The organism is Protofrankia sp. CiP3 (assembly GCF_917627345.1).
In the GTDB taxonomy this organism is placed as follows: Bacteria; Actinomycetota; Actinomycetes; order Frankiales; family Frankiaceae; genus Protofrankia.
Window position 1 is genome coordinate 31,720 of sequence record NZ_CAKJTM010000019.1, and the last position, 57,671, is coordinate 89,390.

Annotated in this window: 53 protein-coding genes and 4 pseudogenes (1 of these 57 running past the window's edge); 20 read left to right on the top strand and 37 right to left on the bottom strand. The window is 65.9% G+C overall.

Annotation, left to right across the window (positions count from 1 at the left end):
- Positions 1-5 precede the first annotated feature (5 nt).
- Positions 6-749, bottom strand: a complete 744-nt coding sequence (locus MJ797_RS09875; protein ID WP_239333941.1) for a phosphoglyceromutase — start codon at positions 747-749, stop codon at positions 6-8.
- 580 nt (positions 750-1,329) lie between these two features.
- On the opposite strand from MJ797_RS09875, the gene MJ797_RS09880 reads away from it, so the two are divergent.
- Entirely contained in the window at positions 1,330-1,779 is a 450-nt protein-coding gene (locus tag MJ797_RS09880) for a Fur family transcriptional regulator (protein WP_239333943.1), read from the top strand.
- Positions 1,780-1,786: 7 nt separating this feature from the next.
- On the top strand, positions 1,787-3,037 hold the full coding sequence (locus MJ797_RS09885) for a folate-binding protein YgfZ (protein WP_239333945.1): 1,251 nt from the start codon (positions 1,787-1,789) through the stop codon (positions 3,035-3,037).
- 231 nt (positions 3,038-3,268) lie between these two features.
- On the opposite strand, the gene MJ797_RS09890 is transcribed toward MJ797_RS09885, so the two are convergent.
- The 5 genes from MJ797_RS09890 to MJ797_RS09910 form a co-directional block, all read right to left on the bottom strand.
- Positions 3,269-4,621 (bottom strand): transcriptional regulator, encoded by a 1,353-nt coding sequence (locus tag MJ797_RS09890; protein WP_239334047.1) that lies wholly within the window; start codon positions 4,619-4,621, stop codon positions 3,269-3,271.
- Positions 4,622-5,023: 402 nt separating this feature from the next.
- On the bottom strand, positions 5,024-6,190 hold the full coding sequence (locus MJ797_RS09895; protein ID WP_239333947.1) for an ABC transporter ATP-binding protein: 1,167 nt from the start codon (positions 6,188-6,190) through the stop codon (positions 5,024-5,026).
- A gap of 91 nt (positions 6,191-6,281) precedes the next feature.
- Positions 6,282-7,619 carry an extracellular solute-binding protein gene (locus tag MJ797_RS09900; protein ID WP_374581898.1) on the bottom strand — a complete coding sequence of 446 codons (1,338 nt, stop codon included), beginning with the start codon at positions 7,617-7,619 and terminating at the stop codon, positions 6,282-6,284.
- Between the two features lie 80 nt (positions 7,620-7,699).
- The gene (locus MJ797_RS09905; RefSeq protein ID WP_374581881.1) at positions 7,700-8,590 is read right to left on the bottom strand and encodes a carbohydrate ABC transporter permease; all 891 of its coding nucleotides are present in this window, start codon (positions 8,588-8,590) and stop codon (positions 7,700-7,702) included.
- A complete protein-coding gene (locus MJ797_RS09910; RefSeq protein WP_239333949.1) occupies positions 8,587-9,492 on the bottom strand; it encodes a carbohydrate ABC transporter permease in 906 nt (301 codons plus the stop codon). The genes MJ797_RS09905 and MJ797_RS09910 overlap by 4 nt, the downstream gene beginning before the upstream one ends.
- Before the next feature lie 366 nt (positions 9,493-9,858).
- Between MJ797_RS09910 and MJ797_RS09915 the strand changes: the two genes are divergently transcribed.
- From MJ797_RS09915 to MJ797_RS09935, 5 genes are all read left to right on the top strand, one after another.
- Positions 9,859-11,061, top strand: coding sequence for a DUF349 domain-containing protein (locus MJ797_RS09915; protein ID WP_239333951.1), 1,203 nt, complete (start codon positions 9,859-9,861; stop codon positions 11,059-11,061).
- Between the two features lie 266 nt (positions 11,062-11,327).
- The gene (locus MJ797_RS27180; RefSeq protein ID WP_305039694.1) at positions 11,328-12,062 is read left to right on the top strand and encodes a helix-turn-helix domain-containing protein; all 735 of its coding nucleotides are present in this window, start codon (positions 11,328-11,330) and stop codon (positions 12,060-12,062) included.
- 67 nt (positions 12,063-12,129) lie between these two features.
- Positions 12,130-12,621 carry a hypothetical protein gene (locus MJ797_RS09925; RefSeq protein ID WP_239333953.1) on the top strand — a complete coding sequence of 164 codons (492 nt, stop codon included), beginning with the start codon at positions 12,130-12,132 and terminating at the stop codon, positions 12,619-12,621.
- A 190-nt stretch (positions 12,622-12,811) separates the two neighbouring features.
- Positions 12,812-13,765 (top strand): aldo/keto reductase, encoded by a 954-nt coding sequence (locus MJ797_RS09930; protein WP_239333955.1) that lies wholly within the window; start codon positions 12,812-12,814, stop codon positions 13,763-13,765.
- Between the two features lie 90 nt (positions 13,766-13,855).
- Positions 13,856-14,374, top strand: a complete 519-nt coding sequence (locus tag MJ797_RS09935; protein ID WP_239333957.1) for an O-acetyl-ADP-ribose deacetylase — start codon at positions 13,856-13,858, stop codon at positions 14,372-14,374.
- 9 nt (positions 14,375-14,383) lie between these two features.
- Here MJ797_RS09935 and MJ797_RS09940 read toward each other — a convergent pair whose 3' ends face one another.
- Complete coding sequence (locus MJ797_RS09940) at positions 14,384-15,301, bottom strand: class I SAM-dependent methyltransferase (RefSeq protein WP_239333959.1); 918 nt, start codon at positions 15,299-15,301, stop codon at positions 14,384-14,386.
- A gap of 388 nt (positions 15,302-15,689) precedes the next feature.
- Between MJ797_RS09940 and mshA the strand changes: the two genes are divergently transcribed.
- Positions 15,690-16,928 (top strand): D-inositol-3-phosphate glycosyltransferase, encoded by a 1,239-nt coding sequence (mshA, locus tag MJ797_RS09945; protein WP_374581900.1) that lies wholly within the window; start codon positions 15,690-15,692, stop codon positions 16,926-16,928.
- 49 nt (positions 16,929-16,977) lie between these two features.
- Entirely contained in the window at positions 16,978-17,472 is a 495-nt protein-coding gene (locus tag MJ797_RS09950) for a YbjN domain-containing protein (RefSeq protein WP_239333963.1), read from the top strand.
- Between the two features lie 2 nt (positions 17,473-17,474).
- Here the strand turns inward: MJ797_RS09950 and MJ797_RS09955 are convergent, their stop codons facing one another.
- On the bottom strand, positions 17,475-18,014 hold the full coding sequence (locus MJ797_RS09955; protein ID WP_239333965.1) for an FABP family protein: 540 nt from the start codon (positions 18,012-18,014) through the stop codon (positions 17,475-17,477).
- A gap of 301 nt (positions 18,015-18,315) precedes the next feature.
- A complete protein-coding gene (locus MJ797_RS09960) occupies positions 18,316-19,215 on the bottom strand; it encodes an intradiol ring-cleavage dioxygenase (RefSeq protein WP_239333967.1) in 900 nt (299 codons plus the stop codon).
- A 126-nt stretch (positions 19,216-19,341) separates the two neighbouring features.
- Here MJ797_RS09960 and MJ797_RS09965 point away from each other — a divergent pair, with 126 nt between their 5' ends.
- Together MJ797_RS09965 and MJ797_RS09970 are read left to right on the top strand one after the other, a co-directional pair.
- Positions 19,342-19,701 (top strand): DsrE family protein, encoded by a 360-nt coding sequence (locus MJ797_RS09965; protein WP_239333969.1) that lies wholly within the window; start codon positions 19,342-19,344, stop codon positions 19,699-19,701.
- 108 nt (positions 19,702-19,809) lie between these two features.
- Positions 19,810-20,037, top strand: coding sequence for a hypothetical protein (locus tag MJ797_RS09970; protein ID WP_239333971.1), 228 nt, complete (start codon positions 19,810-19,812; stop codon positions 20,035-20,037).
- 62 nt (positions 20,038-20,099) lie between these two features.
- Here the strand turns inward: MJ797_RS09970 and MJ797_RS09975 are convergent, their stop codons facing one another.
- The 6 genes and pseudogenes from MJ797_RS09975 to MJ797_RS10005 form a co-directional block, all read right to left on the bottom strand.
- Positions 20,100-20,399, bottom strand: coding sequence for a DUF1416 domain-containing protein (locus MJ797_RS09975; protein ID WP_239333973.1), 300 nt, complete (start codon positions 20,397-20,399; stop codon positions 20,100-20,102).
- Between the two features lie 3 nt (positions 20,400-20,402).
- Entirely contained in the window at positions 20,403-21,236 is an 834-nt protein-coding gene (locus tag MJ797_RS09980) for a sulfurtransferase (RefSeq protein WP_239308246.1), read from the bottom strand.
- Positions 21,233-21,651, bottom strand: a pseudogene (locus tag MJ797_RS09985) (DUF4395 domain-containing protein). Before MJ797_RS09985 ends, MJ797_RS09980 begins: the two are co-directional and overlap by 4 nt.
- A 333-nt stretch (positions 21,652-21,984) precedes the next feature.
- Positions 21,985-22,899 (bottom strand): hypothetical protein, encoded by a 915-nt coding sequence (locus tag MJ797_RS09995; RefSeq protein WP_239333977.1) that lies wholly within the window; start codon positions 22,897-22,899, stop codon positions 21,985-21,987.
- Between the two features lie 164 nt (positions 22,900-23,063).
- Complete coding sequence (locus MJ797_RS10000) at positions 23,064-23,318, bottom strand: MoaD/ThiS family protein (protein ID WP_239333979.1); 255 nt, start codon at positions 23,316-23,318, stop codon at positions 23,064-23,066.
- Positions 23,306-24,229, bottom strand: coding sequence for an alpha/beta hydrolase (locus MJ797_RS10005; protein WP_239333981.1), 924 nt, complete (start codon positions 24,227-24,229; stop codon positions 23,306-23,308). The genes MJ797_RS10000 and MJ797_RS10005 overlap by 13 nt, the downstream gene beginning before the upstream one ends.
- Positions 24,230-24,359: 130 nt before the next feature.
- On the opposite strand from MJ797_RS10005, the gene MJ797_RS10010 reads away from it, so the two are divergent.
- The gene (locus MJ797_RS10010) at positions 24,360-25,112 is read left to right on the top strand and encodes a response regulator transcription factor (RefSeq protein ID WP_239333983.1); all 753 of its coding nucleotides are present in this window, start codon (positions 24,360-24,362) and stop codon (positions 25,110-25,112) included.
- A 76-nt stretch (positions 25,113-25,188) separates the two neighbouring features.
- Positions 25,189-26,205, top strand: a complete 1,017-nt coding sequence (gene mshD / locus MJ797_RS10015) for a mycothiol synthase (protein ID WP_239333985.1) — start codon at positions 25,189-25,191, stop codon at positions 26,203-26,205.
- A 97-nt stretch (positions 26,206-26,302) separates the two neighbouring features.
- Here mshD and MJ797_RS10020 read toward each other — a convergent pair whose 3' ends face one another.
- From MJ797_RS10020 to pstS, 5 genes are all read right to left on the bottom strand, one after another.
- Positions 26,303-27,070: a response regulator transcription factor gene (locus tag MJ797_RS10020; protein ID WP_239333987.1), complete on the bottom strand. Its 768-nt coding sequence runs from the start codon at positions 27,068-27,070 to the stop codon at positions 26,303-26,305.
- Positions 27,071-27,130: 60 nt separating this feature from the next.
- Positions 27,131-27,907, bottom strand: coding sequence for a phosphate ABC transporter ATP-binding protein PstB (gene pstB / locus MJ797_RS10025; RefSeq protein WP_239333989.1), 777 nt, complete (start codon positions 27,905-27,907; stop codon positions 27,131-27,133).
- Between the two features lie 95 nt (positions 27,908-28,002).
- Entirely contained in the window at positions 28,003-29,061 is a 1,059-nt protein-coding gene (pstA, locus tag MJ797_RS10030) for a phosphate ABC transporter permease PstA (RefSeq protein WP_239333991.1), read from the bottom strand.
- Complete coding sequence (gene pstC / locus MJ797_RS10035) at positions 29,058-30,077, bottom strand: phosphate ABC transporter permease subunit PstC (protein WP_239333993.1); 1,020 nt, start codon at positions 30,075-30,077, stop codon at positions 29,058-29,060. Before pstC ends, pstA begins: the two co-directional genes overlap by 4 nt.
- Positions 30,078-30,243: 166 nt before the next feature.
- Positions 30,244-31,350: a phosphate ABC transporter substrate-binding protein PstS gene (gene pstS, locus MJ797_RS10040; RefSeq protein WP_239333995.1), complete on the bottom strand. Its 1,107-nt coding sequence runs from the start codon at positions 31,348-31,350 to the stop codon at positions 30,244-30,246.
- Positions 31,351-32,059: 709 nt separating this feature from the next.
- Between pstS and MJ797_RS10045 the strand changes: the two genes are divergently transcribed.
- Positions 32,060-32,431: a hypothetical protein gene (locus tag MJ797_RS10045; protein ID WP_239333997.1), complete on the top strand. Its 372-nt coding sequence runs from the start codon at positions 32,060-32,062 to the stop codon at positions 32,429-32,431.
- 21 nt (positions 32,432-32,452) lie between these two features.
- Here MJ797_RS10045 and MJ797_RS10050 read toward each other — a convergent pair whose 3' ends face one another.
- The 6 genes from MJ797_RS10050 to MJ797_RS10075 form a co-directional block, all read right to left on the bottom strand.
- Positions 32,453-32,824 (bottom strand): hypothetical protein, encoded by a 372-nt coding sequence (locus tag MJ797_RS10050; protein ID WP_239333999.1) that lies wholly within the window; start codon positions 32,822-32,824, stop codon positions 32,453-32,455.
- Between the two features lie 660 nt (positions 32,825-33,484).
- Positions 33,485-34,300: an SAF domain-containing protein gene (locus MJ797_RS10055; protein ID WP_239334001.1), complete on the bottom strand. Its 816-nt coding sequence runs from the start codon at positions 34,298-34,300 to the stop codon at positions 33,485-33,487.
- A gap of 208 nt (positions 34,301-34,508) precedes the next feature.
- Positions 34,509-34,919 (bottom strand): FmdB family zinc ribbon protein, encoded by a 411-nt coding sequence (locus tag MJ797_RS10060; protein ID WP_239334003.1) that lies wholly within the window; start codon positions 34,917-34,919, stop codon positions 34,509-34,511.
- A gap of 162 nt (positions 34,920-35,081) precedes the next feature.
- Positions 35,082-35,729, bottom strand: a complete 648-nt coding sequence (locus tag MJ797_RS10065; RefSeq protein ID WP_239334005.1) for a 5-formyltetrahydrofolate cyclo-ligase — start codon at positions 35,727-35,729, stop codon at positions 35,082-35,084.
- A gap of 1 nt (position 35,730) precedes the next feature.
- Positions 35,731-35,874 (bottom strand): hypothetical protein, encoded by a 144-nt coding sequence (locus MJ797_RS10070; RefSeq protein WP_239334007.1) that lies wholly within the window; start codon positions 35,872-35,874, stop codon positions 35,731-35,733.
- A gap of 116 nt (positions 35,875-35,990) precedes the next feature.
- Complete coding sequence (locus MJ797_RS10075) at positions 35,991-36,302, bottom strand: hypothetical protein (protein WP_239334009.1); 312 nt, start codon at positions 36,300-36,302, stop codon at positions 35,991-35,993.
- An 85-nt stretch (positions 36,303-36,387) separates the two neighbouring features.
- Here MJ797_RS10075 and MJ797_RS10080 point away from each other — a divergent pair, with 85 nt between their 5' ends.
- Positions 36,388-36,606, top strand: coding sequence for a hypothetical protein (locus MJ797_RS10080; RefSeq protein ID WP_239308262.1), 219 nt, complete (start codon positions 36,388-36,390; stop codon positions 36,604-36,606).
- A 729-nt stretch (positions 36,607-37,335) separates the two neighbouring features.
- Here MJ797_RS10080 and MJ797_RS10085 read toward each other — a convergent pair.
- Entirely contained in the window at positions 37,336-37,755 is a 420-nt protein-coding gene (locus tag MJ797_RS10085; protein WP_255738719.1) for a BlaI/MecI/CopY family transcriptional regulator, read from the bottom strand.
- Positions 37,756-39,293: 1,538 nt separating this feature from the next.
- Positions 39,294-39,839: a class IV adenylate cyclase gene (locus tag MJ797_RS10090; RefSeq protein ID WP_239334013.1), complete on the bottom strand. Its 546-nt coding sequence runs from the start codon at positions 39,837-39,839 to the stop codon at positions 39,294-39,296.
- Between the two features lie 1,251 nt (positions 39,840-41,090).
- On the opposite strand from MJ797_RS10090, the gene MJ797_RS10095 reads away from it, so the two are divergent.
- On the top strand, positions 41,091-42,662 hold the full coding sequence (locus MJ797_RS10095) for a right-handed parallel beta-helix repeat-containing protein (RefSeq protein WP_239334015.1): 1,572 nt from the start codon (positions 41,091-41,093) through the stop codon (positions 42,660-42,662).
- Positions 42,663-43,008: 346 nt separating this feature from the next.
- On the opposite strand, the gene MJ797_RS10100 is transcribed toward MJ797_RS10095, so the two are convergent.
- From MJ797_RS10100 to MJ797_RS10110, 3 genes are all read right to left on the bottom strand, one after another.
- Entirely contained in the window at positions 43,009-44,862 is a 1,854-nt protein-coding gene (locus tag MJ797_RS10100) for a choline/carnitine O-acyltransferase (RefSeq protein WP_239334017.1), read from the bottom strand.
- 462 nt (positions 44,863-45,324) lie between these two features.
- Positions 45,325-46,194 (bottom strand): arpA protein, encoded by an 870-nt coding sequence (locus tag MJ797_RS10105; protein WP_239334019.1) that lies wholly within the window; start codon positions 46,192-46,194, stop codon positions 45,325-45,327.
- A gap of 626 nt (positions 46,195-46,820) precedes the next feature.
- The gene (locus tag MJ797_RS10110; protein WP_239334021.1) at positions 46,821-48,251 is read right to left on the bottom strand and encodes an ATP-binding protein; all 1,431 of its coding nucleotides are present in this window, start codon (positions 48,249-48,251) and stop codon (positions 46,821-46,823) included.
- A 315-nt stretch (positions 48,252-48,566) separates the two neighbouring features.
- Between MJ797_RS10110 and MJ797_RS10115 the strand changes: the two genes are divergently transcribed.
- The 4 genes and pseudogenes from MJ797_RS10115 (at position 48,567) to MJ797_RS10130 (ending at position 51,295) form a co-directional block, all read left to right on the top strand.
- Positions 48,567-48,788 carry a ribbon-helix-helix protein, CopG family gene (locus MJ797_RS10115; protein ID WP_239334023.1) on the top strand — a complete coding sequence of 74 codons (222 nt, stop codon included), beginning with the start codon at positions 48,567-48,569 and terminating at the stop codon, positions 48,786-48,788.
- A pseudogene (locus MJ797_RS10120) lies at positions 48,785-49,212 on the top strand (PIN domain nuclease). The gene MJ797_RS10115 and the pseudogene MJ797_RS10120 overlap by 4 nt, the downstream one beginning before the upstream one ends.
- A gap of 260 nt (positions 49,213-49,472) precedes the next feature.
- Positions 49,473-50,480, top strand: a complete 1,008-nt coding sequence (locus MJ797_RS10125) for an ATP-binding cassette domain-containing protein (RefSeq protein WP_239334027.1) — start codon at positions 49,473-49,475, stop codon at positions 50,478-50,480.
- Positions 50,477-51,295, top strand: coding sequence for an ABC transporter permease (locus MJ797_RS10130; protein WP_239334029.1), 819 nt, complete (start codon positions 50,477-50,479; stop codon positions 51,293-51,295). The genes MJ797_RS10125 and MJ797_RS10130 overlap by 4 nt, the downstream gene beginning before the upstream one ends.
- A gap of 171 nt (positions 51,296-51,466) precedes the next feature.
- Here MJ797_RS10130 and MJ797_RS10135 read toward each other — a convergent pair.
- The 6 genes and pseudogenes from MJ797_RS10135 to MJ797_RS10160 form a co-directional block, all read right to left on the bottom strand.
- Positions 51,467-53,041: pseudogene (locus MJ797_RS10135) on the bottom strand (AAA family ATPase).
- A gap of 601 nt (positions 53,042-53,642) precedes the next feature.
- Positions 53,643-55,385 carry an ABC-three component system protein gene (locus tag MJ797_RS10140; protein ID WP_239334032.1) on the bottom strand — a complete coding sequence of 581 codons (1,743 nt, stop codon included), beginning with the start codon at positions 55,383-55,385 and terminating at the stop codon, positions 53,643-53,645.
- Positions 55,360-55,629, bottom strand: a complete 270-nt coding sequence (locus MJ797_RS10145; protein ID WP_239334034.1) for an ABC-three component system middle component 6 — start codon at positions 55,627-55,629, stop codon at positions 55,360-55,362. The genes MJ797_RS10140 and MJ797_RS10145 overlap by 26 nt, the downstream gene beginning before the upstream one ends.
- Positions 55,629-56,567 (bottom strand): ABC-three component system protein, encoded by a 939-nt coding sequence (locus tag MJ797_RS10150; protein ID WP_239334036.1) that lies wholly within the window; start codon positions 56,565-56,567, stop codon positions 55,629-55,631. Before MJ797_RS10150 ends, MJ797_RS10145 begins: the two co-directional genes overlap by 1 nt.
- A 242-nt stretch (positions 56,568-56,809) precedes the next feature.
- Positions 56,810-57,001, bottom strand: a pseudogene (locus MJ797_RS27455) (helix-turn-helix domain-containing protein); the annotation flags it as partial.
- Positions 57,002-57,147: 146 nt separating this feature from the next.
- Positions 57,148-57,671 carry the 3' end of a type II toxin-antitoxin system HipA family toxin gene (locus MJ797_RS10160; protein ID WP_239334040.1) on the bottom strand. Its footprint extends 733 nt past the window's final position, so only the last 524 of its 1,257 coding nucleotides appear in the window; its start codon lies off the right edge, out of view; the stop codon is at positions 57,148-57,150.

Consider the following 57,671-nt stretch of genomic DNA (forward strand, 5'->3'; position numbering starts at 1 on the left):
CGCTCTTATTGCCGGGCGCTCTTGCCCTGTGCGGCCACGGCGGCGGCGGCCGTCGCCGCGGCCGCCGGGTCGAGATACGCCGAACTCACGACCCGTAGATCGTTGTCCAGTTCGTAGCGCAACGGAATGCCGGTGGGGATGTTCATGCCGGCGATGTCGGCGTCGCTGATCGCGTCCAAGTGCTTGACCAGCGCACGCAGGGAGTTGCCGTGGGCCGCGACCAGCACGGTCTGCCCAGCCCGCAGATCAGGCACGATGGCGTCGTACCAGTAAGGCAGCATCCGCACAACGACGTCACGCAGGCACTCGGTTGTCGGTATCGCGTCCGGCGGCAGGCCCGCGTACCGCTCATCCACTCCGCTGGCCTGGTCAGGCCCGATCGGTGGTGGTGGCGTGTCGTAGGAACGGCGCCAGAGCATGAACTGCTCCTCGCCGTACTTCTCGAGCGTCTCAGCCTTGTTGAGACCTTGCAGGCCCCCGTAATGGCGCTCATTGAGACGCCATGAACGACGGACCGGGATCCAGGTGCGCCCGGCGGCATCCAAGGCGATCCAGGCGGTACGGATCGCGCGTACCAGCAGCGAGGTGTGTACCACGCTGGGCAGGAGGTCGGCGTCACGCAGAAGCTCGCCGCCGCGGGTCGCCTCCTTGACACCCTTGTCGGAAAGATCTACATCCACCCAGCCGGTGAACAGATTCTCACGGTTCCACGTGCTCTCGCCGTGGCGGAGCAGGACGAGCGTCGGCATACGGTCGATCCTGCCGCAACATGGGCGCCACAGGTGGCCAGATCGATGCGGCGCGCTCATGCGGGCACGCCGCCCAGTCAGGACGCCCTGACAACGCGGTCCCTTTGCCGATCCATGCTGGGTCCACCCGCTCCCGGCCTGTCCGCGCCCGCGCCCGCGCGGACAGGAAACCCCCGAGCGTTTCCGCCAGCTCAGCCACAGGGCTGACACGCTGACGGGTCGTCGGGACCAGCGACGACGCTCGGGGGTCTGGTGCCTGTCTGGTTCTCGCCGGTGCCGGTGCCCGCAGGTCACCCGGCCGGATGAGGACCACGAGACCGGCTAGCGGACAGTCACCTCACGAGTCCGTTTATCACACAAAACTGGACCACCTCCCTTCTCGTGTACCGACAACGCTACGTTCACCCGGGCATGCTCAGCAACCGCTTTTTCGACCACGGCGGCGATCAGGGAACGGCGTCCGGATGGCTGGATCGCGAGGACCGCCCGGACGACGCGAGCCGGGCGGTCCTGTTGCCGGGTACTCTGAACCACGCAGCCTTCGGCCGACTGGGTTCGGTCCGCCAGCTACACTCGGTCCATGGCGGTGGATGTCGAGGATGGGCCGCGAAATGGCTGGCAGACGCAGCTGCGATCGCGCGGTTACCGCCTCACTCCGCAACGCCAGCTCGTCCTGGAAGCGGTCGCCCGGCTTGGCCATGCCACCCCGGAAGAGATCGTCACAGAAGTCCACCGCACCGCGGGCGGGGTCAACATCTCGACAGTCTACCGAACGCTGGAACTTCTCGAGAAACTGAAGCTCGTCTCCCATGCCCACCTCAGGCACGGTGCGCCGACCTACCACGCCGCTGGCGCCGAAGACCACGTCCACCTCGTCTGCGGAGCATGCGGAGCCGTCCAGGAGGTCTCCCCGAACGTGTTGTCCGACCTGGTCATCGAGCTGCGGGAGCGGCTCGGTTTCACCGTGGACGTCAGCCACGTAGCGCTCACCGGCCGCTGTGTGGACTGCGCGGGCCCGCATGCCGGTTGAACCGTCCATGGCCACCGAACCGTCCATGGCCACCGACCCCACCGGGGCGCCCGTGACCGGCGCTGAGTCCGAAGCGTCGAACAAGTTCGATAACGACATCCATTATCGTTCTCCGTTGCTGGACATTACCGGCGCCGTACCCGCCACCGGGCCCGACCTCGGGGTGGCTGACCATTACGGGGACCCCCTGCGCGAACAGCGCAAGGCCGCGTCCGGCGCGGTCGTCGTCGACCGCTCGCACCGCGGGGTCGTCGGCATTACCGGTCCGGACCGCCTTTCCTGGCTGCACAGCATCACCTCCCAGCATCTCGGCACACTGCCGGCGATGCGGGGCAGTGAGGCGTTGGTGCTGTCTCCGCACGGCCATGTCGAACATCACCTGATGATCGCGGATGACGGTACGACCACCTGGCTGGATGTGGAACCGGGTACCACCGACCAGCTGTTGGCCTACCTGGCATCGATGCGGTTCCTGCTGCGGGTCGAGCCGGTGGACAGCACCGGCGATCGAGCCGTCCTTTCGGTGATCGGTCCGGCCGCGGTGGCTGCCGTCACCGACGCACTCGGTCCGCTCGACCGCTCGCTTCCCTGTCCTGACGACAGGCCCGCCACCAGGGCAGGGCCTACCGAGTACGACGGTGACCGGCTGGCCCAGGGGCCGTATCCGCTGGCCGCGACCCATCATCGGGATCCGGGAATCTCGGGCGGGACGCTTGTCCGGGCGATGCCCCACGGCGTCGACCTGCTGATTCCTCGACCGGAGCTGACCGCGACAGTCGACCGGTTGCGGTCGGCCGGAGTGACGCCAGCCGGCATCGCCGCGTTCGAGGCGCTGCGGGTCGCCGGCCGTCGGCCCCGGCTGGGCGTCGACACCGACCACCGGACGATCCCGCACGAGGTCGGCTGGCTGTCCACCGCCGTCCACCTCGACAAGGGCTGCTACCGGGGTCAGGAGACCGTCGCCCGAGTGCACAACCTGGGACGTCCGCCGCGCCGTATGGTGCTGCTGCACCTCGACGGCACCACGGTCGCCCAGGGCGCGCAGGTGAGCGCCGCTGGCCGGACGGTGGGGTTCGTCGGCACGTCGGCCACGCACGGGGAGCTCGGCCCGATCGCACTGGCCATCCTCAAACGCGGCGTCGCCGACGACACCATCCTCGTGGTCAACGACCCAGCGGCTGGCCGCGTCGCCGCGTCCATCGACCCGGCCAGCGGGCCACAGCAGCCGGCGCGCCCGGCGGGCCGGCTTACTGGCTAAGAGCGCCCGAGAACAGGACTGTCCGGCTCGCGGCTCCCCGCATCCCGCCCGGCCGCGTTGTCGTCAGTCGGCGCCCACCACCAGGGCGCCTTCCTCCACCGCCTTGCCGGACCGGGCGCGGACGAGCCGCTCACTGACCGAACGCCCTACCCTCGGGCGCTCTAAGCGGTCCGACCCACCGGGCGTCCGACAAAACAGGCCTCCGGCGGGAAAACCGGTGCCGAGATGTGTTCAGACCGGCCGGGCCGCGAGAAGGTGATCAGCCTCGCGCGCCTGCGGGTCGGAGGCATACCGGCGCAGACGCCGACGCACGTCCTCTACCCGCCGTCCGTTACGCTGCGACCGGGTGGCCTCCAGCAGGGGCACGACCTCGCGGATCAGCGAGCATCCCTGATCCAGGTTACCCAGATCGACCTGGACCGCCGCGTGGCGTAACAGGTAAGTGGCGTGGTCGCGGGCATGGATGGCCGGGTGTATCGCCAGGGCCTGGGTCAGCCACCGATCGGCCTGACGGAGCCGGCCGAGGTCGATGTAACAGATTCCGATCTGGGCGGCATACGATCCCTCGTCGAAGATGCTCGCCCAGGCCGGGTCCTGTGGGGTGGCTCGTTCGAAAGCGGCCTCACACCGGACGAGCGCGCGGAAGCACTCCACCGGCTCCCCCAGCGCCGCATATGCCCGCGCCAGCCTCATCTGGAACATCGCGCCCGCGCGTCCGCTGATACCACCACTACTGGCAAGGGATGTGTTCGCCAGTTCAACAGCTTCCCGCGGACGGTCGAAGTCAACGCACTGCAGCGCCATGTTCTTCATGATGTTCGCACCGACCAAACGGTCCCCGGCGGCATGCGCCGCGTGCAGGGCCGTGATCCAGTAACGCTGGGCGCTGGTGTGATACCCAGCGTCGAACGACGCCCAGCCCGCGACCCGAGCAAGCTCAGCGGCCAGCAGCTGGAGCCTTTCCCCGATCTTCTCCGTGTAGGAGCCCCGGGTGAGCAGCTCAGTGACCACGCCCAGCTCGGCATCCACCAGCCGCCGGACGCTCTCGCCACCAAGTCGATCATCCATCAGACGTAACCCGGGGATGTTGTGCTCAATGCGATTGACGATCTGGGTGTCCACCTGTCTGCCACCCAGCGCCGCGGCGAGCCGGGCGGGCTCGAGGTTCAGCCACTCACCAGCCAGGGCAGCCACACCGGCCCCAGTGATGGTCAAAAATCCACGACGATCCGTGAGGGCGTCTTCAACCACATCAATCATGGAAGTCACGCTGCCCGCGCCGCTCCAGGGGTAGTCGGTGCGCACAACATCACCGGTCGGCAACCACGCGGGCCATGGATGGGACTCCACCTTCTCCGACGAGACACCAAGCTCGGCGGCAAGAGCGAGCTGCGAGACCCGGTCGGGTACCACGCCGCGATGCTCCCAGCGCCAGACCTTCTGGCGTTCCGCCGCCATGTTGGCCACTCCCAGGTCGCGCGCGCGACGCGCCACCACCCGGGCCAGCCTCTGGTAGGACCAGCCACGCTGCGCTCGGACGAACGCGAGCGGGTGGGCGCAGACACCGGCGCTGTCAGTCAACATCATCCGCTTCCTTCGAGTCGCAATTGGTGAGCGATTAACAACTCTAGGTGAATAACCCCCCTTCCGTACAGTGATTAGGCCGGTGCTGTGAGCGCAAAAGTGTCGCCAAGAGACAACGAATCGTCCGTAAGAACATCGATTGCACGGCAATCGCACAATGCACGCACATAAATTACACAAAGTGGTCGATAGTAACATCCATCACCCAATTGCTTGCTGTCAAGCAAGCAATCAAAGAAATCGTACCGTCACTCCTCGACAGCAACAAAGGGCGGACCACGGTGAGATCACACACAGAGTATTCGACTACTCGCCGAACGCAGATACATGCCGGTTTACCAGCAGCCCAACGCACGCGGCTGAACTCGAGTAATCAGGGCGTGAACTGACCCGTTTCCGCGGTCAGGACGGCAGCAGCAGCCCGTCCTCGCCAAAAAAGATCAACGAGTCGAACGGGGCGTCAAGCGTCACCAGGCCAACAGGATTCGGATGATCGGCATTAACACGGACGGTGAGCATCCCGGCCTCGGTCCGGACGTAGACCGACCGGTCCGCGCCGAGACGCTCGACCACCACCACCTCACCGCTGATCCGAAAGCTGTCACCCGGCCCGCTGGCGTGACCGGCACGCTCCCCGGCCGCGCCGGGCCCGGCCAGGCGCAGCCGCTCCGGCCGAACCCCCACCGCGACCGAACCTGCCGGCGCGGGAACGGCAAAGCCCCTGCCGCGCAGCGTTGCGTCCGCCCAGCTGCCGTCGCACACGTTCATCGGCGGACCACCTACGAAGGTGGCGACGAAACGCGTGGCCGGCCGGTCGTAGATGTCGTCCGGGGTGCCGGCCTGCTCCAGCCGCCCATGGTTGAGCACGGCGACCCAATCACCAACCGCCATGGCTTCGGCCTGGTCATGAGTGACGAACAGCGCGGTCGACCCCAGGCCGCGCAGGAGAGCGACGATCTCCACTCGCAGTTCGGCCCGCAGTTGCGCGTCCAGCCCCGACATGGGCTCGTCGAGCAGGACGACCTTCGCCCGGGTGGCCAGTGCCCGCCCGATGGCTACCCGTTGACGCTGGCCACCGGACATCCGCGCGGGTCGCCGGCCCGCCAGCTCACCGATGGTGAGCATCTCCAGCGTTTCGCGGGCCCGCGCCCGGGCCGCCGACTTCGACATACCGCGCCCGTACCTCAGCGCCAGCACAAGATTGTCCAGCGCGGTCAGGTGCGGGTAGAGCGCGAAATGCTGGAACACCATGGAGACGTCGCGCTGGTGCGGTGCGACAGCGAGCTGGCTGACACCACCAAAGCGCAGATCACCGGCGGTCGGCTGCTCAAGGCCCGCACAGATGCGCAGGAGCGTGGACTTCCCGGACCCGGATGGCCCGAGCAGGGCCACGATCTCCCCCGGCAGCACCGACAAGCTCACGGCGTCAAGCGCGCGGACCGCGCCGAAGGTCCGGCTGACTCCGGCGATCTCGATGTGTACCCCGTTCGCCGATCTGGCAGGGGTCGCTACGGGATCACCCACGAGCCGCCCTGTGCCAGCGGTCGGCTCGACCAATGATCCGCTCATGGCCGCTTCCGCCGAGGCAGCCGCTGGAGTGGCTGGAGCGGCTGGCGAACCGGCCACCGCGGAAGACAGCGACGGCGGTGGATGCGAACGGTCATTGGGTGAGGTTCTCCGCCTGACTTTGCAACTCAGTCAACGTAGCCACCGGATCTGCCCCCATAATAATCTTCTGGACCGCATCCGACGCGAGTGTGGGCACTTCACCACCGCGTGCGCCGGTCCAGTACGGCGCCCGCACCAGCGAATCGACCATTGCGTTGAAGGGGACGAGCTGTGGGAACCGCTGGTAGAGCGGCACCAGCCGGTTGGCCGCCTCCACGTCGACCGGCAGATAGCTCACTGCCTCCACACCGGCCGCGACAACGTCCGGAGCGAGCAACGACACCATCAGCTCGGTCGCCATCTCGTTCTGGCAACGATCGGTCGCGAGCACCACAAGACCATTGCCACCGGCCACCGGGTGCTGGGTGCCGCCCGGCAGGACGGGGATCGGCACCGCTCCGAGCGGAAAAGAACCCTTGCCCTGCTGCTCGAGTGCCCGCAGCCCCGGCACGACCGAGTTGATGCTCGCCCCGGTCATGGCGGTCTGCCTGCCGAAACCAAACCGGACCAGGGCATCGGTCGGTGTCTTCGACTGCGGCCCGTAGGTGCCGGCCTTGGCCAGGAAACCGGCGGCGGCACGCGCGGCGTCAGTCGTGAAGTTCGGCCGGCCCTCGGCGTTCTGGATGTTCGCGCCCTTCGAGCCCGCGATGGTGTTGAGGAACCACTGGCCGAACTGATCCCCGGTTGGCAGGTCGATCGGTTGGACACCCGGCAGCGCGGCCTTTATCCGGTCAGCGGCGGCGATCACGCCGACGGTGTCCGTCAGGGACTTCGGATCCACGCCGGCCTTGGCCAGCATGTCGGAGTTGTAGAGCAGGACAGGTACGGACACCTGCTGCGGCACGGTGTACAGCTGCTTGCCGACCTTGCCCAGAACCGTGAAGCGCTGGTCGTAGGAGGCACGCAACAGACGCGGAGCCAGCTCCTGGGCGTCGAGCTGTTGGACGAACGTGGGCAACAGGTCGAACCCGGCCACCGCGAGGTCGGTGTTGCGCCCCGCCGAGGCGTCGGCGCTGATCTGCTGAACGATCTGGGTGTAGGTGGTCGCGGTTGAAGTGATCTCAACGGTCAGGCCGGGATGCGCCCTCTCCATGTACGCCTTACCGGATTTGGCAGTGTCGTTGAGCGGACCGCTCACGGTCATCCGCAGCGTCTTGACCTTGGCGGCGCACTGGGCCGACGCCATGGCTCCGTTGATGTCGTCAACGGCGGCGGTCGCGGGGCGGGCGGTCGGGCGGAGGCTCGGGTTGACCGACGGGCCGCCTGAACCACCCGCCCCGCACGCGGCGGCCATGAACATGGCAGCGGCAAGGGCGAGCGGCGCGGCCATGCCTGTGCGCGTGCGGCCGGGGCTCCCAAGGGGTCTGGACGGACGGGTCCGGATCACGTGTCTTCCTCTCGGGCGCGCTCTCATCCCTCAGCACCGACACCGACACCGGTGCCGGTGATTCCAGCAGCCAATCGCCGCTGAGCAAGGATGAACACGAAAAGTGTTGGCAAGCTTATAATCAGCGCCGCAGCCGACAGCTGGGCGAAATCAGGGAAACCACCGCTGGCTGAAACCAGGTTCGCCAGGGCCAGCGGCGGGGTCGCGATACCCGGTGACCGTGCCACCAGCAGCGGCCAAAGGTATTCGTTGAACGAAAGGAGAAAGCTGAAGGTCGCGACCGTGGCGATCGCCGGTGTCGACAGCGGCAGGACGATCGCGCGTAGTGTCCGCCACGTGCCGAGGCCGTCCATCCGGGCCGCTTCGAGTAACACCGGCGGAATCGTGATCATATACTGTCGAAGCAGGAAGATTCCCGCGGCATTCGTCATGAAGGGCAGCACCAGCCCGGCCCTGGTGTCGGCCAGGCCGACAGCGGAGATTGTCACGTAGTTCGGTATGGCGGTGATCTGTGGCGGTACCAGCAAAGTCGCGAGAATTACCGCGAACAGCACCGCGCGGCCACGAAACCGGAGGCAGCCGAGGGCGTAGGCGGCTGGTATCGCCGTAGCGAGCTGCAGGAACGTGATCGCGATGCTCACCCCGATTCCGGTCGCCAGCGCAGGCCCGAGGCCCGCCGCCTCGAACGCACGCGGGAAGGCCGCGAAGCCGACATCGGACGGAAGCGGGCTCGACGACAGACCAAGCACATTCTGCGGTGGACCGACCGCGGTACGCAGCATCCACCAGAACGGAAGGGAGGCACCGCCGATCCCGACAGCGAGAAACGCCCAGCGCAGACTGGTTGAGACGATCCTTCCTGGCGAGCTGGCCGGATGGGCGCGGCTCACCACAGACACGCCACTGGCGTTCACAGCGTCACCTCGCGAGCGACTCGGGCACGTGCCCATCGTCCGACGGCGGCGCCAATAACACCGAGTAGGACGACAGCGACCAGCAGCAACAATGCCAGCATGGAGGCATAGCCGATCCGGAACGATCCAGTAAATCCTGCCTTGTAAATGTAGTACACAATCGTCGTACTGGAGCCCAATGGACCACCCTGGGTGAGGACCGCGACCGTCTCGAACGTCTGCAGCGTGAGAATCGTCGCAAACACCGCGACGAACACCGTGGTAGGCGCCAGCAGCGGCAGCGTGATCCGGCGCAGCCGCGCCCAGCCGTGGATGCCGTCGACATCAGCGGCTTCGCGCACCGACGCCGGTATCGTTGTGAGGCCCGCGAGATACACGACGAAGACGAAGCTCGCCAACCGCCAGCCGCCAACAAGCGCGACTACCGGCAATGCGGTGGATGTGTTTCCAAGCCAATCGACCGGGGCGATTCCGAACCAGCCGGCCACCGTGTTCGCCAGCGCGTCCGGATTAGCTGAAAAAATGTAGGAGAAAACAACCGCCACCGCGACAAGATTGGCACTCACCGGTAGAAACAACGCAAGCCGGATGAGTGAACGCCCACGGGTCACCCGGTCGGCCGCGAGTGCCAGGCCAAGGCCGATCACCACCGCTGGAACAACGGTGATCAGGCAGTAGGCCACGGTATTACGGACAGCCTGCGCAAGGTCCGGATCATGCAACGCGGCACGAAAGTTGGTAGTGCCGACCCAGCGGAAGCTCGGCCCGGTGAGAGTCTTGTCAGTGCCCGCGATGAACGCGGAGACCAACGCCGGCGCGATCGTGAACACGCCGAGGCCGACGACGGCCGGCAGCAACAGCGCCGCCACTCGCCAGCCTGGACGCTGGAACACCGAGTTCATGGAGCCGCCGGCCGGACATAGCGCCAGACACACCGCCGGGCACGCGGCCGGATCACCCGCCGGCCGCGCCCGGCCGGACAGGACGGAGCTGTTCGGTACACGGTTCGGAATCTTGGCCGGTGACAGGGCATTTGTACACGACCCGGCCGTGTCGACACGGCGACCGCGCGAAGACAGCCTTCGGTCACCGTTCACGGCCGCGAGCAACAGCCGGCGGGCGCGGAACGACGCGCACCGAAAGTCACACGCCGAACGCTTGGAGTCCGATGCTGACCCTTCGGCTTCCGCTCCGGCAATCGGGTGTGCCTCCTCGGCGCGATCCCTGTAAGAATGTCAATTGACCTGATGTCGATCTCCGGGGCCACAATGAGTGAGCGCAGCAGTTCCGGCTGGGGGCGCGTCGGCGACGACGGCACCGTGTACCTGCGGACACCCTCGGGTGAACGCCCTGTCGGTTCCTGGCGGGCTGGCAGCCCGGCGGAGGGCCTCGCGCACTTCGGGCGGCGCTATGACGACCTGGCGGCCGAGGTCGTGCTGCTCGAGCGGCGGCTCACCGTCCCCAGCGCCGAGCCGGCGGACCTCGCGTCGAGCGCGCGCCGGCTACTGGCCTCCCTCGACACCGCCGCGGTCGTCGGCGATCTGGAGACCTTGGCCCGCCGGCTCGAGGCGGTGCTCACCGCGGTCGATGCGCGAAAGGCCGAGCGGGCTGCGGAGCGGGCCCGACGGACCGCCGCGGCGATCGAGGCGAAGGAAGCACTCGTCGCGGAAAGTCAACGCCTCGCCAGTGGTTCCGACTGGAAGGTCTCGGGCGAGCGGTTCCGCGCCATCGCCACCGAGTTCCGGGCGATCACCGGCGTGGATCGCCGTACGGACACCGAGCTGTGGAAAAAGGTGACCGTTGCCCGCGAGGAGTTCAACCAGCGCAGGACCGCTCATTTCGCCGCGCTCGACCAGCAGCGCGCGCAGGCCAGGGAGCGCAAGGAGGCGATCGTCGCCGAAGCCGACGCGCTGGTCGACTCCACCGAGTGGTCATCCAGCAGTGCTCGGTACCGGGCACTGCTGGATGAGTGGAAGTCAGCCGGACGCGCGCCCAAGGACGTCGAGGACGCCCTGTGGCTGCGCTTCCGCTCCGCGCAGGATGCCTTCTTCGCCCGCCGCAACGCGGCCAGCGCCGAACGCGACGCCGCCCTGCGCACAAACCAGGCCAGCAAGGAACAGCTGCTCGCCGAAGCCGCCGCGCTCGACCCCAGCCAGCCCGAGCGGTCGCTGCGCAGGCTACGGGAGATCGAACAACGCTGGGACACGATCGGGAAGGTGCCTCGCGAGGCCAGTGCCGACCTTGAGCGTCGGCTGTCGGCTGCCGGTGACCGTATCCGTCACGCGGCGGACGCCCGGTGGCGCCGGCCGCAGACGGCGGAGTCCGCGTTTGTGACGACATTGCGGGAGTCCGTCGCCAAGCTGGAGGCAAAACTGGAACGAGCTCGGGCGTGCGGGCACGCGGACGAGGTAGCGAAAGCCGAGTCGGCGCTGGCGACACAGCGCGAATGGCTCTCGCACGCGACTCGTTGATCCTCATCCGCGAGACGCCTGGCCAGCTGAGCGCTTGCCATAGCTAGCAGTCGGACGTACGCTTCACAGTGTTGGTCACCCGGTGCCGTAGATCCTACTATCCCAGCCAGAATTCATTCGGGGGCCCGCTCAACCGAGGGCGGCGTGAGCACAGATTTTTCGCGCCGTCGACAGCCAATATGATCCAGCGGCCAAAGGGTATGCGATGATTTTTCGCCTGCCCGGCGGCCCCAGGAAATCTAGCCGGGAGGAGGCTGCCGTCCAACGTGCCGCCCCTGAATGTGCGTGATCTCGGAGACTTCATCAGGGACCAGCGCAAAATCGCGCAGATCTCCCTTCGGCAGCTCGCCCGGCAGGCCGGGGTCAGTAATCCTTATCTGAGCCAGATCGAACGTGGTCTGCGAAAGCCGTCCGCGGAGATTCTGCAACAGATCGCCAAGGCACTTCGAATCTCCGCGGAAGTGCTTTACGTGCAGGCCGGCATTCTCGACGAACGGTCGTCCGACAATGATGTCGTCGTCTCGATTCTCGCGGACACGGGTCTCACCGAACGGCAGAAGCAGGTCATTATCGAGATCTATGACGCGTTCCGCAAGGAAAACTCGACCTGCGGCCTGGTGCCCGAGCCGTCCTTGCCGGACGACCTGAGCACCGGGCAGCATGCTCCGGAGCCGGCCTCCGGATTCGACCGCGCGGAATCTTCCCCGAACGGTGCCGCCCAACCGGGCAACACGGCGGTGACGACCAGCCCCACCACTGGCAGCCAGGCAAAGAAAACCACAACCAGGCGGAAGACGGCCGGCACCCGGGCGGCTGGCGATCCCGAGCAGCGGACACCGGTGGCCCGGCGGCCACGCTCCACGGAAACCGGTGGAGAAACTGGTGGGAATGCCGGCGGCAGAGCCCCCGCGAAGACCGGCGTGACCGCATCCGAGGATGTCCCGCTCACCACGGTGGCGACCGATGAACCAACCACCCATGACCCGGCAGAGGACGCATAAAGATCAATAAATCGGCAACACGCCGACAACCCACGGCCATGTCATGACCGCAGACCAGGAGGTAGCGATGGCCACCATCCGAACCACCGCCCAAACGTCGGAGGACACCGCTGAGGCCGAGGTAGACGTCAAAATCCCGCTGTCCGAGGTCCGCAAGCCCCTGTACGCCTCGGTGGGTGCCGCCGACGCCGCCGTCAAGAAGATCCTTACCCTTCCCACCACCTACGTGGATGAGGTCAAGAAGTTTTCCGATCGGGTCAACGGTATTTCCACCCAGGCGCAGAAACTGCCGACCAACGTCCAGACCGCGGTCCGGTCACTGCCTGCCACAGTGGGTTCGCAGCTTTCCGACCTACAGGGACGCGCAAGCTTGCTGTACAACAGTTTTGCCGATCGGGGTGAGAAGCGGGTCTCCAGCATTCGCCGGAGCCCGGTCACCGAGGAGGCTGTTTCCCGCACCAGGACCGCGGTCAGTCAGACCAAGGTCGCCCGCGACTCAACCCGCAGGGCGGCCGAAGCTGTCAGCAAGGCCGTCGGCGACGCCGCCGCGTCCGACTAGCGGCCAACTAGCGGCCAACTAGCGGCCAAAGGCCGCGCGATCGTGGTTCTTTTCGCGCGACCGACGCCCCGGCAAAACAGACTCCGCTGCCACTCGGGAAACACAACCCCATCTCATGGTTCCGCTTCGGCAACCACGGGCCCCGGACCCTAACGTTCGGGACCCGTGGCGTGTCGTGCTGTACTGAGATATGAGATATCGCCCACTGGGATCTTCCGGTCTGCTGGTTTCTGTCGTCGGTCTCGGCTGCAACAACTTCGGGTCAAGAGTCGACCTCGAGGGCACCCGGGCTGTCGTCACCGCGGCGCTCGACAACGGCGTCACGCTCTTCGACACAGCCGACACCTACGGCAACAAGGGCGGCTCCGAAACACTGCTCGGCCATATCCTGCGGACCCGACGCGACGACGTGGTCCTCGCCACCAAATTCGGCAACGACATGGGCGGCGCATACGGGCCCGACTTCAACGCGCGCGCTTCCCGCCGATACATCCGCAAGGCTGTGGAAGGTTCGCTCCGCCGGCTTCAGACCGACTACATCGATCTTTTCCAGCTTCACACGCCCGACGCGTTCACTCCGATCGAGGAGACGCTGACCGCGCTTGACGAGGTCGTCCGCGAAGGCAAGGTCCGCTATGTGGGGTCGTCGAACCTCACGGCCTGGCAGATCGCGGACGCCGAGTGGACCGCACGCGCGTCCGGTACCACTCGTTTCATTTCCGCGCAGAACCACTACAACCTGCTGGAACGCCGCGTCGAGGCGGAGCTCGTCCCGGCCGCGCAGAAGTACGGCATCGGTGTGCTGCCGTACTTCCCGCTGGCGAACGGCATTCTTACCGGCAAGTACACCCGGGACTCCCAGCCGCCGCCTGGCACCCGCCTCGTGGGACGCCAGGACGAGCTGACCGACGAGGTCTTCGATCGGCTCGAGACGCTGGAGACCTTCGCCCGCGAACGCGGCCGGTCCCTGCTGGATGTGGCCGTCGGTGCGCTGGCCGCGCAGCCGGCGGTAGCGTCAGTGATCGCCGGTGCCACCACGGCGGAACAGGTCCGAGCAAACGTCGTGGCCGGTGAGTGGCAGCCGCGAGCCGACGACCTGGCCGTCCTTGACAAGATCGCCCCAACCCAACGCCCGGGTTCCTGACACCTCCCAGGCGTCGGCAGCGGACAGCCGCTCCGCCGCCGCTGCCCACGGGATGCGCAACCGGGTGCCGGGTCGTCGAAAATGGTGCTCATGGTCGAAGTGACGCTGGTACGGGGAGACATCACCGAACAGGACGTCGACGCTGTCGTCAACGCGGCGAACTCGTCACTGCTCGGTGGCGGCGGGGTGGACGGCGCGATCCACCGCCGCGGTGGACCTGACATCCTCGCCGCATGCCGTGCGCTGCGGGCAGGCACGCTGGGCGGCGGTCTGCCGACCGGCCGGGCGGTCGCCACAACAGCGGGCCGGCTGCCCGCCCGGTATGTCATCCACGTCGTCGGCCCCGTCTGGTCGGACGTCCAGGACCGTTCGCACCTGCTGCGATCCTGCTACGAGCAGGCTCTGCGGGTCGCGGACGAGCTGGGCGTGGCGTCGGTGGCCTTCCCCGCGGTCAGTGCGGGTGCGTACGGCTGGCCGCTTGACGACGCCGCCCGCATCGCCGTGAGCAGCGTCCTGATCACGCCGACCAGCGTGCGGGAGGCCCGCTTCGTACTGTTCGACAACGCCAGCCACAGCGCCTTCCAGACAGCTCTGGACGCGCTGCGTTGACGAGCCGTCTCAGCGGCCCCCAACGACGGCCGTACCCGTGCATCCGGGCGGCCAGGCCACGGTGACCTCGCCCAGCCGCCATCGCCGCGCGTTACCGCGCACCGGCCAGCCATCCGTCCGGATGGCCTCGACCGCCGCGATCCATCGTTGTCTCGGCCCGAACGCCGCGCGCGGCGCCATCCGCAGCCAGGCGTCATCGAACGAGGACAGCAACGCATGTATGTCCTCACCCGCAACGTTGCGGGCGATAAGTGCCTTCGGCAGCCGTTGGGCGATCTCGGACGGCCGGCTCAGGCTCGGCAGATGCGCCGCGAGGGTGAGGGTGGTGCCGCCCGGCCAGGGATCGGCCGGGAGTTCCCGGCCGGCTCCCGGTGCCCCCGCCCCGGAGGGCGCACCGGACGGACCGTCGACCGCGAACCAGCATGCGTGCCTGCCGATCTCGTCGCAGGTGCCCTCGACCAACAGGCCGCCGGCGGCGATCTGGTCGAGCATCGACCGCCAGGCTGAGCCAACCGCCGTCGCCTCGTACTGGCGGAGCACGTTCATCGCGCGGACCAGCACGGGGCGCAGCCCCGCGAGCTCGAATCCGCCGTGGGCGAAGGCCAGCCGTGGCGGGCGTGCGGCCGGAGCAGCCGCCGCCACCCGGGCCCGGTCGATCTCCAGCCCGACGACCTCGACGCCGGGCACCACCCGCGCCAACCGGTCGTAGAGCTCAACCGTGGTGATCGGGGACGAGCCGAAGCCGAGGTCGACGACCAGCGGAGTATCGGCGCCGCGCAGGCGGGCAGCCTGCGTTCCGATGATCCAGCGATCGACTCTGCGCAGGCGGTTCGGATTGGTTGTCCCGCGGGTCGCGACCCCCAGCGCCCTGGCACGACCGGCGGCGAGCCGAGGCGTACGGCGGCGGGCGGGAAAAGTACCGGGCACCGCTTCACCATCGCAGGGCCGTAGCGCTCGCCGCGGCGAGCCCCGGATTCCCCGCCCGCGGACATCCCAAGAGAGTCAGATGAATCTCACATTTCGACTTATATCGGCCTATCGGCCGTGTCGATGGCAGAATGTAGCGGGCCCCATCGGGACGACGGACCCCACCATGGTGGTCGGTGCGGCCTGGTGCCGTACCCGTAGGGAGGCGTCCGGGCCGGGCTCCGGCGCGCCCGCCTACCAGCGCACGGGTATGTCCTCGGACGTGTCCGGGCATGCGGGCGGCAGATCCGTTGTTCGGACATTCGGGAAGCTGGCGATCGGTGTGTCCGGCTCGATATGGAGGTGATCGGTGCGTCGGGTGCGGTTCGGCCACTCCCGCCGGGTTGCCATGCTGTCGATGCATACGTCGCCGCTGGAGCAGCCGGGGACCGGGGACGCGGGCGGGATGAACGTATACGTGGTCGAGCTGTCTCGGCAGCTCGCCCTGCTCGGTACCGAAGTTGAGATCTTTACCCGAGCCACCAGCAGCAAGGCCGAACCGATGGTCGCGCTCGCCCCCGGGGTCACGGTGCGCCACGTCAACGCGGGTCCGTTCGGGGACGTCAGGCGGGAGGACCTGCCCGCCTGGTTGTGTGCGTTCATCGTGGATGTGCTGCGGGCCGAGGCCGCGCGGGAGCCCGGTTGGTTCGATGTCATCCATTCGCACTACTGGCTGTCCGGCCAGGTGGGGCTCGCCCTGGCCCGGCGATGGGCGGTGCCGCTGGTGCACACAGCCCACACCCTGGCAAAAGTCAAGAATCATGCGCTTGCCGAGGGCGACCGACCAGAGCCACCACACCGTATCGTCGGCGAGCAGGAGGTCGTCACCGGCGCCAGCCGGATGATCGCGTCCGCCGCTGACGAGCGACAGCATCTCATCGATCTCTATGCGGCGGATCCGGACCTTGTCGACGTCGTGGCGCCCGGGGTCGATCTGGAGGTGTTCCGTCCCGGCGAGGCCGCGGCGGCGCGGACCCGCCTCGGTCTCCCGCCGGACGTGGTGCTCGTGCTGTTCGTCGGGCGCATCCAGCCGCTCAAGGCGCCTGACATGCTGCTGCACGCCACTGCCTACCTGCTGGCGCATGAACCGGCGCTGCGGGAGCGCATGGTTGTCGCTGTCATCGGCGGGCCGAGCGGCTCCGGCCTCGACCGGCCGGACGCCCTGGTCAAGCTTGCGGCCGAACTGGGCATCTGCGACGTCGTCCGATTCCAGCCACCGGTGCCCCAGCCGGAGCTGGCCGACTGGTACCGGGCCGCGAGCGCGGTCGTCGTCCCCAGCCACAGTGAGAGCTTCGGGCTTGTCGCGTTGGAGGCCCAGGCCTGTGGGACGCCGGTCGTCGCGGCGGCCGTGGGGGGGTTGCGCACAGCCGTCCGTCACGGCGTCTCAGGAATCCTGGTGGAGGGACGCGATCCGGCGGCCTACGCGGATGCGCTGGCCAGGCTGATCGGCCAGCCGCGCTGGCGACAACGGCTCGCTGCCGGTGCCGTCAAACAAGCGGCGGAATTCGGCTGGTCAGCGACCGCCCGCGGGGTCCTGGCCGGCTACCGTGACGCAGCGGCGCCGGCAACCGTTCCGGCGAGCGCCTGACAGACTGATGTCCCGCGCCCAACTCATCCGATCGCATCGGAGCCGGAGCATGTCACTATCTGTGAATGACACCGAGCGAGCACGCCTAGACCGTGTGATCGACGGCACCCTGGCGGACATCGGTCTGGTCTACGAGCGGGTGGACGAAGGATCCTTCCTCGTCACGCTGGAAGGCGACCACAAGCTCCGGACGATGACCTGGTTGATCGTGGGAGACCACACGCTGCTCATCGAGGCGTTCTTCATGCGCAAGCCCGCTGAGAACCCGGCGGGCACGTACGCGTTCCTGCTCGGCCGTAACGCGAGGACGTACGGCGTGCACTTCTCGATCGATCTGGTCGGAGATGTCTATCTCACCGGTCGGCTCCCGCTGACCGCGATCACCGCCGACGAGATCGACCGGGTTCTCGGTTGTACCCGCACCTACTCGGACGAGAACTTCGACCCGGCCGTGGCACTGGGCTTCGCCAGCGCCATCGAGCGGGAGAAGGCGTGGCGGGCCCGGGTCAGCGCCGCCGAGACGAGCACCCGGATGCGGAACTGACGCTACGGAGCGGAGTGGACCCGGGCGAGGCGCGCGGAAAGGTGCGACTGCAATGGCTTGCCCTCGGCCTCCATGTCGATGGCATAAGCAAGATCGCCTCCCTCGACAATGCCGTACAACCGCTCACAGCGGTTGACAGCGCGTGCCGTGGCAGTCCGGATCACAACGTTGGATCGCAGCTCCACCCGCGTGCCGACGACATCTCCGACGTAAATCTCGCTGATGCCGAACGGGTGGGCGAGCATGACCTCGACCGTGGGCGGCCCGTCGCCATCCGGCGGCTGCACGCGCCAGAACCCGACCTCGGTGGCCAGCGGACTTCCCTCGTCACGACCGTCTCGAGGCTCACCAACCCACCACGTCCGGGACTCGTAGGACAGAGCCGGCCGGCCGGTGCTGGAGAAGACGACCTCCTGGCCGTAACGGAAGCCGTCCATCCCCTCGTAACCGCCGACGCCCTCGCCGCGCCAGGTACCCAGGAGGAAGGCGAGCGGCCGCAAACGTGGATGAAGATCGACCACCGGCCCCGGCAGCGTCGTCATGTCGGCTCCACCACACGCGGGCGCGGGCTGGAAACGCTCAACGCTGGCCTGAGTACAGCTTGTAGACGACGTACACGGAGAACCACCCGATAAGTACCGCCACTGTGATCAACAGAGCGGTGAAGAAGATTTCCAGCACCTGCCCACCCTAGCCTGGCAGCATCAGCCCAGCGCTGTGATTCCGGTTCTGTGACGTCATCTGTGCCGGCAGCCAGGCGCGCGGCAAAAAATCGCGCGCCCGTTGGCCTGGGATGTAGTACCCAGGCCAACGGCCAGCGTCAGGATCGGTTCGGGAGCCTCGTCACGAGCTGGCCGGCGAGGCGCTGGGCGCACCGCTCGGCGGCGCACCGCTGGGAGCACCACTCGGCGCACCGCCACCGCCGCCCGATGTCGCCGTGTAATTCGGATCAACACCAACGGTGATCGTGGCGATAAAGCCCGCGGATGTTGATCCGCTGACGGTCAGCAGGCCGTCCTGCACGCCCTTGCCGGTGTAGACCATGTCGTTGGCGAGCATGGTGATCGTGCCGGAGTGCGATCTGTATGGCGCCGTCGCCTCCACCTGGGTCACCAGGCTGTCCGAGAAGAAGAACTGACCGGTGTGATGAGCCGTACCGCCCTCGTAGGTGTTGGTGGCCCTGTCGATCGTGCCACCGGTGTAGACCTTGCAGTGAATATGCACCGCACGTGGGCTGTACCAACCAGGAAAGATCGTTTTGAACTCGACGACGCCACTGCTGTTGGTGAGCGCAATTCCGCGCAGGTAGGTTTTCTCGTTACCGACACCGTCCTCGGCGGGGGCGCTGCCACCGGGACCAGCGGTGGTGAAACCCGAGTAGTAGCCCCAGGCGTCACAGTGCCAGATCTCGACCGCCGCGTTCGCGAGCGGGGCGCACGAGTTCTTGTAGTCGACGACGGTCAGCCGCAGCGTGAGTGCCGCGCCCGACTTACCCTCGGTGATGTCCTTGCGTACGAGGCTGTTGTCCAGCCAGTACGGCCCCTCGGTCACCTCGGAGGTCAGTACACAGGTACTGGCCGCTGATGTCGTGGCCGACGGGGTCGCCGTGGTGCCACCGCCCGGCGACGTCCCGCCGGGAAGGCTAGTGATCTTGCAGCCCGCAAGCGCGACTCCGCCGACGGTGACACCACCGAGAGCGAAGAGCTTGCGTCTGTTCAGCGGTGTTGCGGTGAAATCGGTCATAGCGCCACGGTGACGGGCGCCACCGTCAGAACCCTTGGCGCTCGCTGTACATCTTCTGTGAGGGCGCCCAACCAGCCCCAGCCGCCGGGCCGTGGCGTCGGGCAGGCTCCGTGCAGACTGGGTGTCATGGGTTCCCTGGTCATCAAGGCAACTGCCGGTTCAGATGCGCCGGAGCGATGCGCGCAGGCTTTCACGGTCGCCGCCGTCGGGCTCGCCAGTGGCGCGGACGTCTCCCTGTGGCTTACCGGCGAGTCCGCCTGGTTCGCGCTGCCAGGACGCGCCGCCGAATTCGTGCTGCCCGAGTCCACGCCGCTGGTGGACCTGCTGGATACTGTTCTGGCCGGAGGTCGGGTCACTGTCTGTGCTCAGTGCGCGGCACGGCGGGGCATAGGTCCCGATGACGTGCTCCCGGGCGTACGCATCGCGGGTGCCGCGCTCTTCGTCGCCGAGGTGCTGGCCGAAGGCGCCCAAGGGCTCGTGTACTGACGTCAGCTGTCTGGCGCCCGCCGGGCAACGGCTCCTGCAAAAGCAGACCACGTCCAGCACACGAGGTGACTCCTTCACGACGTCGACCGGATGCGGTTTTGTGATCGTATGATGCACGAACCCGATGTCCTGTACGCAGTCATCCAGTTCGACAGTACCGCGCGGCGGACGGTACGACGAGTCGTCGCACCATTTCCGGACCGGAGTTCCGCCGCGCTGTTCGCGACCGACAACGGCCTGGGTGATTTTACCGTCGGCCCCATGGAGTTTGCCGTGCCGACCCGGGCGGCACTGGTCGGCCAGAGCATTCCTGGCCCCCGGCCGGGCGATTCCTGAGAGACGGAAAACCCCGGCGGCGCGATCATATTCCCGCTGGCGCCACCGGGGTCGCGGAAAACCTATACGGCTACTTCCACCTCGGTGTCGACTGGCTCGCCCTGGCGGGCGACGACCTTACGCTCACCGGACGCGCCCGGAACCAGCGCGCGGACGGTCCAGGAGCCCGGCCGGGCAAAGAAACGAAACTGGCCGGTCGCGGACAGTGGCACTTCGGCCGTGAAGTCTCCACCCTCGTCCAATAGACGCGCGTAACCCGCTGAAACAGGCGAGCCGTCCCTGAGAACGACGCCCTGGATGACAGTTTCCTTGGCCACGTCAATTCCCTCCACCGAAGGTCCGCCGCTGATCGCGCCGCACACGTGTCAGACGTCCTTCTCGATCGGAACGCCGACCAGCGAACCGTACTCGGTCCACGAGCCGTCGTAGTTCTTCACAGCCGGCAGGTCGAGCAGTTCGTGCAACGCGAACCAGGTGTGTGCCGAACGCTCGCCGATACGGCAGTAGGCGATGATGTCCTGTGTCAGGTCCACTCCCGCCGCGGAGTACAGGGCGGTCAGCTCGTCATTCGACCTGAACGTGCCGTCCTCGTTCGCCGTCTTCGCCCACGGGATGTTCTTTGCGGTCGGGACGTGCCCGGCGCGCTGTGACTGCTCCTGCGGGAGGTGCGCCGGAGCGAGCAGCCGCCCGGTGAACTCGTCAGGCGAGCGCACATCCACGAGGCTCTTCTCGCCGATCGCGGCTATGACCTCGTCCCGGAAGGCACGGATGTCGGTACGGGCGTCACCGGCGGTGTACTGCGTGGCCGGCCGCTCCAGGACTTCGTCCGTCAGCGGGCGGCTGTCCAGCTCCCATTTCTTGCGGCCGCCGTCGAGCAGCTTGACATCAGCATGCCCGTAGAGGGTGAAATACCAGTAGGCATAAGCCGCGAACCAGTTGTTGTTGCCACCGTAGAGAACGACCGTGTCATCGTTCGAGATGCCCTTGGCCGACAGCAGTTTCTCGAACTGCTCCTTGTTGACGAAGTCACGGATCACCGGGTCCTGAAGCTCCGACTTCCAGTCGAGACGGACCGCACCCGGAATATGACCTTTGTCATAGGCGGAGACATCCTCGTCGACTTCGACCAGGACAACCTTGGGGTCTGTCAAGTGCGCTTCGGCCCAGGCCGGGTCGACGAGCGCGTTGGAACGACTCATGTGTGCACTCCCTTCACGGAACGTATGGCGAGATATAGCTGACAACCGAGACAAAAGCCGATGACAGCATTCAGCAACGCCGCCACACATGCAAACGTGGTGGCAATGTACCCAGCGGGATGGGCAACGATGAGAAATCCGATCGCGCCCACCGTGCCGGACAGCGCACCGACCGCCTGCCCCAGCCCGAACCACGGTGGTCGTTCATCCGCCAGCTCGACCGGCGGCCCCCAGCCAGGGGAAGCGATATGCCATACAGCAGTCCGTACGGCACCCACCGCGGGCCGGATACGGCGGTGGCGAAAAAAACCACCACCGGCGCGAGGAGTAACCAGCCGCTAGCGGTCAGAGCAAGTACGCCGAGGATAAGACTGGTCACGATTACAGCGGACCGAGGACCTCGCGGAACAGCCACGAACTCATCTCCTGAAGGGCGGGCCCGCTAGCGGCGAGCGACATCAACGCACAAATCAGGAAAGTCGACACGATGTGCTACCGACACGACACAAATCGATCGTGCGGCGGCTGACGAGCGCGGTGGCGAACATAACCCCTCGACCGTAGCAGCGAACACGACCGATGTGTTACCGATCCCACTACTTGCCAAAATGATCAAATCGGACGAACACGGGGCCAGTCACATGACAGGCTCCACATTCTCACCCACTGAAGTCGACCCATCGCTCATAACGGGTTCAAGCACTGCAAAGACGGCCGCCTGACACGACGCGGCATCGACAGGGACTCGTCATCTCACAAGTATGTGAGCGACGGCATACACACAGGGCGCCGCCACCGCCAGCGGGAGGACCGCGGCAAGGGGGTAGCTGAACCCAACCGCGCCATCGGCCTGGAGCTCAGCGATCCCACGGGCGACAACCGCGTCGATGACGACGGCCACCGCCGCGGCCACCGCCGCGATCACGGTGCCGTCGAGAACGGTCAGCACGCTGGACACCGCGCCGAAGACAGCCCCCACGACGACGCCCGTCGCAAGACCGGCGAGCCGGGTGAGCACCGGCCGGCCGGTGGAAATGGCCGCGCAGGTCCGCACGCACAGGACGGCTGAGCCACCGCTGGCGAGAGCGGCAGCCACCAGCGCGGCTCCGGCCACGCGGCTGGCCGGAGCAGTCAGCGAAGCCGCGTCCGCGTAGGTGGTGAGCATGGTCACGACGACCACCCCGCTAAGACCCGCGGCCATGTCCACCGTGACCCGCACGGACCGTTCCGGTGGATGATCGTCACTCGGCCCGCCAGCCACGCCGACGCCCGCCGCGGCACCGGTCTGACCCAGTCTCGCGGCGGGCGGGCTGGCCCGCCGTCGTGCCAGCTGAACGAGGATGACCACCGCCACCGCCACACCGACGACCCCGGCATAATCGCCGATCTCGTGCGAATCGGCGACCAGCGCGATGGCGTCCGAGACGAGCGCGGCCGATCCGGCGATCGCCAGCGTCCCCATGGAGCCCGCGAACGTCCGTACCCACGCCCAACCGAGAAGGAACTGCTCGACGGCGATAACGGCGACAAACGACAATGGCCCGGCACCGATGCCGACGACGAGCGCCGGGACAGCCGCGGCTACCGCAACGGAGACAGCAGTGAGGGACAGCCGCGGTCCGTTCGCCCGGCCTGGCCGCGGTGTCGGGACGGACGCCGACATACTGGCCGGCTCCGTCCTGGCGGCTGTTTCGGCTCCGCGGGCTCGCACGCCACCATGCTCCCATGCCCCGGTTACGACGAGAGCGACGAACCAGCTGAAGCCGACCGGACGAGTACACCACGGGCCACGGGCCACGGGCCGGCGGCTGCCGGCCACGACGGTCCTCACCCACCGGCGAACGGCGGGAGCACCTCCACCACGCAACCGTCCACGAGCAGCACGTCGGCATGCTCGCGGGCACCGACCGGGACATCCCCCACCAGGAACGCGCAACACGCCAGCACCGCCGCCAACCGTCCCGGGTGCCGCTCGGACACGGTGGCCAGCAGGTCGGCCAGGGTATCGGCGTGCTGCCGCTCCTCGGCTACCCCGGCAGCGTCCCGGGCCGCGGCCCAGTACCGGATCGTCACGCAGGCCACGGGGACCCCGGAAGCTCCGGCGTGTCACCTCGGGCCGGAAGCGGCCGGGCCGGGCCCGGCTGGGCGGGGAGCGGCCGGTCAGCACCCGCATGCTCGCCGTTGCCCGCGAGCAGTTCGGGCAGGTGGCGGCCGAGCCGGTCCAGCAGCCCCGGGACCAGCCCCGATTCGGCATGCCCGAACCCGGTTATGATCCAGAGCTGGCTGCCCTCCCCCGCGGCGGCAGCCAGCGAGTGAGGATGTTCCAGGGCGAAGTAGGTGTCCCGGTCCCCGTGAACGAACAAAACCGGCGTCGGCGCGATCCGGCCGACGACGTCAAGCGGAGACGCCGGGATCATCGGCCAGATCTCGGGCATCAGCCGTACGCCGAGCGCACGACGGGCGACGCGGCGGCCGGTGGCCGTCTCCGCGAGCCAGTTCACACGCCGCATCGACGGGGTGTCCCGGACATACCACCGGCTCGGCGCGCTCACGCTGACAACCGCGTCGACCGGGTTCCGTACGGCATACCCACGCACGGTCTCCCCGGTCCGGGCGAAGGCCGCGTGGCGGAGTACCGCGGCGGCGCCCATCGACCAGCCCATGGTGATGACGTTCCGGTAACCAAGCCGCCGAGCCGCCCCCACCGCCGCGTCCACATCCAGCACTTCAAGATCGCCAAAGGTGCACACACCTGAGGACCGGCCGTGGCCCCGCAGATCGGGCACGACCACGCCAGCGTACGGACGGATACCGGCACTGACCGCCCTGACCGGGGGCTTGTCACGCGAACCAGAAAAACCATGGGCGACGACAACTCCAAGATCAAAACTGTGACAGGTGGCGGAAGCAACACGGCCGTAATGGGTCGTGGCGAGGATCTCGCCGTCTGAGGTAGGGAGAACCTCGAAGACGGTATGAGTGGAGTGGGACACTCCGCTATCCTCCCCACAGGCCGGTGTTCGTTTCGCGCCCATGACGGTCGTGGAACGCGGGGGGCCGGTCGCAAGGTATCCGTGGGTCGACGCTGCCCCAACATCGCAACCGAACCCTGGAGGAGTCGACTTGAGCGTCGTCCTGTTGCTCACCAACGCCCCCGGACCGTCCGCGGAGTCCTTTCCCTCGCTTGGGCTCCTGACCCACACCGTTCGCGTCGCGCCGCTGGAGGCCAGCGCGCTCCTGGACGCTCCCCCGGTGGACGTCGTTGTGGTGGACGGGCGCCGGGAGCTCGTTGTCGCCCGCGGCCTGTGTCGTCTGCTGCGTACGACCGGACTCACCACGCCGCTGCTCGCGCTCGTCACTGAGGGTGGGCTGGCTGCGGTGTCAGCCGACTGGGGCGTCGATGACGTGGTCCTCGACAGCGCCGGACCCGCTGAGGTCGAGGCACGGCTGAGGCTCGCGATCGGTCGGATCGCGGCCGCCGGCGGTACCGCGGAAGCCGGTGTCATCCGGTCCGGCGACCTGTCGGTGGACGAGACCACCTACTCGGCCAAGCTGCGCGGCCGTCCGCTCGAGCTCACCTTCAAGGAATTCGAGCTGCTGAAGTACCTCGCGCAGCATCCGGGCCGAGTCTTCACCCGTGCTCAGCTCCTGCAGGAGGTGTGGGGTTATGACTACTACGGAGGTACCCGGACGGTCGACGTCCACGTGCGCCGGCTGCGGGCCAAACTCGGCCCGGAGCACGAGTCGATGATCGGTACAGTGCGGCACGTTGGTTACAAGTTCGTCGCGCCCCCGATCGCCCCGCTCCCTGACGACGCCATGCACAACCGTAACGACCGCGAAGTAGTCCGCGCCCCCCAGCGGGTCTCGCTCTAAGCGGTCGGCGCTGGGGGCTGTGCGGCGGAACATGTCCGCGCGGCCCCCAGCCGCCCGAACGTCCTAATGTCGCCTGATGGCGCTGTATCGGACCCGACAACTGACCCGCCACGATGTCGATGCCCTACGGGATCTAACAGCGGCGGCCGCCGAGACGGACGGGATCGCTCCCCTGTCCGATGACGCCATGGTGCGCATGTCACCTGATCCGCTCACACATGGGCAACACCTGATCAGCACCGTGCCAGACGTGCCAGACGTGCCAGACGTGCCAGACGTGCCAGACGTGCCAGACGTGCCAGACATATCAAACGCGCCAGGCGTGCCAACGCCGCGCCGGATCGCCGGATACGCCTATCTGGCCGACCACCTCGACAACACGTGGCAGGCGGAACTGGTCGTTCACCCCGGGCAGCGGCGCCACGGCCACGGCGGACGCCTGCTGGCCGCGCTGACCGGCTCCGCCGACCAAGCCGCCGCGCGGCTCAATGTCTGGGCACGCGGCGACCCGCCCGCTGCGGTGGCGCTGGCACACAGGTACGGCTTCGGCCGCGAACGGGTGCTGTGGCAGATGCGCCGGCCGCTGTCCGTCCTCCCCGGCGTGGAGCTGCCGGCAGGGGTCACCATCCGCCTCTTCGTCCCGGGACAGGACGAGGAGGCGTGGTTGGCTGTCAATCGCGCCGCCTTCGCAGGCCATCCCGAGCAGGGCCGTTGGACGGCGACCGACCTTCTCCTCCGAGAAGCCGAGCCGTGGTTCGATCCGGCGGGCTTCTTCCTCGCCGAGTCCGCCGGCCGGCTCGCCGGTTTCCACTGGACGAAGGTCCATCCCGCCGCGGCCGGCCGTACCGCGGAGCCGGCCATGGGGGAGATCTATGTCGTCGGTCTGGAACCCGCCTTCGCCGGGCACGGGCTCGGGCGTGCGTTGACCCTCATCGGGCTGCATCATCTGCGTGATCGGGGGCTGACAACGTCGATGCTCTACGTTGACGACATCAACCAACGGGCGATGCGCCTGTACGAGGGCCTCGGCTTCACCCGGCATCGCGCGGACATCTCCTACCTGCGCGAACCGGCGAACGGCCCGTTGACCTGATGTGCTGGCACCCGGCGCCGTGCGGAAACCCGCGGGCGCCCGCCATCGCCTCCTCTCCGGTCCGCTGCCGGGGCCACAGCGCGTCCGGCTCGGCAGGTCAGGCCGTCGGCCCGTCAACGAGACGGAAACGGTAACCGACGCCGCGGATGCTCTCGATCAGGCGCGGTTGTTCGTCGTCACCGGTGTCCCCGAGACGGCTGCGCAGGCGACGCACATGCACCGCAAGCGTGTTCGTCTCATGATTGGTTGTCCCCCAGACACGCTCGAGCAGCGTCTGGCGAGTAACCACGGAGCCAGCCTGTTCAAGCAGGATGCGCAACAACCTGAACTCCTGCGGGGGCAGCCGCACCGGTATCCCGTTCACCCGGACCTCGTAGGCGACCATGTTCAGAGTGACCCCGCCGACCCGCAGCACACCGGGCTCGGTCCGGTCCGCACCGAAGCCTCGGACGGATCGCACCAGAGCCAGTATTTCGTTGATCCGGTACGGCTTGGCAACGCAGGCGCTCGCGCCCGCGTCCAACCCAGCCGCGGCCTGGCGGCGGTCCTGCGGGCCAACCCCGAGCAGAATCGGCATGTCGTCGCGGGTACGGACGGTCCGCACCACCGTCACACCGTCAATGATCGGCAGCCGCGCGGAAATGATCACCGCTGCCGGTGCGAGGCGACCGATTTCCAGCAGCGCACGGGCACCGTCCACCGCGACCGTGACCTCAACGCCGTGGTCCGCGAGAACGGACAGAAGTTCGCTGTCCGCGGCCGCGTCGGCAACCAGCAGCGTCGGCCGCCGGCCGCCGGGCAGGGCGATCTCCTCCCCAGGGCGACGTTGTTGCGGAGCCGGGGACTCGTCTTCAAATGGCTGCACGAGATGCATCCGAGTGGCCGCGGTGAATTCGGGTGAACATGGGACCAGCCGCTGTCCGATTCAGCCGAAACGCCCGGTGATATAATCCTCGGTGCGTTTCTGTGTTGGATTAGAAAAAATCTTCTCCGTCTTGTCCATCTCCACCAGCCGTCCCGGATCACCGGTCTTGTCAAGCGTAAAGAATGCCGTAGTGTCACTGACCCGGGACGCCTGCTGCATATTGTGCGTCACAATAACGATGGTGTAACTCGCCTTGAGCTGGGCGATCAGATCCTCAATAGCGAGCGTCGAGATCGGGTCAAGCGCGGAACACGGCTCGTCCATAAGCAGCACCTGCGGTTCCACGGCAATTGCACGCGCGATACACAGCCGCTGCTGCTGTCCGCCGGACAGACCAGAGCCTGGCCGGCCAAGACGGTCCTTGACCTCCTCCCACAGGTTCGCGCCGCGCAGCGACTGCTCAACCCGCTCATCGAGGAGCGCCTTCTTACGGGTGCCGTTCAGCTTCAGGCCGGCGATGACGTTCTCGTAGATGGACATCGTCGGGAACGGATTCGGGCGTTGGAAGACCATACCGACGTTACGGCGCACGTTCACCGGGTCGACACCGGCACCGTAGAGGTCCTGCCCGTCCATGCGGACCTGTCCCTCAACCCGGGCGCCGGGCAGTACCTCATGCATGCGATTGAGCGTCCGCAGCACAGTCGACTTACCGCAGCCGGACGGCCCGATGAAGGCGGTGACATTTTTCGGCTCTATGCTGAACTGGACATTGGAGACGGCCTTGAAATTGCCATAATAGGCGGTCAGTCCGGAAACATCGATACGGGTGGCCATGAGTTACCTCGGCTCGTTGTGCCGCAGCCGTACGATGACCGGTGCGGACGGTACGGGAAAAACGACAAGCGTGGGTGCGGACAGCGCAATGACCATCATCGGACCCGGGCGAATCGAGCTACAATCCGGGCGATAGCACTCAGCAACATCACCAGAACAATGAGCGTCAACGCGGCGGCCCAGGCCCGGTCAATGGCCACCTGCTGCGGTGCCCCTGCCTGTGAGTAGATATAAAGCGGCAGCGCTGACTGCGGCCCGGAGAACGGGTTGAAGTTGATGGCGTCGTTCCCGAAAATGGTCAGCAGCAGCGGTGCGGTCTCACCGGCGACCCGAGCCACCGCGAGCATGACACCGGTCACAATGCCGGGCAGCGCGGTCGGCACGACAATTTTGAGAATGGTTCGCCACCGGGTGACACCCAACGCGTAACTGGCCTCACGCAACTCGTTCGGGACGAGTTTGAGCATCTCCTCGGTGGACCGCACGACGATGGGAATCATCAAAATAGTCAGGGCGAGCGCGCCAGCGAAGCCGGACGGATTCTGGTTGAGCGCGAGCAGGTAGAACGACAGGATGAACAGACCCGCGATGACCGAGGGCAGGCCGGTCAGTACGTCGACGAAGAAACTGATGGTCCGGCTGATCCGCCCGCGGCCGTACTCGACCAGATAGATCGCGACCAGCATGCTGAAGGGAACCGCGAAAAGACTTGCCAGGGCGATCTGCTCCAGGGTCCCGACCAAAGCGTGGTAAATGCCACCGCCGGCGTCCCGCGCCCCGATATTTCGCATGGAGGTGGTCAGGAAGTCGTAACTGACCCGCTGCGCACCCTTGGCGATCACGCTTGCCAGCACCGCGACCAGCGGGATAAGCGCCAACAGGAAGGCGAGATAGACCAGCGTGGTGACGAACCGGTCGACGGCCTTCCGGGTACCTTCAACCATGGCCGACGCCACGGTCTGGCCAATCAGGTAGAGCACACCGACAATCAGCACAAACTGAATCTTGCTGTCTATCGGCGCCACAACATATAGCAACACGGTGGCCACGACCGCACCGGCGCCAATAGCCGCGAGCGTGGTCAGCGGCAGCTTCTGGCCGGTCAGGTCCATGCCGCCGGGGCTGGTCGCCGGGGCGATAGTCGTTGTACTCATCCGGTGGCCCCCGAGAATTCACGCCGACGGGCGATGACTGCCCGGGCCATTATGTTGACGAGCATGGTGACAATGAACAACACGAGACCGGACGCGATGAGCGCCCCCCGGCCGATGGGATTGGCTTCGCTGAAGCCGTTCGCCACGTTGGCCGCGATGGTGTTGCCGGCCGGCGACAGGATATGCCAGGAAATGTTAAAGGACGCGGGCAGCACCAGTGCGACCGCGATCGTCTCCCCCATCGCCCGGCCGAGTCCCAGCATGGACGCGCTGATCACTCCGGGTTTGCCGTACGGGAGCACCGCTGTCCGGATCATTTCCCAGCGGGTCGCGCCGAGGGCGAGCGCCGCCTCCTTGTGCGGGTTCGGCACCTGGAGAAAAATCTCGCGGGAAATCGCCGCGACAATCGGCAGAATCATGATGGCCAGGACGATCGAGGCGACGAAGATCGATCGTCCGACAAGGCCGTCATCCGTACTGAACAGGGGGATCCAGCCGAGATAGTCGGTCAGCCACTGCTGCAGACCGTTCATTCTTGGGACAAGAACAATCAGGCCCCAGAGTCCGAAAACGACGCTGGGGACCGCCGCAAGCAAATCGACGATGAACGCCAGTGGGGTAGCGAGACGGCGCGGGGCGTACGCCGTGATGAACAGCGCGATTCCAACTGCCACCGGCACAGCGATGATCATCGCGATAACAGCTGTGAGCAGCGTACCGAACAGCAGGGCCGCGATTCCGAAGACCGGCGGAGATGCATTGGGAAACCATTCGGTCGTGGTGAAGAAGTTCCCGGTGTTGGCCTGCAGCGCGCTCGTGGCCTCAATCACCAGGAAAGCCGCGATCGCCGCGATAAGGACAAGCAGGCCGATGCCGGCCGCGCGGGTCACGTTCTTGAAGAAGAGATCCGCGGGGCTGACCCGCGCATGCGCACTGCTACTGACGGACTTCTTGAGCGCTGGTGGCCCATTGCCTCCCGGTGAACCCGCGCCCTGGCCATCCGATTCACTGCTCATAATGCCTCTCAACAGGTGGTGTTGGCTGGTGTGCCCGCCCGGGTCGGCCGCCGGGTGCGCGATCACAATCGCTCTCGCGCACCCGGCGGCCCTTGGAGCCAGCCGCGGTCGGCACACCGGCGGTCGTCCGGTCAGAATCCGTCGCTCCGGCCGGCGGGGAAAATGACTATGAGATGGTCGCCACGACCGAGCTCACCTTGCTGGCAAGATCGGTAGGAAGCGGAGCGTAACCGAGATCGGCGATAGCGGCCTGACCATTCGTGGAGGATGTGTAGGTCAGGAAGGACTTCACCAGAGTGGCCTGACTCGCGGCCAGACCCTGCGTGCAGGTGATCTCGTAAGTGACAAGATAGATCGGGTAGGCACCAGGAGTGGTCGCCGTGTAGTCGAAGGTCAGCTTCAGGTCAGGCGCCGGAGCAACCTTCGCCGTACTCACACCCTTGGAGGTGGCCTCGGTACTGACCGCCACATACTCACCGGCACCATTTTTGATCTTTGCTGTCGAAAGGCTCGCGTTTTCCGCGAAGGAGAGCTCGACGTAACCGATGGCGCCAGCGGTCGTCTTCACGGTCGCGGTCACCCCGTCGCTGCCCTTGGAGCCCTGGCCGCCCGGAGCCTTCCAGTCCGAGCCCGAAGCGAACGTCCAGTCGCTCGCGGCGGCACCGGCCAGGTACTTGGTGAGGTTGTCCGTGGTGCCCGAACCATCCGAACGATGCACCGAGACGATCGTCGTACTCGGCAGCGTCACGCCGGGATTGTCGGCCGCGATCACCGGGTCATTCCATTTGGTGATCGCACCAGAATAGATCTTCGCCAAGGTCGGGGCGGAGAGCTGTAGATCTTTCACGCCAGCGAGATTGTAGATCACCGCGACCGGCCCGGCGACCATGGGGAGGTTGACGAGTTGCCCGCCGGTGCAGCGCTTGGCCGCGCTGGTTGCCTGGTCACCACTGATCGCCGAATCCGAGCCGGCAAAATCGATCTTTCCGTCCACGAACGCCTGCTTACCGGCAGCAGAGCCGACCGGCTGGTAATTGATCGTAGATCCGGAACAGGCGGTCTGGTACTTCTTGACCCACTCGTCCATCGCGTTCTTCTGCGCGGTCGAGCCCGAGGCGACGATCGACCCTGTTGCGCAGGAGATCGCGCCCGTGGCAGTGCCCGCCGTCGAGCTCGGCGATGCCGTGTTGTTGTCGGAACCGCAGGCGGCCACCCCCAGCACCGCCGACATCGCAAGGCCCATGACCGCGACCTGACGCTTCCCTATATTCACAAGCGACCCTTCGTCTTCAGCGCAATAGCGCCGTTCTGTCCGCCCCCAGACTGGGGTGCCGGCAAGAATCGAAGCGATTCAACATGAACGAAAGATGAACGGAAGCGAACATAAATCAGGCGGGAATCGAAATAGATCGGGGGCCCAGGACGGATTCACACGGATTCGTCACGCCGGGTACGGCCAATTATCCTACACCCGCCAGGTCGGTCGACGCACATTCGATCACTTCTCGATCTGCCGGCATGCCGCCCGGCGCGATCTCATTTTTGCAGCTAAAGATCGAATTCTGGCAACCAGAGCCCGCGCCTCGCCGCAGAGCCACGCTGCCCGCGTCCAACGAGAATCACGGTCTACGGCGTGTTGCGGAAGTCGTCGTTCGACCAGGGAGCCGCCTCCATGCGGTTCCCTGGCAAGGCCACAGACCACAGACCACAGGCCACACCGATACCGATACCGATACCGGATGCGTGGTAACGGTGTAGCCGAGACCGCGTCCAAGCGCAGCCGAGGAGGCTGCGAGCTCACGAACGGCCGCCGCGCTGAAAACTCCCCATCCGCCGGGATGGATCCGACCGGCGCCCCCGGCGAACCTATCTCCATGAACAAAAGAACCGCACCACCCGGACCGGAAACCGGCGGGCCAGTAACGATCACCAAACACATTGACGGCACACGGATCAGTGTCAGCGTCAGTACCCAGCCAGGGATGGGCACAGAGCCATGCGCGCTCCTGCTCCGCCTGCTGCCGTCACTCCTTGACGTCCTCTTCCGCGCCTACCTGGCATCCACCGAAGCGTGTCAACCCGCCAACGCCCTCACGGAGGCGGCCCTCATGACGGTGGACGACGGTGTTCAGGCGTGCATACCGGCAGCTGAGCATCTGATACACGCGCACTCACACCGGGCCGAACAGCGAGAGCATTCGGTCACGGTCTGCGAAGGGAGTACCGTATCCGATCTTTGTTGGATACTCAATGAGCTACCGGCCCACGCTCGTCTCGTTGACTTCGCCAGCGATACTGATGTCACGCTCGTCTTTCACGCCGACAGCGTTGCCTTGGCCACCGACCATGACTGACAGGCCCCACTCTGGGCCCGATCAGATCGGTGCCCGCTGTAGTTCCAGATCAGCGCGACTCTCACACCAGTAGGGGCCTTCGTCCTCCACCACATCCGTCATGATCACATGATGACGTCCGACGTGTCCCTCGGGGAGCAGGCAGGTCAGTCCATCCGCTCGGCATCCTGGCGCGGTAGCCGTTGTAGGTGTGGCCCATATCAGCCATGCCTCCTGATTGCCCCAGCCCTGAAGAACAGCCATATGATTGTCGGGATGCCCGGCCTCAAGCGCGCATGTGACCTCGTCCGCTACCTCATAAGCCGCCCCCGGGATGCCGTCAAGCCGGCTGATGACCTCGTCGGGCACACGCTGCCACACACCACAGGCACCATCGTCGATGGAGATGCCCATCGTCGTCCCCTTCCCGCAAATACACAAAGATCCAAACTACCTCATCGCGGCTCGATTCCACCCGAGTGGACCAGCCACATCACGGAAGATTGCTCCAGGACCGGCCTGGTGCGCTCAGGGCGGCTAGGGCGTGTCTGATGGATGTTGGTCGATGTGGACATTGATCCGCACGATCAAAGATCCATCAGACACGCCCTAGCTCCGATACAAGCACGTACAACCCGGAGCTCGCACACCGGGTAGAAAATTTCTGCTTTGTCTTGACTCCAAAAAATAATCAGTCTTACAATCGTCCCGATTGCTATTAATTGTCACAATCAGATTGAAAATATTCCCATAAAAACCTCCAGAGCTATCTCGATTGCAGCTGCTTCTTATGGCGTGTCCCGGAAGTCATCGTTCGATCAGGAAGCCGGACAGATGACTTTCGAAACACGCCCTACCGCCGGTAGTCTCCAGGAGTGCCCGACGGCAGGGGTATGGATCAAGGAACGGGGTTGGGGTGCGTGCATCGTAAGGCGGAGGGAGGAGCCATCCTGGCTCCTGGGGTGTCGACCGCGACGAGCCGGGGTGCCCGTGCATCGCACGGCGATCCACGGGGAGTGACGCGGCGAGGTGCGCGCCAGCCCCGCGACGCCACTCCCCCTCTTGTCGATCTTTCTAAGGAAGCACTCGTCCACGAATAGTTACCGACAGCCGAGCGTGTACTGCCGCACCAGCGACCACGGTGGCAACCCGTGGTGTCGCGGCAATAATGATCAATGCGCCGTCGGTTGACCCCGCATTACCTTCTTCTACCTCACGAGGACGCGGAAGCGCCAAAACAGTGACGTCGGACGCAACCACTGTCGCGCTGTCGGCTTCGGCGCCCGGCGCCGTCGATGTATCGCCGGTGGGTTCTGGGAGCGCCATTGACATAGCCCCATCCCGCGACGCAGCCCCATCCCGCGATCTTGTTTCTACAACCTCCGCTGTGGTGGATGCCGCAAGCACATCCACCCGATCACCCACACGCAGGAACGCGACGGATCCAGCATCGGTGATCCGGACTGGCGTCGCGACCAGGCCATGAGCACTCTGCCGCTGAGTGAGCAGCCCGGGGCCGAGAAAGCGTGCGTCGGTGATCGTCTCACCACGGCCGACCGGTGCGGCCAGCGTACGACCAACGGCATCCTCGGGGTGCCGGGCAGCGCCCGCTGGCACCGCTTCCGCTGGCAAAGACACGATCCGGATGTCAGTTGGGGCAATAACCGCTCCGCCGTCCAACTCGACCGCCGCCACGACCACCGCCGTGCCGGGCAGCGGATGGCTGGAACGCAGCGCACCAGTGGCAAGAAGCAGGGTCAGAGCAGCGCAAAGACCCGCGAGAACCCGCCGCCGGGCCCCAACCGCGAGCCGCCAGGCACGGACCTCCCCGATGCGCGCCGGTACGCGTCCGGCAAGCCACATCGCGACCTCCAGGATCCTCGCGAACAAACGAGAAGATCACGTTAGCCACCGAACGGGAAACCGTCATGGCCGGAGCACACGCTGTGGACAAAGCATCGCTCACCCACACTCGAGGCCGCGCCCTGTGGAAAAACAGACTCCGGCCACGATCTCGAAACAGTCACTCCCGTGGAGAGCTGTTACCAGTGCCCCAGGCTCCCGCAGGAGCCCGGGGAGCCCGGGGAGCCCGCATCGATCAAGCCGCAGCCGTACTCGAGCCGCCGGAGGAACTGGACGAGCTGGACGAGCTACCTGAACTGGACGATGACGCCGTACTTGCTGAGGCCGACGAGCTTGCGGCACTCGACGTCGCGTCCACCGAACCGCCCCCTGCGGGCGTACCAGCCCCAACGGTTTCCTTGCCGGACGTATCAGCGCCGGCTTCCTTGCTGACCTTTTCCTTCGCCCGGTCTCGGGCTCCACCGCCACCGGATCGGCTGTCGGTCTTGTAGAAACCGGCGCCCTTGAACACGACGCCGACCGAGCTGAACACCCTGCGCAGTTTGCCGCCACAGGCCGGGCACTCGGTCAGCGCCGCATCGTTGAAACTCTGCACAACCTCAAGATCATTATCGCACGCGGTGCAGCGGTACTCGTAGCGCGGCACGGACTCCTCCCAGGAGTTAGCACTCGACTTCGATGACTGCCAACTCTAACCCGAGATGATACCGGCGCGTCGGAGACCACCCCCAGAGCATGGATCCGAGCCGGCCGTCCGCCTCAGTGCGGGCGATGATAAAAATAATCCATACTTTACACGCCAGACGCGCTACCGCATGTCCGCCAGGACGCCGGACGCCCCGCAACGTACGGTGGCATGCGGCGCGACGATGACATGAACGCCCACGTCATGCGATTCAGTCGGAACGTGGGCAACCAATTCGCGATCATGAACTATCGCCACGATCAGCGCACCTGCTCTCACGCGCCGTAATGCTCGATCGTAAGATCCACCGCCACGCCCAAGACGCCCTCCACGCACGTCAGCCGCCAGCGCCGGAACAACGATGACATCCACCTGAGAAAGATCAACAACCTTCGCGCCGAGGGGCGGCTCACGAGTTCCAAAAGCGCCCGCGATCAGCGATCCGTTGTACTCCCGGAAGTCCAGATCAAGATCGGGTCGCATGGACGGCAGCAGGATACCCACTCCCCGAGCCCGAAGCTGAACGAGAAGTCTGCCGGTCTCCGGCTCACCAGGCAGACTCACATACGCGGCCACCCAACGGGCCGCGGCCACCTCCGGGAGGGCGAGCACCCGGCGGGTCAACAAAGCGGACGTGCGCCCGCCCATCGAAGCCACCGGCGACGAGCCACTCAATCCAAGATCTTTATCGGCAGCCCGGCTGGCGCGGGCCGCCAGCAGACGCGCCCGCAGCTCCGCCTTCGCCTCGTTGCGAGCCCAGTCCGCGGGCATATCAGAAAGCGTCGCGGTCGAGATGATGGGGCGGACGCTCGGCCCGCAGCCGCTCGATGTCGGTGTCCACGCCCTCCTCAGGCACGTCCTGGTCATCGCCCCAGCCGATGTCACGGTCGTCGTCGGACCGCGCCTCGTCCCACATGAGCGTTTTCCTCCCTGCTTCGGAAGCCTCCGCCATCCTGTCCGGCCCTGCGGGCGCGGCTGGCCCAGCAGCGGTCTCACCGGTCCAACGTCCCGATCCCTGGCTGATGCCCGCGATCACGCCTCGGCCTGTCCAGATCCGCCCGTCGGCAGACCGGGATCCCCCGCGGCATTGACGACCAACGCAATCGCGCCCGCGACTGCGTCCAACGCATCGCGCACACCTGCCGAGTATGCCTCGAATTCACCGCCTGACCTGCGCATTCCCTTCTCTGTCAGAAGTTCGGGCACGACATCGATCGCAGCCCGCACAGCGCAACGATAGCGGGCTACCGAGAGCGGCGGATCCCCATGCGGGTCTTGATCATATGCCTCGTCGCGATCCAGCATCGCCCGAACCACGTCGCGGCGAGTTACCGGTACCACCATCTGTATCCTCCCGGAGAATTTGCTGTTCAGCAAAACAAACCATAGCGGCGTACTTGGCAACCAGCAAAGCCGTTACGCTGTTCGCGTGGACGACGGTGAACGTCTGGTCGGCATCGGGGACATAGCCTTCCAGCTAAAGATCACGCGCCAGGCGGTTGACTACTGGACGCGCAGGGACCCACAGTTCCCCACCCCCCTGCAGGTCATCAACGCGCCTACCGCGAGCTCCAAAGGCACCCGCGTGTGGCGTAAACGCGATGTCGACGCGTGGATCGTCGAGTACTACCGGCGGCGGAGGACCTAGCGGCCAAAGACAACATGATCGTAGTTCTTTTCACCTGGCCGGCGCCCCCGAGGGGCGCCGGGAGGCCCGTATGGGCCGGATCGACGTCGCCAATCTGACAGCAGCCCCGGAGCAGGCGGCCACAGTTCATTTCACGCGCCCAACGGGCTTCGGGGAACGGCGACGTCGATCTTCGTGCTGCCCGACAATGCACATGCACTTGCAGCTGCAATCGCAGCCACGGATTCGAGTGGCTGCGACCGCGGTGTCGGGTACCACTAACGGGCCACGCCAGATCCAGGCCAGCCCACTCCGCTCGGCCGACGATGCCCTGTCGATCAAAGCTGTCGAAGGAAATTTCGATAACCTAGTATCTTTAGCAAGTTTACTGGCGAGTGGAAATGGCGCTGGCATCAGAGCCGGGAATCCTCGCGCAGCTCCGAGCCTCGAATCCTCGACCAGGACACATCCGTAGATCCATAATAATTACACTCCGCAACAATAATCGACCATGACTTCGTGGGCTGTAACGATCTGGGCCACGGTGCCACGATGTTGACTTCCAGCGATGGCCAGCCGAAGCCCTCAGCCCGATCCAAAGATCATCTATCTCGACAGCTGATGGCAGGACAGCTTTGGCCCCTGGCCCTGATCCCGCCGATGAACACATAACGATCTTCGATGGCAGGACCCTCCCGGGATCTCTCCCACCCGTGCCCCATCGCGGGTCACCGATGTGAGCGCCCGCTGTCATCGGCCCACAGCACCGCGATCAGCGGGGTGCCGCTCAGCGGCATCCTGCTCAGGGGAAGCACCGCCGGCCGCTTCGAGCAGAACTTGCAAGAGCCGTACCTGCCGGGATGAAAGACCGGCCACAAAGTGACGCAGGACTGTGTCCTGATCCGTGACCTGGCCCAACAAGGTGAGCATTCGTGCGGAGGCGTACTCCTCCTGACATCGGGTCGCACGGTACATCCACACCCGTCTGACACGTACCCGTTCGACATGCCCCTTGGTGATAAGGCGGCCGAGCGTGGTGGCTACTGTGCTGTGCGCGAGTCCGCCAGCCAGCATCTGCTGAATAGCGCCGGTACTCATGGGCGTCCGCGCAGCCCATAGCGCCGCCAGGACGGCTCCTTCAAGTTCGCCTGGTTGGCGGCGGGCCGTCACACCGACGGTATCCCGCGTCCGATCGGTCGATGTCTGGCCGGTCGATGTCTGGCCGGTCTTTTTCTGGCCGGTCTTTTTCTGGCCGGCCGCCGCCCAATCCGTATTGTCGTGACGATGTCCGGACCATGGGCCAAGAGTGGTCAACAAGGGCCATCCTCGGGGGCTCGAATGACTGCGGAGCTGAAGGGCCGTCCGTGGCGTGGGCCGCGACGATGCCCCGTTCAGCCTGATGGACGTGAAAGAAAGCGGACCGGAGCCCGCTCAGACCCGCCAATCCCGCTGGAAAAATCAGACGGAGATGTGTTGGCGGGAACAGAAAGCCGGTGCGGAGTGACAGACGGTCTCCCGGTCGGGAGCGTGGCGCGACCGACGTCGGTGAGTCACCGATCTCGGCCGCAGCGACCGTGGAGCACCCTGTCGGGAACCAAGCATGACCGCGCGGAAATTCCGATCGAATCTTATTCGATCATGACTCGTCGCGCGCGCCGGGAAACCCCGGCCACCGGCTGGCACATACCTATCTCGGCGGCCCCCGCCGGACCATGGCATAGCGCAGGACCCAGCCCCGCGAGCGGCCACCGAAGCTGGCCACGCCGACCAGTTGGGCCGCTTGGCGGTTGTGGACTGGTACACCTTCCCAGCCAGAGGGCAGGCCGGGGGAAAACATCGAAAGCACGCCGTGCAGAGCCCTGGTCGCAAGCGTCAAAATAAGATTGGAAAACTGCTGGAACCGACGCGGAAACTGCCCGAAACGACTAAGAGCGCCCGAGGACAGGACTGTCCGGCCCGCGGCTCCCCGCATCCCGCCCGGCCACGTTGTCCTCAGTCGGCGCCCACCAGCAGGGCGCCTTCCTCCGCAGCCTTGCCGGATCGGGCGCGGATGAGCCGTTCGCTGGTCGAACGCCCTATCCTCGGGCGCTCTAAGAGAGCAGCGGGAATGGTCGTCCGACCGGCTGCTTGCGAGAGCCTGCTCCACCGGCGCGGCAGCCACGCGGACGGGGGCCCCGATCATGCCTGAAAACGAATCTCGGACAGGTTCCGGCACGCCACCGACGACAAACCGGATACGGAGCGTCCAGCTCGACAAGACGACAGCATGCCCCATTCGTCCACCACGAGCCCATCCATTCGGACATGGCTTCGCGACATGTGCTGTAGCCCGCCCGTCTGTAGTCACGTGGGCCCGGACATCGGCGCCCCATCCGCTCGATGAGCAGTTTATGCACGAGGGACGGATCGGCGCATGCGCAATTGGGCGGAAGCTACTGTGGTTACTCCCTCAGAGTGAAACCGATCCGACCGCCCAGCCCAGCACGGAGCAAAGCGATACACATCAAGACCCAAGCGGGCAGACTCACGCGTAGCGCACATAATAAGCCGCTCAGGGCGACGGAGCCGGACCGTCTCACTACTCCACAAAGATCAACAAAGGATCCGTTCACAGCGATCGCGCACTCAGGCCATCCAGCCACAGGTACCAGTGCCGCGTTTGAAGTCAGCACCGAGCCCGCGGGAAACTTCCGTCATCAGTGATAGAGTCATGCTACCCGTAGCTGCTCGGTCCGCACCAGTGCATCACAGGTCTCCTCCGTACGTATCACATCAACGCACAGAGAAATCACGAATACATTCAAGGCCTCCTGGACGGCAACCACCGACTCATGCGCGGGCACAGGACAGTCAAGCTCCAGGAACATACCCAGCTTGTCGAGTTCATCGACGCAGAGTGACACGTTCCCCAGCTGTGCCATCCGCCGGGTCTTGGCCACCCGTACCGTCGGGCAGAAACCCATGTTCAGGATCGCCTGATGCATCTGGTCACGATCGGCGACTTCGGTCTCATATGCATCACACGCCTGGGCATTAACGGTCGGCCGTCGCAACGCGAAAAAGTGACGGTTGTTTATCGTGCGGAGGCGCGGGAAGGCCACGCCCAGCCGGCTGTCTTCGAACGTCCAGCGATCGGGAGCATACGCCTGGTCATCCTGAAAGAACGGCTCGCCCAGCTCGACGCCTCGCGCCTTGAGGGCCAAGAGGAGCGCCTCCCTGTCTCCCACATGGAACTTGACCTTAACCTCGCGCACACAAGCCTCCCCATCGTCTGTCCCGCCATCCCCCCGACGCGACAGCCTGGCACATAACCGGACGACCAGAAGTGACACCCACCGCCAAAGCTATAGAGTTAGTCGGACGTCGGACTCCGACGGAGTGGTCATAGCCACATCTTTCTGGCGCGCATCTGGGCCAGTCAACACGGCATCGACCCTCAGCTGGCAACCAGCAACAGTGAGCACACGTTCCACCCTTCCATCCGGCGGCGGTGCATTGGTTCGAGAGCCACTTGCTTCCGTCCTGGGAGGCTCGCTCCATCCCCGGCCGCCGTGTCCCGCCATCCCATGCTGGTTGCGACGGAGCGCCATGTCACAAACATGTTGCACGCGTGATGCGCGAAAATGCCACTACCGCCACCGAGCGCCGGAGCGGAGCACCCCGGCCGCCCGCAAGGCGGGAGCACGGACGAGCAGCCTGCCGGCCGCGAGAGCGAAACCACCAACAACCGGATGGTGCTCGATCCGCTGCCTTCGGGCAACTCCGGTGCCCTTACGAAACCGGCCCGGCGGATCGCAGTCCGCCGCGGCGTGGCCCCACGTCGCACTGATCGTGATCGCGGGCCGGTAACAACAGAAATATTGCCTGTGGCGACGACTCGGCGCCACAGTTGTCTACAAAAAATGACACATTTATTACGGTTTGTAATATTTTCGACCATTTTTCGTTCGACGACACCGCCGCGCACCCATAGCTGCCGAGCCGAGGATCACCCGCCGGCAGCGCCAGCCAATACCACTGAAGGGATTTCTGGCACGTTGACGTAGATACCTCGAATTTTCGGCATCCAAACTCGGCTGAGAACACCCGGCAAGAGGGAGGGTAGATCAAGAAACAAGATTGCGGTGCGTGCATCGCGGACGGCGCGGGGAGTCGCCGGAGGTGGTGGGTGGTGGCCGACGAGCCGGGGTACCCGTGCATCGCGCGGCGATGGACGAGAAGCGACCGATGGGGAGCGATGACGCGAGGTGTATGCCCCGGCCCCGCGTCCACTGTTGCCGGGCGCTCATGCCCGGCAGGACTATCCGGCAGAGTCCTGTCGCACCTCGACGGTATACCACGGACCCCTCGCCGATCTTTGTGATCATTATCATCACGCACCACAAAAGCTCCGGAGGGGGACCGCCGACGATCAATGGACAACCAGTCGGTCAAGATCGCCCATAAAGACCCCGGTATGCTCCGGTACAGATCAGTTGCGGACATCGCATCACGAGGAGTAGCGGATGGGACCTGCCTCAACGGACGGTCGCGCCCGCGACGGCTCTGACAACGACACCACCGCCGGGGGTGCTGGCGACAGCACTGGCACTGAAACCACTGTCATGCCCCGGCCCGTGAGAGACCGCCAAGGCTTCCACGCAATGATGACCGGGCGGCGCCGGCTGTGGCTACCGATCGGTGGTGGGATCGCGGTTGTCGTCGTCGTCCTTCTCCTCCTGTTCCTCCTGCTGGGCGGCGGAGGCGGTTCATCGGCGCCTGTCGCCGGTGCAACCGGGCACACCCCCACCACAGGCTTGGGCGCCTCCGCCGGCACCCATGACCGCTGGGTGCTTGTCGCCGATGCGCACCCGCTGGACGGGCAGTCCGTGCCGGCCGGTGTGGATGTGACTCTGAACCCGGGCACGGATACTCTCGACAAGGTCGAACGGGTCAAGTTCTCGCTCGACGGCAACACGCTGCTCGACGACCGGGACGCACCGTTCACGCTCCACCTCGATGCCGTTGCGGCCGGAAAACACACGCTGACCGCCCGGGTCCGCACCAACAGCGACACCGTCGAGGTGACGGCCACCTTCACAGCCACCGGGGATGGATCGACATCGGCCACCCCGTCCGCGGTCGCCGCACCTGCCGCGGTGGTACCACCCGCCGTGCTGGCTGAAATACCAACCGCCTCAGCACCGCTGCGGACAGTAACGGTATCCACCGCGGATCAGCTGACCGCCGCGCTCGCGGCGGCCCAGCCAGGGGACCTCATCCAACTCGCGGACGGCCAGTACACAGGCCACTTCGTGGGCAACCGGACAGCGAATGCAAAGGCTCCGATCACTGTGCGTGGCTCACGTAATGCGGTGATCGACGGCGGGTCGATCAGCGAAGGCTACGGTTTCCATCTCGACAAGGCCGACTACTGGCGACTGGAGGGTTTCACCATCCAGAACGGCCAGAAGGGAGTGATGACCGACCAGACCCACGGCGCGGTCATCACCGGCCTGCTCGTGCGCAACGTTGGCGACGAGGGCATCCACCTACGGAACTTCTCCACCGACAACTTCGTCGTCGGATGCACCGTGAACGGTACCGGTCGCAAGGAGCGCGGATTCGGCGAGGGCATCTATATCGGCACGGCCAAGTCGAACTGGGAGCGTTTCAGCGGTGGGAAGCCGGACAACTCCGACCGTAATCAGATCATCGGTAACACCATCAGTGGGATCACCGCCGAGGCCGTCGATATCAAGGAAGCCACAACCGGCGGAGTCCTGAGCAACAACAGTTTCGACGGATCAACTATCACCGGGGCGAACTCCGCGGACTCCTGGGTGGACGTGAAAGGCAACAACTGGCGTATTGAGGGCAACATCGGCGTCAACAGCCCGAAGGATGGCATCCAGACTCATGTGATCATCGATGGCTGGGGTACGGGGAACATCATTACTGGAAACAAGCTGGATGTCCGCGGCCCCGGCTACGGAGTCAGTATCGACAAACCGAACAAGACCCAGAATACCGTCTCCTGCAGCAATACTGTCACCGCGGCGGCCAGCGGCCCGTTCAACGTAACCTGCTCGCGGTGAGCTGCCCTGTCCATCGAGACCTGACGCCGTGCGAGAATCGCACCGGCTCGCACAGGACAGCTGTGCCAAAAATGTGGCACAGCGCACCAGCGGCCCCGGGCCCTGGGGCGAGGGCCCGCCACCGCTCACCGAGCCGCCGTAATGCCCAGATTTTTCGGTCATGAACACTACGGCGACGGAAACAGGCCCGTGGGCCACGAACAGCGTGCGGATGTGACCGCGCCGCAGAGAGGCAGGCCTATGGGGGCGGTAGGCATCCCGGGCGTGGCACCTCCTGCGGGCCACGCGTCCGCAGCTCGGCTACCTCGCCGTACTCGGCCTCGTGACCCGCAGGAGAGAAAAGATATCAGGATCCGCCCTGTGACGCTCCGTGCAGCTCCAGTTTCTCGCTGGCCAGCAGATCCTGTAGTTCACGCACTGCTTCCCGAAGGCAGTCGGCAAAGACGGTCATCTCGTCAGCTACCGAAAGCGGCGTGCTCAGATAGAGGTTGAAACTGTCAGGAAGCAGGACGTAAGCGATGCCGATACACCGCCTGCTCGTCGATCCGAAACCGAGGTACTGGACGTTCGTAGAGGGCACGGAGCTCGTACTCAGGTAATCGTCCCGCATCTTGAGCCAGCCTGGAGTTTCGTACAGGGCGAGTGGCTCGGTCACCCCCAGCTCCTCGCCGCGCCGTTTCTGAATAAGCTGCAGCTCCCACAGGTGTTGCTCGGGCGCCTGCCCCGCCTGGCACTCCTTCGCGCGTTCCACATGCTTTTCGGCGGCCGCCCGGAACGCTGCTCTGCGGGCCGCAGCGTCCATGCCTGGGTCATCCATCGTCGCTACGAACCGCATCACCTCGGGCGTGACAACGCGCATCGCCTCCGTACGCCCGTACTGGTACTGTCTCGTGGCGATCGACTCGTAGGTCGTGCCCACCAGTCCTTTGGCACGTTTGTGGGCCAGTTGAAAGGCCAGCTGTACGAACGCATCAGGTGACATCCGTAGCTCTTTGGCCCGGTTGGCACCAAAATCGTCGAACGACAGGATGGCTGTGGCGGTGTCGGCCCTATAGGCCGCGAACGACGCGGCGGCGGCCCGTACGTCGGCCCGCAGGTCGTCGTCCAGCAGGAACTCAACAGGAACGACGCTCGGCACCCCCCGGGCCTCGGCACCGGCCACCGGGCGCTCCTCGGCCGCCGCGCCCACAAGCACGTCGACGAAATTGAGAACCGTAGTTCCGTCCAGGCTGCAATGCTCTACGTTGATACCTGCCGTACCGTCCTCAAAGACGATTAGTGATACGGCCTTGTCGAACCACCGATTACCGCTGTCACCGTGCAGCAGCTGGTCACACGCCATCAAGGGGTCCTTGGGCGCGAAGTCCTCCAGACACATGCAGAACAGCGCGCTCTCTATCGTCTCAAACACGTCCGCGTTGCTGGGATGGCAGGCGAGCAATGCCTGTCGGCTGGCTGCCCAGTCGGCCCGAGCCTTGGTGGTGAGATGCCCGACCGGCTCCTCCCACGCGGGCCGCGTCGCCGCAGCCTTCATGATTGTGTGCAGCCCCGCCACGAGATCGTCAAATATGTGCGGCCGACCGTCCGGACCTATCACGTCCAGGCGAAACATGTTGCCGCGGAAGAACACCATGATATGGCGCGCCCGCGACGGGCCCGGCCACTGTTCGCTGTAGGGCGCGCGGACGGTGTCCTGTACAGGTCCGGGTATTCGCGTCGTGGCGAACAGAAACTTGTTCTGCTCCATCGAAAGCGGCTGCCCCCGCTGGACGATCGGCGCAATGAGCTCCTCGTCGAGCCGCATCTTGTAGTCGACAGCCGCGGCAATGAGCCCAGCCGCCCGGTCCACCTGCTGCTGGGGAGCGGCCTTGAACAAAAAGAAGAAGTTCGCGTTAAGGGCTATACGGTCGCGGCGGCCCAGATACCGGGACGACCAGAATGTGTCGAGCCAGCTGTGCACGCCGTCGCTGGAGTTGTACTGCGCGAGCGCCGCGTGCAGCTTGTGGCCGGGACCGTCCGGTCCGCGGAAGGAGGCGACCGCAGCCTCCGTAGCCGCCAGTTCGGCTGCGGTCAGCAGCGGCGCGCACCAGGCCAGAAATCTCTCGCAACTGACATCTAACGTGGGCAGTGGTACTCGCGGCAGACGCTCTTCATTGCCAAAAGTTCGGGTGGACCACTCTTGACCGTTGTACAAACTCATCCTCGACCTCGGTGATGTTGGGGGAGCTGGACGACTGCATGTTCGGTACGATGGCTACAGCTTGCGTAAATTTTTCGTGTCGCACGGCCGAGAGATGTGGAACTGCGCGTAGAGCCAGCCATCGGCTTCCGGACCGGGCGGATTCACACCGATGGCCGACAGCGTGTCCGGAACGAGCGCCTGCCCTCCGGGGAGGCGAACCGCCGCTGTCTGAATACACATTCAAGGTGGACGCGGCGGATGCGGCCCGCCACCGACGCTTAAGGGCCCCGGCAATAAGACCGTCTGGCTCGCGCCGCCCAGGCGGTGCCTCGCATCGTCGCTGCCCATCCATCGCCGCGCGCGATGCACGGGTACCCCGGCTCGTCGGCCGACGCCCAACACAGGGCACCTCCCCGCGCCGCCTCGCGATACACGCACCCGAACCCCGCTCCCTGATCCACACTCCTGTTGCCGGGCGCTCTAATCCAGTAATTGATCGACCCGCACAGCGCGTCCCGCGGCCGCCAGGTGCTGGGGCAGTACACGGCCGAAAAGCTGCCTGGTCCGTGCCACGCTGCCCACGACGCCGGAACGTTCGCTATACGCAAAGATCGCTGAATGACGAGCTGTCTCACCGCGCACGGAACTCACCCGATGCATTGAATAGCGACCCTTGAACAACTGAAGATCCCCCGGCCGTAACGAGAGGCTGTGGATCAGATGCTCACCGCCGCCGGTCAGCACAGCTCGAACGTCGCCAAAATTTTCCGATTGTACGGACCTGATGTCCGGACAGTACTCGAACACGCCACCGGCCTGTGGCTCCTGCGTGAGCAGGCTCACTGCGAACTCGTTTGTGTCGAAATGCCACGGGTGCTCCATTCCCGGCATAACGATGTTGAGACACAAACCGGCCAAGGAGTCCGCAAGCTCGTAGAGACAGGACCTGCCGAAACAGCTGGCAATAAAGTGCTGGAATAGCTCACTGGCATAGAGCTGATGGATGATAAAATTCTCCGGAATTCGATCCCGTGCCACAAACGCATTGCCGCGCCGCATCGTGACGCGCCCCGGATGATCTTCTGGCAGAGATGCGTCGGGCGTGATGTTGTAGGCGTTGACCGTTTCGACACCGTAATACGCCAGCGGAGCGACCGTAGCGCATTCCAGGCGTAGTTCATTACATCGGGAAGACCGAATAAAGTTCGGCAGTACGCTGCATCCAAAATTTTGGAGTTCACCCCGGACCCGGGAGACCAAATATTCCCAATCAGTACCCGTCGGCGCCGACAAAGGATAGCGGGCGGTGTCGACCAGCTGCCCGACCAGCCCAGCATCTGATGTTCTCACAGGGAACCCCTCCACCTACCGGACGCATCGTCCCAGACCGGGACTTCCCAACCGGCTCGGCGATCCCTACACTCAAGGATCACGCCACCCCACCTACCTGACTCGTACGCCGTCAAGGCCAACGCCTCCCGCGCACGGACCACGCCCACGGCACCTTCCCGTCCCTCTTACGAATCTTGTAAACATTTGGCATGCTAGCATGACTAATTCATCACTGTGAAATATTTTGTGACATGCGACACTAGCTAGATCCCAACAAGATTGGCGCTGGTATCCAGCTGACGTCCACCTTGCTTCAGGAGACCCGCGGGCTATGCGAGGCGACGTGTACAAGTGGTGTGAACCGGGTGACCGCGCGGAGCGCTCCAGCATCCCCCGGGAATAGCCGGCTCGGGGTCTTCCATGCAAAACGACGGCAGCCCGCCGACGGGTCCCACGGCGAAGGCCCCGCGGCGCGGACCGATCCGAACCAGCGACGTACAGAAGCACACATGTCTGGCCAGGGCAGGGATGTACGCGCGATGTCGATCGGGTGTCGGTCCACGGGGATAATGGCGCCCAGGCAAGGCTGGGGAAGCGTGGCTGTGGGTGGCGTTGCCAGGCATCCCCAAAGATTTCCTTGAGCGCTATGGGGAGAAGATGTCGGCGGCCGTGACGGTGAGGCTTCCCGGCGGCGCCCCGCGGACCTCCTCGCGGGCGCAGAGGGCGAGGCGAACCGGATCAGGTCTGTCCGTCCTGTTCGCGTCCGTGTCGTCGGAGCCAGGTCGAACGGCCCACGGTGTGGCGATCCGCAAGGCAGGCGCCTTCTCCCATAGCCGGCTCGCGAGCCGTCCACCGTCGACCGTACGGGTCCACGTCGCCTCGCCGAGGAGAACCGGGTGCCTGTCTCTGCCCGCGAGCACGACCGCATCGATCTCGTTCTGGCCGCCCGTGCTCCAGTACGGTCCCACGGCGACGATGTCAGGGCCCAGCGCCGCGCCGACGGCGAGTCGACGCAGATGCTCGCGGAAGGCTTCCTCCCAGGGCGCGCCGAGATGATCGTCCAGGCTGTCGATCAGCACCGGCAGCAGCGCCTTGCCCAGACCACGTTCGATCTCCGCGCGGTAGCGGGAAAGTACGCCGAGATAGAAGGCCAGGAAATTATCGGCAATCCGGTAGACGCTTCGCCGGCTGCGAGCGGTTTCGGTGACCGGCGTCAACCGTTCGGCCAGCCGTAGCTCGATGAGCCGATCCAGTGTGCGGGCGGGTTCGGCGCGGACATGGTCCTTGATCTCGTTGTATTGCGAGCGGCCTGCGGCGATTGCGTGCAGTACGGCCGCCGGGTACTCACCGTGCTCCACCTCGGTGGCGAGCACCAGCTGTCCTTCGGTGAGCAGCGATGCTCCGGGCCGGCAGGCCAGCCTCAGCAGGTTGTCGGCGACGTCGGCGGCCTGGTCCCACCACGACAGGTAGAGCGGCATGCCGCCGACCAGTCCGTACACGAGTGCGCGGTCGGCTGGCGCGAGGTCCGGCAGCATGAGCGCGGCCTCGTGCGGACGGAACGGATGCAGCGACAGCGACAGGTCGAATCTGCCGTACAGGGGGGCCCGCTGTTCCTGCAGCGCGGTCATGTGCCGCACGGCCGACCCGCACAACAGAAGCCGCAGTCTGGTCCTGCCGAGCGTCCGGTCCAGGAAGGCCCGCAGGATCCCCGGCAGGTCGGACGAGGTGTTGACGATCTCCGGGAATTCGTCCAGGACGAGGAGGAGCGGCTCGCGCTCGGCCGCGGCGGCGAGGTCGTCAAGGGCATCGTCCCAGTCGGCGTAGGGGCGGGCGGCCAGGTCGCGGAGGCGCCCAGGCAGCGCGGCCGCGGCCTGGCGGGATAGCTGCGCCAGTTCCCCCGCGGCCGCACGACCGGCTCCGGTGTGGAAGACCGACCGTCGGCCCTCCGCGAAGCGCTGTACCAGAGCGGTCTTGCCTACCCTGCGCCGCCCCCAGACCACCGCCGGACGCGGGTCGGTCGACTTCCACCAGGCATCGAGGGCGGCAAGTTCCTCGGTGCGATTGACGAAGGCCATGATCGCCCCAACTCCACGCAGGCAACTTACGTCGCCTGTAACTTACACCTGCCGCTAGTTGTGTAGCCCGTCGGCAGCCGGCCGAGTCCCAGCTCACCCGCTGTTCGGCGATCGCGCGGCCAGCGGCATGGGCTACATCGTCATCGGCCCCGACAAGCCTTCCGCCTAGCCCATGTCACGGAAGCAGGTTTGTGCTCTCGCTGGTCAGCCGGCTCGCCCAGGGCGGGTCAGCACCGGGTGTGGCGCAGGTCAGTGCCGCGACTCGGGCCTCCGATTAGTCCGATTAGCATGGGATATCGCTTGGAGGTGCTGCTGATGTCCGATGTGCTCATCCGTGACGTGCCCGATGACGTGTTGGCCGCTGTCGATGCGCACGCCGCCCGGCTCGGTCTGTCCCGTAACGAGTACCTCCGCCGGCAACTCGCCCAGGATGCGGCGCGCTCGGTCACCCCGGTGACCCTCGACGACCTGCGCTGGTTCAGTGGCGTATTCCGCGATCTCGCCGACCCGGAGGTCATGCGGCAGGCCTGGGCGTGACCGACGCGGCCGAGACGGCACAGCGCTGGCTCGTCGACAAGTCCGCCCTCGTCCGGCTGAGCGAGAGCCCCGACGCCGAGCGGTGGCTGTCCCGTATCCAGCAGGGCCTGATCCGGATCGCGACAGTCACGCTCCTGGAAGTCGGCTTCTCCACACGATCCGTTCAGGATCTTCGCGTCAGGCTGCGTCGGCCACCGGTTTCGTCGATGCCCAGCGAGACACCACATCCCGCATCGAAGCCAGGGCCGTCGAGGTCCAGGAGCTGCTCGCCAGCACCGGGCACCACCGCGCGCCGCCCGTCCCCGGCCTGATCATTTCCGCGGCGGCCGAACTCGCCGGGCTGGTGGTGCTGCACGTCGACAAGGACTTCGAGCTGATCGCCGTCATCACCGGACAGCCCACCGAACAACTCCGTCTGCCGTAAGCGCGTAAGAGCGCCCGGCAATTTGTTGTAACCCGGTTGTTGTAGCCCGGCTGTCCCGCAGATACGGGAACATCACTCACCACGGGGCACGGTTGCGGTCACCGGCCCTTCCGGGGGGCGGACCCGCGGCGCACCCGGCCAGGCTTCCATAACGCCGGGCAAAGTCCGTGAAACCATCCTGAGAGCACGGTGAAACCGGTCACCTACAGAGTTGTCACCCAGAGCCGGGCATCCGAGCACGGTTCGGAAGGAGCATCTCGATGACAGCCGCGGTCCACGCACGTGGCCTGGTCAAGACATTCGGTGACCTGCGAGCCGTAGACGGCGTCGACCTTGATATCGGCGAGGGCGAGATCTTCGGTGTGCTCGGCCCCAACGGCGCCGGCAAGACGACGATGCTGAAGATGCTCGCGACGCTGCTCAAGATCGACGAAGGTGAGGGGGCGGTCTTCGGCGTTGACCTCCGCCGCGAGCCGCACCGGGTGCGGCAGCTGATCGGCGTCACCGGTCAGTACGCCTCCGTCGACGAGAACCTCACCGCCGCCGAGAACCTCTGGATGTTCGGGCGCCTGCAGGGCCTGAGCTCACGCAGGTCACGCGACACCGCCGCCGAGCTGCTCGAGCAGTTCGGCCTCACCGACGCCGCGGACAAGCGGATCTCGCGTTTCTCGGGCGGGATGCGGCGACGGCTCGACCTGGCCGCGAGCCTGATCACTCGGCCTCCGCTGATCTTCCTCGACGAGCCGACCACCGGCCTGGACCCCCGGACGCGCGGGCAGATGTGGGACACCATCCGCGATCTGGTCGCCAGCGGGTGCACCGTCCTGCTGACCACGCAGTACCTCGACGAGGCCGACCAGCTCGCCGGCCGGATCGCGGTGATCGACCACGGCCGCAAGGTGGCCGAGGGCACACCCGACGAGCTGAAGAGCTCGGTCGGCAACCTGACGTTGCGGCTGCGCCTGGCCGCGGGCGCGGATATGTCGCTGGCCGCGGACGTGGTGCGCCGCCAGCTCGGTGAGGAGCCGGTCCTCGCCCCGGAGTCCGGGCAGCTCAACGTCCCGGTCGAGACGGCCGACCGGGTGGCCGACGTGCTGATCGGGCTGCGCCAGGCGGGTGTCCACGTCGCCTCGGTGGGCGTCGACAAGCCGACTCTTGACGAGGTCTTCCTCGCTCTCACCGGTCACGGCACCGGCGAGAGCGAGCGGGCGGACACGACCGAGCCCGAACCCATGCGTGCACAAGCCCCACAGGAGGTGGCCCGATGACCACGATCACGATCGACTCCCGGGCTGCGGTCGCCCGTGCCCAGAGCCGCCCCAGCCCGGCGGACACGTTCCGCCAGATCATGATCATGGCCTGGCGTGCCACCAAGAAGATGCGGCGCAACCCGGAGCAGTTCTTCGACGTGACATTGCAGCCGGTCCTCTTCACGGTGATGTTCGCCTACATCTTCGGCGGGGCGATCTCCGGCGATGTGAAGAGCTACCTGCCGCTGATGATCCCCGGTATCCTCGCGCAGACCGTGCTGACGACCAGCATGGCCACCGGCACCCAGCTGCGCGAGGACATCGACAAGGGCGTCTTCGACCGGTTCCGGTCGCTGCCGATGGCCCGGATCGCGCCGCTGGCGGGGCCGATGGTCGCAGACCTGCTCCGCTACACGATCGCTGCGACGATCACTTTTGCCATAGGCATCGCGATCGGCTACCGGCCCGGCGGCGGCGTGCTCGGTGTGGTCGCCGCGATCCTGCTCGCGGTCTTCACCGGCTGGTCGCTGGCCTGGGTGTTCACCTGCCTCGGCACCGTCGCGCGCAGCGCCCAGAGTGTCCAGGGCATCTCCATGATGATCATGTTCCCGTTGACGTTCCTGTCGAACGCGTTCGTACCCGTCGACACCCTGCCGGGCTGGCTGGCCGCGTTCGTCAGGGTCAACCCGGTATCGCACCTGGTCTCCGCCGACCGGGACCTGGCCAACCACGCCCACGTATCCGCGGAGGCAGGCTGGACGCTCGTCGCCAGCGTCGCCGTGATCGTGATGTTCGCGCCGTTGGCCGTACGGCTCTACAAACGGCACCTATAACCGGCCCGGCCTACCCGGTCTGGTCGACGGGCCCGATCGGTCGACGACGCGGCGGGCCGCGTCGGCCAGGTCGGGCGCATGGCGATTCACCCGCTCATCCAGCACATCCGCGCCCCCGTGGCGGGCTCTCTGGCTGGATATCAACGAGGCCCCGCGTGCCCTCACGGCGCATCAGCCGGTGAGGAGAGTGATGGTGCGGCCGGCGGGACTGGCGGTGGTGGTGAGGGTGGTGCGTTCGTCGATGCTGGGGGCACCTCGGCGCTGGTCGAAGATCGCCAAGGTGCCGGCGGGGAGGCGGCGGTCGAGATAGCGGTCGACCTGTCGGAGCCCGGAGGACAGCGGGTTGGACCGGCCGGTGCGCTAGGCCTTGATCTCGATGCCCTCGCGCTGGACGCGCGGGATGCCGTCCGGGGTGGTGTAGGGCCAGCGGAGGTGGAGGTCGATGCGGCCTGAGCCGACGGCGTACTCGCGTTCGACCACGCCAGTGCCGTTGACGGCGCGCTGGAGGTAGCCCATGAGGATGAGCTGGGCCGCGGCTTCGTTGTAGTAGCCGCGGCTGGTGAGGAACTCGCCGTTCTCGACCCACCAGTCGGCGAACTCTGAGAGGACCTTGGGCAGGTCGAACCCGCCGTCTGGGCGGACGAAAGTGCGCGGGTCAGCGGTGACGCTCTCCTGGATGCTGGCGGACAGGACGCGGACGATGACCTCGCGGTAGATGGGGTTCGCGGCCCTGACCGGGGGGTTGGGGGCGATGAGGCCGAGGTCGCGGACGTAGCTGAGGTCGTCGTCGTAGGGGTCGAGGGCGAGCGGGTCGCCAGCGATCAGAGGCCCGATGATCCGCCGGACGCGGGGTTCGGCGAGCCTGGCCGTGAGGGAGTCGAGGTGGGTGGCGCGGGTGAGGATCAAGCGCTCCTTGGCCTGGTCGAGGTGTTCGACGGTGATCGGTTCCGACGCGGGCACGCCGATCTCCTCGACAACCTCCTGGGCCAGGGCGTTGACCAGCCACGGCTGGCCGCTGGTGAGCTCGTAGGCGTGGTCGACGGCGCCCGGGGCGAACTGCTGGCCGGTGTCGGTGGTGTGCTGGCCGTAGAGGTCGGCCACCTCGCCTGAGGTGAAGTCGCCGAGTCGCAGCGACTTCAGCTTGATGTTGAACGGGCTGGCTGTCCCCAGCCGGGACGCGTCACCACCTGCCGCAGCCTTATAGTCACGGACGTCGCGCAGGCCGCAGAGGACGACCGAGACGGGGAACGGGGCGGGACGGCTGTTGTAACCGTCGCGAAGCTGGCTCAGGATGCTGATCAGACTCTGCCCGCGCAGCGCGTCGATCTCATCGAAGAACAACACCAACGGCCGGGGGCAGACTTCGGCCCACTCGCGGAGCGCGGTACCGAGCAGTGCCGCCGCAGGTGCCATGGGCCAGGCCGACGGGCGAAGGCCGGGTGGCAGCTGCCACCGGGCAGCTTCTTTGATCCGTTGGAGGATACCCAGCGTGGCGGCGCCGAAGTCGTCGCCCGCCGCGCGGGCCGCCTCGCAGGAGAAGTGCAGCGCGGCGTACCGGCCCCGGGCGGTCAGGTCGCTGGCGAGCGCGCGCAGCGCGGTCGTCTTGCCTGTCTGGCGGGGGGCGTGCACGACGAAGTAGGCCTTGAGATCCACCAGCCCGGGCACCTCCGGCAGCCGGGAGAGCGCTGGGATCATGTAATGCTCCGCCGGCAGGCACGGACCGGCCGTGTTGAACCGACGACCCATCGATCCCGCTCCTCCAAGGCCCGGCGGATGCTTCTTGCTCCGCGCACTACCCTACGCGCGATCAACGATCTACAGCCGCTACCATCTGGCCGGCTGGCGCGGAGGTCGTGAGTGCTCCGCCGCACCGGCCGCGTCCGGGTCCGGCGGTGTGGAGGACGGTTCCTGCGTCGTCACGCAAACGCTTCCGACCTAACTTTTCTACCGGCAGCGCTGATGGGCTGCCTTTCACTGTCGTTCCCGACGGGGCGCATGTCCCCTTCAGACACAGAACCCACCAGCCGGCTGGATACAGCGACGCGGCTCGACAGGGTGGGCTGCTCAAGCGGACAAGGCCGCTGATCGCCGCCACGCACGGGGGGCGTGCCGCCGACGGGGCTGCGAAGGCAGGCAGAAGATGTCTGACGAACAAAAGGTGGTCACACTAGTCTCGATATCCGTACTATAGTGCTGATGCCAAGGCTGGAATTTTGGGTGTGTCGCGTGATGTGAACCAGATGATCGACTTCCTGTGCGCCGCCGGGGGCGACACCGCCGAGGTGGAGGTCAAGTATGCCGTCGGCGAGCTACCCGCCTCAGCGAGCGGTAATCGTATCCAGGAGTCTCAAAAACGGAAGCCGAAGAGACCACCATTTTCGTAGCGGTCCGCGAGCCGTTGGGGCAGTAGATATGGATCGGGAATGAAATTCCAACGACGGGCTTTATCGAGGTCGTCCGAATTGAGGGTGATGATGTACTGCAAGCCTTCGCGGGCAGTCACTTCGGCGGCGAGAAACAAGGCAGCGGCAAGCTGCCGGCCATCGACACCGTCGAACAGGTGGCTGTCGTGGACTAGAAAGTCCGGCGCACGTCCGGCGCGGTGGGCTAGAATGCTGACAGTGAGATCGAAGCAAAAAATGACCATGCTGCCGATGCCAGCGCTGTTGTCGCTGTCTATATGGGGCTGGATGCGCAGGATTTTATCGCTGGCCTCAAACTTAAGATAAGCAGTACGGTCTGAACCGTAAAGGCGTTGGGCGAACTCGGAGAACAGCAGGGTGGCCTCGTCGATGAAGCCACGCCGTGCTTCGATGTCTCGGTCCATCTCTTGCTGGAGTGTAAGCCGCGCTTGCCTGATCTCACGTTTAGTGGCTTCGAGGGCTTGGGCGGCCTCGTAGCGGTGCCGGAGGGCGGACAGCAGGGCCTGTTGCTGGCCGAGGACTTGCTGAAGCGTGGTCAGCGCGGCGAGGGCACCGCCCTCTTGGAGGGTGCGCAGGATCGATGCGAGTTGTTCACCGAGCCGCTGGCGCTCGGTCTCGCTGTCGGCCAGTTGCTGTCTGATGGTGTTGGCTTCCTCGTCGAGGTAACTGCGCCGGTTGCGTACCACGGACTGGTGGAAGGCTTCGACCTCGTCGAACCTTCTACGTACTTGGTCGGTGAGCATCACGCCGAGTTCGGCGTACACCGGCTCCAGGTAGCTGATATCCGGATCGGTCGTCTCTTCCAGCGCACGGTCCAGATCCTGGAGATTACGTCGATCGACGACATCACGGGCGCGGAGTTGCCGGATGCGCTGGTCCAGTTGATCCGCTTGTTCACGTAGCCGCTCATACTCGGGGACGACACGGAAGTCCGCGACCTGACGTTCCAAGTCCCTCGCCCGCTGCTCGGCCAGCGCGATCTCGCTGCGCAGATCCGCGACTTTACCGATGATCCGGCCGAGGAGCGGGTCCTGGGCCGCCTTCTGCATCTGGGTTCGCGCGGTGTCTCTCGCCTTGAGAAGCCGGTAGCGGTCGGCGAGATGCCAGTCGAGGCCGAGCAGGTAGGCGAGGTTCGTAACGGCGTCGGTGTCTGATTGGCGCCCATGACTGCGTACGGCGGAGTTGTAACCCTGTGACGTTGTCCGTCGAATAAGAAAGGACAGCAGGTTGCGTCCGCTGATCCCGGCGTGGTCATCGGGCAGCCCGAACAAGTCGCGTCCGATGAGTCGCTGCCACTCCGACACCCGGAGGTGTCCGGTGCTCAGTTCGAGTTGCCCTCGGTCGGCGGCCGGTGGCAGCGGTTCAAGATGCACCCATCCAGTTCGCGCGCCGGTGCGGCTCACCCGCAGCGGTTCAGTCTGTTGAGGCCAATCCAGGAGCAGATTGAACTCGATACCGCGTAGCTCGGGACGGAGGACGAGAGTGGAGCTGTCGGCACGTTCCCCGAGCAGAAAGTGCAACAGCTCGATCATGCTGGACTTGCCAGCGCCGTTGCGGCTGTCGGTCTCGCGTGAGCCGGGGGTTACGTCGGCAACGAGGATGTTGAGGCCAGGCTGGAACGTCAGTGCCCGGAAGCGATGATCATCGGCCCCCAGCTGACGCAACATCCGCCCGCCTCCTTGACAACAGCTCTCGATCAAGTTCGATGACGCCCAGCGCGTACAGGACGTCCAGCGAGAGAACGAACCACCAGAACGGCACCGGTGCGTGGTACCCGTTGGTGGCTCGCCACTCCCGTAGTCTCGTCCACGTCTGGCTGATCGTCATCGGATGGTCGAGGATCTGCAAGATCTGCGCTCCGACCACGAGCAACGACCGCTGCGGCGCGATGCCTTTGGTTGCAGCGATCATCAGGCTGCCCCATGCTCGGCGGGTGCCCGCCAGCCCAGAGGTGGTTCGTCGAAGATGTCACAGGTTTCGAAAAAGTAGGCGAGGACCACCATCACAGCCCGCTCATGATCACGTGATCCGCGGGCGTTGCCGGCGACGTACTCCTGTAGCTTCCACAGCACCTCGCCTGGCTCCTGGTAGGCGGCCTTCACCTGCTGGTAGTACGCACTGAAGCCCTGCGCTACCTCGTCGCGCTCGGTAATGTCAGTGCGCCCCTGGTAGTACTCCTCAACCTGAGGCGTGTATCGCATAGCAAAGACGATCTCATCACGATCCTCCGCGGACAGCTCGTTGTAGGCGAGCTTGTCGGGAGGGACCTCCCGTGCCGGCGCCGGGAATCTGGCCGCGCGCCGCTGGGCCACGAGATGCGCCAGGAGCGGCTCGAGGTCGTCGAGCCCGATCCGGTACACCCGTTCAGACACCGGAATCTCGCAGCCGAGCAGATCCTCGATCTCCTCGCGTTCCAGCCGACAAAGCTCCCGGTGCAGGTACCGCGGGCCTCGGTTCTCGAACAGCAGCGTCGGATGGTCGCGGCTCGCCTGCCCTAACAGGATGGAGATCTCCGGGTGGACACCGCGTAGATCATTATGCACGAAAACGAACGTGTCGAAGTGATCACCGCGCTTGGCGGTCGCCTTGGCAAGATCCTTCTTGAATTTGGTGCGTACGGCGGTTGCGTCCGGTACCTCGGGGGCGTAACACGCGTACAGCTTGCCGTCGAGCAGACCGTCGGCCCCCATGTCACCGAGCTTGCCGTGGGTCCTGACATCGATGAAGCCGGGGTAGCGGGCACACATCAGGTCCTGGAAGAAGCGCTCGAACGCCTTGCCCGACCGCTCATCGAGTAGCCGACGCAGCATGGCCCGGACGAAGCTCTGCTCCTCGAAACCGAGCGCCACCGGCCCCCCTGCCTGTACGAATACACTTCTGCACATAAGGTAACAAGTTGGCCGGACGCTGGGAAGGCCTTCACTATCTCTACATTCGGGACGTAGGGATATGAGGGCGCGTGGACCGCAGGCGGGTTGTCAGGCAGCTACGAGTCCAGGAGATCTTCCTGAGTAGCGGGCGGCGGTCGTGGACGATCCTGCGGCCCGAGAGTACGGTCTGCCAGGATGCGGACCGGTTCCTGCGTCGGACAGCGTTCGGCGACTGTGCTCAGTGGGGCCTTGGACTCGCGCAGCAGTCGTGCCACGGTCATCATCCGCCACCAGGTCAGGTACGCCAACGGGGGCTGACCGACGATGGTGGCGAACCGCCTGACGAAGGCCACGCGTGACAGTCCGGTCTCCCTGGCCGGGTCCTCGACGGTCCACGGACCCCCGGGGTGGCGGTCGCACCCAACGCCCCGCGCCACCCGGCTCCCGCGTTGAGCGATGACCTCAACAAGGCTGCCTGACGGCGCCGCTGTGTTCGATGCGGGTGCCACTGGTGATCAACGGCAGCCTCCAACGCGATCGCACGCGCCTGCACAGATCCTCAAGGCACGCTGAGAGCACGTGCGATCCGTCGCTGTTCGCCCTCGTAGGCCACTGCCATCTGGTCGGCCTGGCTTTTCGGGATGCCGAGCTCGGCGGCAGCCTGCCGCCAGCCCGCCGTGGCAGTCTCCACCTCCCTGACGAGGTCGCGGGCCCTCGGCGGCGACAGGCGGAAGTAGCTGCCTACCGACAGCGCGATGTCGATGCTTGCGTCGGTGTTGTCGAGATCGACGGCCGTGCTCAGCCGGGCCGGGTTGTCCGGATTGGGGTTGAGGTCATAGGCAGGAGAGAGCGCCCAGCCGTCTCGCTCGCGCAGGAACGCGTGATTGCGCAGGTGGTCGTCGGTGTTCCCGGTCAGGATGGAGAACAGGATCCGCCGGTAGAGCTCACGCAGGTCGGCGTCAGCTCTCGGCGAGTAGCGTTCGACCACCTCGGCGATCTCGAGGTAGCTGCGGAGGTCCCCGTCGGAGGCCTCGAGCATTGTCAGGGCGCTGGCGAACCCCAGCCGCCGCGCGCCGATACGGT

Bases quoted from the DNA above. Each gene is read 5' to 3' on its own strand.
- MJ797_RS09875 (WP_239333941.1), bottom strand. From the start codon at position 749: ATGCCGACGCTCGTCCTGCTCCGCCACGGCGAGAGCACGTGGAACCGT.
- MJ797_RS09880 (WP_239333943.1), top strand. From the start codon at position 1,330: ATGGCGGTGGATGTCGAGGATGGGCCGCGAAATGGCTGGCAGACGCAG.
- MJ797_RS09885 (WP_239333945.1), top strand. From the start codon at position 1,787: ATGGCCACCGAACCGTCCATGGCCACCGACCCCACCGGGGCGCCCGTG.
- MJ797_RS09890 (WP_239334047.1), bottom strand. From the start codon at position 4,621: ATGTTGACTGACAGCGCCGGTGTCTGCGCCCACCCGCTCGCGTTCGTC.
- MJ797_RS09895 (WP_239333947.1), bottom strand. From the start codon at position 6,190: ATGAGCGGATCATTGGTCGAGCCGACCGCTGGCACAGGGCGGCTCGTG.
- MJ797_RS09900 (WP_374581898.1), bottom strand. From the start codon at position 7,619: ATGGCCGCGCCGCTCGCCCTTGCCGCTGCCATGTTCATGGCCGCCGCG.
- MJ797_RS09910 (WP_239333949.1), bottom strand. From the start codon at position 9,492: ATGAACTCGGTGTTCCAGCGTCCAGGCTGGCGAGTGGCGGCGCTGTTG.
- MJ797_RS09915 (WP_239333951.1), top strand. From the start codon at position 9,859: ATGAGTGAGCGCAGCAGTTCCGGCTGGGGGCGCGTCGGCGACGACGGC.
- MJ797_RS09925 (WP_239333953.1), top strand. From the start codon at position 12,130: ATGGCCACCATCCGAACCACCGCCCAAACGTCGGAGGACACCGCTGAG.
- MJ797_RS09930 (WP_239333955.1), top strand. From the start codon at position 12,812: ATGAGATATCGCCCACTGGGATCTTCCGGTCTGCTGGTTTCTGTCGTC.
- MJ797_RS09935 (WP_239333957.1), top strand. From the start codon at position 13,856: ATGGTCGAAGTGACGCTGGTACGGGGAGACATCACCGAACAGGACGTC.
- mshA (WP_374581900.1), top strand. From the start codon at position 15,690: ATGCTGTCGATGCATACGTCGCCGCTGGAGCAGCCGGGGACCGGGGAC.
- MJ797_RS09950 (WP_239333963.1), top strand. From the start codon at position 16,978: ATGTCACTATCTGTGAATGACACCGAGCGAGCACGCCTAGACCGTGTG.
- MJ797_RS09955 (WP_239333965.1), bottom strand. From the start codon at position 18,014: ATGACGACGCTGCCGGGGCCGGTGGTCGATCTTCATCCACGTTTGCGG.
- MJ797_RS09960 (WP_239333967.1), bottom strand. From the start codon at position 19,215: ATGACCGATTTCACCGCAACACCGCTGAACAGACGCAAGCTCTTCGCT.
- MJ797_RS09965 (WP_239333969.1), top strand. From the start codon at position 19,342: ATGGGTTCCCTGGTCATCAAGGCAACTGCCGGTTCAGATGCGCCGGAG.
- MJ797_RS09970 (WP_239333971.1), top strand. From the start codon at position 19,810: ATGATGCACGAACCCGATGTCCTGTACGCAGTCATCCAGTTCGACAGT.
- MJ797_RS09980 (WP_239308246.1), bottom strand. From the start codon at position 21,236: ATGAGTCGTTCCAACGCGCTCGTCGACCCGGCCTGGGCCGAAGCGCAC.
- MJ797_RS09995 (WP_239333977.1), bottom strand. From the start codon at position 22,899: ATGTCGGCGTCCGTCCCGACACCGCGGCCAGGCCGGGCGAACGGACCG.
- mshD (WP_239333985.1), top strand. From the start codon at position 25,189: ATGGCGCTGTATCGGACCCGACAACTGACCCGCCACGATGTCGATGCC.
- pstB (WP_239333989.1), bottom strand. From the start codon at position 27,907: ATGGCCACCCGTATCGATGTTTCCGGACTGACCGCCTATTATGGCAAT.
- pstA (WP_239333991.1), bottom strand. From the start codon at position 29,061: ATGAGTACAACGACTATCGCCCCGGCGACCAGCCCCGGCGGCATGGAC.
- pstC (WP_239333993.1), bottom strand. From the start codon at position 30,077: ATGAGCAGTGAATCGGATGGCCAGGGCGCGGGTTCACCGGGAGGCAAT.
- MJ797_RS10045 (WP_239333997.1), top strand. From the start codon at position 32,060: ATGGGCACAGAGCCATGCGCGCTCCTGCTCCGCCTGCTGCCGTCACTC.
- MJ797_RS10050 (WP_239333999.1), bottom strand. From the start codon at position 32,824: ATGGGCATCTCCATCGACGATGGTGCCTGTGGTGTGTGGCAGCGTGTG.
- MJ797_RS10065 (WP_239334005.1), bottom strand. From the start codon at position 35,729: ATGCCCGCGGACTGGGCTCGCAACGAGGCGAAGGCGGAGCTGCGGGCG.
- MJ797_RS10070 (WP_239334007.1), bottom strand. From the start codon at position 35,874: ATGTGGGACGAGGCGCGGTCCGACGACGACCGTGACATCGGCTGGGGC.
- MJ797_RS10075 (WP_239334009.1), bottom strand. From the start codon at position 36,302: ATGGTGGTACCGGTAACTCGCCGCGACGTGGTTCGGGCGATGCTGGAT.
- MJ797_RS10095 (WP_239334015.1), top strand. From the start codon at position 41,091: ATGGGACCTGCCTCAACGGACGGTCGCGCCCGCGACGGCTCTGACAAC.
- MJ797_RS10100 (WP_239334017.1), bottom strand. From the start codon at position 44,862: ATGAGTTTGTACAACGGTCAAGAGTGGTCCACCCGAACTTTTGGCAAT.
- MJ797_RS10110 (WP_239334021.1), bottom strand. From the start codon at position 48,251: ATGGCCTTCGTCAATCGCACCGAGGAACTTGCCGCCCTCGATGCCTGG.
- MJ797_RS10115 (WP_239334023.1), top strand. From the start codon at position 48,567: ATGTCCGATGTGCTCATCCGTGACGTGCCCGATGACGTGTTGGCCGCT.
- MJ797_RS10125 (WP_239334027.1), top strand. From the start codon at position 49,473: ATGACAGCCGCGGTCCACGCACGTGGCCTGGTCAAGACATTCGGTGAC.
- MJ797_RS10130 (WP_239334029.1), top strand. From the start codon at position 50,477: ATGACCACGATCACGATCGACTCCCGGGCTGCGGTCGCCCGTGCCCAG.
- MJ797_RS10140 (WP_239334032.1), bottom strand. From the start codon at position 55,385: ATGTTGCGTCAGCTGGGGGCCGATGATCATCGCTTCCGGGCACTGACG.
- MJ797_RS10145 (WP_239334034.1), bottom strand. From the start codon at position 55,629: ATGATCGCTGCAACCAAAGGCATCGCGCCGCAGCGGTCGTTGCTCGTG.